Raw genomic sequence first — 55,964 nt, 5'->3', positions numbered from 1 at the left:
GATGTTCGAGCACATGGGTTGGCAGGAACTGGCCGACGGCATCGTGCGCGGTTTGGAGCGGACGATCGGCAACAAGACCGTTACCTACGACTTCGAGCGGCAGATGACTGGGGCCAAGTTGCTCAAATGCTCGGAGTTCGGCCGCGCCATCGTCGAGAACATGTGATTGCTTGAGCGCGCGCCTGCCTCTTTTATCCCCCTCCCGGATCAGGGAGGGGGTAGGGGGTGGGAGCGCGGTTGATTAGCGCTGGCCTACCCAATCGGGCTGCGCAACCTGCTGCCAGCGCTCCCGGATTGCCTGATAGACGTCGGCGGGCAACGCGCCTTGGCTGAGCAGCTCCAGATTGCTGCGCCAGCGTTGCGGCTTGGTGGTGCCGACGATGGCGGTATCAATCCCGGGCGTGCTCAGAGTAAAGCGCAGTGCCGTGGCTACCGCCTCAGGCCGATGCAAGAAAGGATAATTCAACTGGCGCAGGCGCTCCCAGTACGGGCGCACATAGTTGTTGGCGGGTTGCTCGGTCAGCCAGGCGGCATTGGCGATCGGCCGCTTGGCCACCACCCCGATACCACGCGCGCGGGCCAGCGGCAGCACCAGTTCCAGCGCTTCCTGGTCGGCGATACTGACCGAAATCTCCAGCACCGCGAACGCGCCGCATTCCACCGCGTAGCGCGCCGCGGCGCCGTCTCCGCTGTAGCCCAAATAGCGAATCTTGCCCTGGCCGCGCGCCTTTTCCAGCGCCGCGATGGCGTCGCCCTGGCGTAACACCGACTCTTCGCAGCTATGTAAAAACAGCACGTCGATTACGTCGGTGCGCAGCCGCCGCAGGCTGCGCTCGATACTGGCGGCGATCGAGGACGGTTCCCAGTTGCCCGGCCATACTCCGTCCATATGGCCGCACTTGCTCATCAGGTAGTACTGGTGCCGGCGCTTGCTGAGGGCCTGGCCGATCAACTCCTCGGCCGATCCGTAGCATTCGCCTGTGTCGATCAGGTTCAGCCCCGCGTCCAGGGCACCGTTGAACAGCGCGCGCGCCTGGGCCAGCGGCAGGTGGCCGTAGCCCAGCTCCGAAGTTCCCAATCCCAGCCGACTTACATTCATCTCGGTCGTGCCCAGCGGATGCGTCTCGACCTTGGCGCTCATCAATGGTTCCTTAATGGTTGCTTTCCTGAGGTTGGGTTCGCGGGCCAGTAACCATCATAACAACCGCATGTTAGCCGCGCGGCGAGGCTGAACAAACGCCCTCAGATCCCCTTGAAGATGAAAACCCTGGGTTGGCGCATGAGGCCATGTAAAACACGGCTGAGTTGGCGACGGAAGCGTCGGCCGCGCCGGAAACGGAGAAGCCGCGACCACCCGCACCGAAAAGCTCGCTTCGGCCAATACATGAAGAAGACAAAAGCGGCTGGACCGGGGTACGCTGGACAGGTACTCCAACATCATGCTATGTACGGCAAGTAACCGTACATTTAAGAAGGGAGTCGATAGGGATGAAGCGAGCAACCTCGGCGATCCCACGAGCCGAGACGAAGTCAGAACGCTTAGAGCTTAGAGTGACCCCCTCCGCAAAAAGATTGATCCAGCAGGCCGCCGCGGTCAGCGGCCTCTCGGCAGCTGACCTTGCCTACGAAGGCGCTCGCCGGATTCTAAGCGAACATGAACATATGGAGCTGAGCGAGGCGGACCGTAAGATTTTCCTTGAAGCCCTCCTCAGTCCACCGAAACCTTCTGCTCGGCTGGTCAGCGCTCTCAAGCGCCATACCATCGAAGTGGAATGATTGGCGCTGCGTTGGCGAGTGCCGCTCACGGTACAACCTCTCTCCAGCGAACATGAGCGGGCAAGCTTTTCTTGCGGCGAACCTAACCTCGACCATTACTTTCGTCATCAGGCTAGACAAGACGAAAAGCGCAACATCGCACGCGTCTTCGTCGCGACCGAGGGCGGCCTCGGCGTCGTCGGGTTCTACACCCTGAGTACCTGCGCCATCCATCCTGGCCAGTTGCCCAGGGAGATCGCCCGGAAGCTTCCGCGCTACGACGCAATTCCCGCCGCGCTAATCGGACGCCTGGCGCGAGACATGCGGGCCCGCGGGCGGGGCGTCGGGGAATTGCTGTTGGCGGACGCCATCAAGCGGGTGCTAGCGGCCGATCGTTCGACGGCCATATGGGCAATCGTGGTCGATGCAAAGAACCAAGGCGCTGCCGACTTCTACAGTAACCGCGGCTTCGTTCCCTTTCCGTCGCGCCCGAGTCGGCTGTTCCTTCCCACCGCAACCGCGCGCAAGGCAGTCTCGGTCGCGGGATAAAGGGTGTTCAGCCCCAAAGGGAAACTCTCGGCCGGCAAGCGGAGGCGAGGTGCGCGGCCGAGGCCGCCTTACGCTCGCGGTTCGAAAAGAACTGTGGCAGGCTGCCGCTCCGATGCGCTGGTGCCGCGTAGCCGGCTTCTGGGCCCCGCAAAGGCCACAAGAGACTCGCCTGCCTGGATGCTTAGCCTCCTTGTGGGTTGCTCGGGGGGCGAGAACATGGCACAAAGGATGGTTGCGGCGGGGTCGTAGTTCAGCTCGGTTAGAACGCCGGCCTGTCACGTCGGAAGTCGTGGGTTCAAATCCCATCGGCCCCGCCAATGATCAGCGCAGGAATTTGTCCGCGGCCACGGTCGCGGTGAGGACGGCCTACAGAGTTGAAACTGAGTGAACAGACCATGAGCGTATCTCACGAGCGCGCGCTTGCGGCCCGCCAATGGGTCGTGATTGACGCGGCCGACGCGGCGTTAGGGCGGGTAGCCTCGCGCGCCGCCAGCATCTTGCGCGGCAAGCATCGGCCGGACTTCACTCCCAACCAGGATGCCGGCGATTTCGTGGTCATCATCAACGCCGCCAAGGTGATGCTGACTGGAACCAAGGGTACCGACAAGATCTATTACCGCCATACCGGCTATCCCGGCGGCATACGCGCTACCAGCGCGGGCAAGTTGCTGGAGACTCGGCCCGAGCATCTAATCGAGACCGCGGTGCGTGGGATGCTGCCCAAAAATCGGCTGGGCCGGCGGCTTTTTACCAAGCTCAAGATTTATCGCGGCGCCGAGCATCCGCACCTGGCGCAACAGCCGCGGACGGTGGCGCTCAAGAATTTGTGAGGAGCGCGGGCTCAAGCGGGACTGACCACAACCTGGTTCAATCGCAAAGTGAAATAGGAATCCCAGTTCATGGCTGATAAACGAAACGTCACCCAGGCCACCGGCAAGCGTAAGACTGCCGTGGCGCGGATCCGGCTGCTGCCCGGCGGCGGCACGATCACGGTCAATCGGCGCTCCTTCGAAGATTACTTCCCGCGCGATACCTCGCGCATGCGCATCCTGGAGCCGTTGCAGGTGACCGAGACGATGGCCCAGTACGATGTGCTGGCCGAGGTCCATGGCGGTGGTATCTCGGCCCAGGCCGACGCGGTACGGCTGGGAATCTCGCGCGCGCTGGTGGAGATTGAGGAAACGATGCGCGCGACGCTGCGCAAAAACGGTCTGCTGACCCGCGATCCGCGTGCGGTTGAACGCAAGAAGTACGGCCGTCACAAGGCGCGCAAGCGGCCCCAGTACTCCAAGCGCTAGCCTTCTCTATTGCACATTGCTCCAGCGGGAGGTCCCGACCTGTCGCTGGAGAATCTGCGTTGCCGCCTGTTTTTCTGTTTCTTCCACCTTGGCGTGTAAAGCTCAGAAGAAGGGGAGTGTTATCCGCCACCATCGCCGCCGGCGAGAACAAACCGGCGTATGCGTTTTCCCAGCCAAGACTCGGAGCAGCTAGCTCAGCTTTTTCAAGATTGAAGGGAGCTGTCATTGCGCCGTTCATAATTTGCCGGCCGAAAGCCAGGCTTGGCGCCCGAGAGCGCGCGAATCAGCCGGGCCACGAAGCCCAACGCCAACCATAAGACGAATACTTGAGCGAGCGCGAACATGATCGCCAGGTAGGGGTCGAAGGTCAAAAAGGTCGCCAGAGCCAGCAACGCCAGCGCGAGTGCCACCAGCCGCGTGGCGGGTGCGCAGGGCTGGTACGTGTTCACGACTTCGCTCGTCGGCCGTCGATTTGGTGGCCTGGTCCGTGACACTCTTCGCAACTGCTGACATCGCTAAGTAAATCGGCGGCGATGTGACGGTTATCTTCCAGGTGGGCATCGATCGCCAGAAAGCGCGCCGATTGCGCGTGGCATTTAAGACACAGGCGGTTAGAAAAACGGTCGCCGGCGGGATTGGGCAACCGATAAGCGCCGCCGAGGTTGACCCACGCGTCGCGCACTCCGGCAAGCTTGGCGGCAACCATCCCGGTGATGCCGAAATCGGCGTGACAGCCGTAGCAATTCCTTCCCGGCATGGCCCCGTCGCGGAAGTGAACGGCGGCCAACGCGCGGCCGGCGGGATTGCGCATGTCGCTGAAGTAAGGCTGCATCGCACGATGGCAGGTGGCGCAGAAGGCGTCGCTGGTCGAGTTGTGCAAAATTGCTACGTCGGCCAATGGCAGCATCGCAAGCGGGATCAGGCACAAACCCAACGCTTCCAGCCACAGGCATGCCCCAAGACCCCATCGCAGGCGCCATCGGCGCGGTAGCGCCAGACATAAGATGATGGCAGCCGCCATCATAATCAAAATGAGCGCTAGCCAACTGGCCGAACTGTTCCAAGCGAAAGTGCTGGCTGAGCCGCTCGCCAGCGCGCTCATCAAGGGACGCGGGTTCACCGGCCTATTGAGCCAGTGAGCGGATGTAGGCGACCACATCCGCTATCTGGGCGTTGGAAAGTTTGTGGCCGAAGGGCGGCATCAGGCGCGACTTTCCCACCGCCTTGCCGCCCAACAGGATGATTTGGTTGAGTTGAGCGTCGGTGAATTTCGCCATCCTCTGCTTGTCCGGCCATGGCACCGGGGTGACATGTACGTTGAGATTGCGCAGCTCCTTACCGTCGCCCATGCCGATGGGTCCGTGGCATTGGGCGCAGCGGCGGGCCGCCACTTTGGTGCCGTCGGATAGGCTGGCGGCCCATCCCGGCGCGCTGATCGCTACGGCGGCGGCACAGAGGATCGCGGTAAGCTTGAGGCGCGGCACTCGGGACTCCTCAGAAGCGGTAGATAAGTTCCAGCCGCTCGCCGAAATCGAAACGATCGCGCGCCACCACGGTGTTCTGATTTCGGAGCGCTACTAGCGTCAGCCGGGCCAGCGCGCCATAGAACAGCCCGCGCCGTGCCACCCCCTCCAGCCCGGGCGCGCTGAGCAGAACGCGCGCCAGGTCCATCTGGATTTGCAGAGCACATCCTGCCTGGTCGTTGTGAAATGCCGAATTGTCGATTAGGAAACCCACCTCCGGAGTGTAGGTGACGATCCCTTTGGGCTGGAAAATCGTGCCCAGCGCCCCGCCGATGGTGTCGGCCCCGTTGGCGTCGAGTTGGGGAAAGGGGGCTAGGCGGTCGAAAGTAAATAGCACCCCCTCGTTGCTCAGCGCTTCGCCCTGAACCGAAGGCGGCAGCCAGTTGGGGGTGGCGGCAAAGAAATTGGCGTAGGCCAGCGTCCCCCACAAGCGATGCTGCGTTTCCAACACCACCAGTTCGCCGCTGCCCATCGAGCTGTTACCCGTACTGCCCATCGCGCGTAAACTGAGCCCGCCGGCGCTCCCGAAAGTGCGCGTGCTTGAGACCGCCCAAAAGCAGCGATTGAAGTTCTGGCCCTGATAGCTGGCGTTGTCATAACTGCAGGCGAAACCGAATTCCAAAAAATAGGCATACCAATCGGCGTCGCCTGCGACCCCGGTCAGCTTTTTGCGGATTTGCTGGAACTGCGCTTCGGTCAGACCGCCTTGAGTTTCGCCCACGCTTAAAAAGAACAGCAGGTTGAGATTGGATAGGTTGCCGAGCTGGATATTGTTTTTGGAGATCATGAAGCCGTCGAAGATGTTGTCGAACCAGATACCATTTTGCAGAGTTAGCGGAATCCGGCCGCCGGAGACGGTAAAGTCTAGCGGCCAGCGGTCGTTGGGATTAAGCCAATTGAAGGGTTGTCCTTCGTAGTAGAGGTCGGCCGGCACCGCCATGTCGCGCAGTATCCAGCCGGGATTGCGAGGCCCGAACTCGTATTCTGTCGGCTGCAAATCACCCCGCTCCAGCGGCCGGAACAGAGCATGGATGCGCTGGGTGACAGTGAGCTGCAGGTTGAGATCAAGATCGACTTCAGGGACTAAAAAGCCGTTGTTGGCGTTGTCCATGCGATAGGCCAGGGTTTGAAAGCGCACGAAACCGTCGATATCGAGCCGTGGATTGAATTGTTCGCCCAGAAAATCGAAGCCGAAATTGGGCGCTTGTCCCGGCGAGAGCAGGCCGGGCGCTCCCAACAGCGTGAAAGCCTGGGCGTTGGAGGCCAGCAGCACAACTATTGCGGGCCACCATTTGGTGAAATATCTCCACCCCTTCCAAAGCTGCACCCTCATCGCGCTCCCGCGCCCTCCTCAGTTAGCGCCCGAAGAGTTAGGCGCTGCCTCAGGATGGATGGAAGTCGCAAGCAAGACGGGATGGGGCTTGCTCGCGTCCAGCTCCGCGCGTTGCCTGACGGGAATCGCCGCTTGATAGTCTTGAATGTCGGCAATACGCAGTTTGGGTCGTAACTGCGGGATCCCTAGGTCGCGCAACAAATGGGGTGGCAGGTTGCGGTAGCGCAAGCGCACGCTCAGCAGCAACGGGCCTTGGGTATCCAGAGACACGCGCACCCGATAATCAGCGGTGCGCGTGGCCAAAGGTGGAATTCCACGTTTAAAAATGCGTCCACCAGTGGGAAAACCAGTAATCAAAGCAGGCATCGGCGCAGGGATCACAAACGGTGTCGGATCGATGAAGCGATTGACCGTACTGAGATTCTCCACCTGCGTGCCGCGAAAGCCGGCCGAGATGAAACTGGCTTGCAGATTGAACAGCGCAGAATCCAGCGGTACCAGCCCTCCCGCCACTTCCGCGCTATCTTCGTCGCGCAGATCCTTGAAACGATCTAGCGTGCCCGAGGCATAGAGCTGATGGCCGGCGCCGTCGCGCACAACTACCTCCAGCCAGATCTGCCGCTCGGCCGCGAAGCCGGTGGGTAGATTATGGCCGGCGCCGGTATTGGTCACCGCTACCTCGATTTTTACCCAGCTACCGCTCAGTACTGCCTCGGGATGACGGACTACCATGCGCGCGGCATTTCGCAGCAAAGTCTCACGCTGTGCTTCCAACTGCGCGCCCAAGGCCGCGAACGCCTTGTTATCTAGGCCCAAGTCAGACTGCCCGAAGGCAGTTAAAAGCGAGTAATCAGGCCCGGTGAAACGATGGCTTGAGCGATAGCGCTTGGGAGCGTCAGGGAACAAGGTAGTATCGACTATGTAATCCTTGGTCAGTTGATCCTGTCTGAAGGGTCGCCCGGGAATTGGACCCATGTGGCAGTTTTGGCAGGTGATTCCAGCTCGCGCGTAAGGCCCATTACGCCATTCGCTGAAGGCTTCCTCGATGCGGAAGCCGTCGGGCGAAAAAACATCATGACAATTGCCGCACAGGCGCGCCTGTGTGATGTAGTCGGCGTGGCGCGACCGATGGGGCGACTTGATCAGGCGCAGCCCGGCGGGTGCATTGAGTTCGTCGCTGCCATAGTAGGGACCATAAATCGTTGGCTCGGGGTCTCCGGCCACTGGAACATGGAATACCGACGAAGCGTCCTGGTTGGGCTGGTTGGTGGCGTGGCACGAGATGCAACCGACGCTGTCCAAGGCCGCCTCGCTGCGCTTATCGTTGGGCATGATCGCGCTCTCGCCGGCGGAAATTCCCACCGGAGTGTGGCAACGTACACAAAACGTGCCCAAAGTACCGCCGCTGTTAGTCAGTACCGTAGCGGTAAATGCCAAAAACACCGGGCTGTGCTGAGCATAGGCATGCATCGAGGTACGCCATTCACGGTATTCGGCGGGATGGCAGTCCTGGCAAACTACGGAACGTAAAAATACTGTCTTGGTATCGTCAGGAGCCTTGGCCCGCAGTGTGGACAGGCGGGTGACGCCGGGGGTCGCGTTGCAAGCCACCAATAGTCCTGCGATTCCAAGCCACCACCATCTATCTACACCGCTCCAGCCCGCGTTGAAGGTCCGAAGACATACCTTCGCCTCAGGGAATAAATGCATATTTCCCTCGCGATATACTCTTACCGGCCAGGAACGTTTGGAAACTACGTATTGGTACGGTAGCAGAGCTTGCCGGCTCGCGCCGTCAACTCGGTTCCCGATCGGGGAAAGCAGGGCACCGAAACCGACGATTGCTCTGTTTGCTTTTCACTGCCCAGGGAGAATCGGCGAGGTGAGACAGCCGCTACCACCCGTGCTGAGTCACGGTGGCATCAAAGCCCCCTCGTGCCTTGCTCGGTAAGTCTCCGTTGCGTTGACGCCACGGAATTGCCTACTTGTGATTCGCAATTGGCGCCAATCCCAGTTATTGCTTGCATTTAGCGAACGCAGTAAAAGAGACGTCAAATTTTTGGAGCAAGGGAGCAGTCGGTGGACCTCGGACAGCGCGGCCAGCTGCGGCGTTGCGGTGCGCATCAGGATGGCCCTGAGCGGGTACTTATGCAGCGCTCCACTCGCCTAGGAAAAGATAAGGAAGGCGCGGGCTGCGCAGACTTTTTGTGCCGCCCGTCAGGCTATGGATTTAGGCCGCGCCCAGTGTGGCTTCACCCGGACGCCATCCGCAGGGGGTCAGCTCTCCGGTCTTAAGGGCCTGCAATACTCTGAGCACCTCGCCGATATTGCGGCCTACGGCTAGATCGTTAGCGCTGGCGAAACGGATCATGCAGTTGGAGTCGACAATAAAGGTAGCGCGCATCGCGACCCCCTCGACCGGGTGGATGATTTGCAAAGCTTGGCTCAATTCCCGCCGAAAGTCGGCCAGCATCGGATAACGCAGATTGCGCAGGTCGGGATGGCTGCGGCGCCAAGCCAGATGCACGTAATGGGTGTCGGTGCTCATTCCCAACACCTGCGCGCCGGCCGCGCGAAAATCGGCTTCACGCTGCGAGAACTCGGCAATCTCAGTCGGGCAAACGAATGTGAAATCCATCGGCCAGGCGAACAGTACCAACCATTTCCCGGCATAGCTGGTGTGGCTCACTTCGCGAAATTCCTGCCCTTCCTCCAAGCTGACCACGGCAGGCAGCCGAAAGTCGGGAAGCTTGTCTCCCACGCTAAGCATAACCGGCCTTTTCCTTTTGCGATCTTTGGCCGCGCAAGTATGACCGCCTCAACTGTGGTGGCCGCTTTGTTACGCGCCTTACGTGGCTTGAATTTTATCGCCCGGCAGGGTGTCCGGTCGATTTTTTTCGCCGCGCCGGAGCGGCGGGGGAGCCGGATGGGGGTCGCGGGCCAACAGCGCCACACGCGTGACCTGGATTCCGGGCAGATGCAGCCCGGCGTGTTGCGCGTGGGCCAGATGGTTGAGAGCGCCCAGGTTGGGTTGCAGCAGGTAAAGCAGGCGGGAGTCCCGCGCTACCGCTCGCACCAGTGCCAGCAGGTCGATCACCTCCGCGCGCCAATGCTCGCGCACGCTCAACCCACGCCCGCTCGCGTCCCGCGCCGCCGCACAAGCTTGCTCCAACTCCTGCCGATGCTGCGGATGTTTGCACTGCCACTGCATCAGCTTCTCGTCCAGCCCTTCGCGCGCCACTCGATAAGGCGCCAGGGCTTGATTTTCTTGCCGACAGATAGCGGCGTGTGCGGCATACGCCGCCTGCTTGGCCGGCGCGAACCATTGCACCACCTGTTCCTGCCGCCACCCGATTTCTTGGCGCCATTTAAGCGCCGACGCCAACGCGTTGGGTTGCGCCAAATCAAGCCGATTGATTCGCTCCGCCAGGGCACGGGCTGCCGCCAACAGCCGGCGCGAGGGGCGTTGATGGCGAACCAAAGCTACGCTCGCGACTTTGGCGCGTGGCGGCGCGCTTTGCTGACTGTGGGACATAACTCCTCCGCCTGCGAGAGCTTGACTGTTGCAGACGTGCTCCTCGCGCCGCCGTACGCGAGTGCCTTCGCCGGCGGGCGTACTCGGAAGTCTTCCCGCTCATCCACCACCTTGCCCTATCCCCGACCGCCGAGCGCGCCAGCGCCGGCCCTTCCCAAACCAGACGAGCGCGGCGGTGTCTTCGCTCCGTTACTCCGATACTTTCCGCCTCGGCCTACCGCCCGTTTCATTCTGCATAGGGTTTCGGTGTGCGCCCGTCGCTTCGAACTCTTCTATTAAGCCATGAGGTGATCATTCGTGTCAAATTTGATTGTAAAAAATCTACCATTTGTACCGCCGCAATAGCTTGCGATATCAACTAATTTGCCCAAGTATAAGCAAAAATGCTTGCGTTTCAGAACGCACTGGAAGGAAGCCAATGGTCAAAAAGTTCTCAAAATTGATAAAGCAGTTGCTTGACCGTGGACGGCACCGGGGCCTAAAGTGCCGGCGTTCGACGGCGCTGTGAAAAGGCGCGGCAACTTCTCGGAGGATACTCCCAGGGCGGCGCGGGCGCGGCACCGTCAACAACCGGAGCTCAGCAATATCGTGAAGACCGCCATCCGCATTATTGCTGGTTGTGAAAAGGGCGAGGTCGGCCGCGCTGCCCACGCCCTCGGAGTAAGTGAGCCCACGCTTTATCGATGGCGGCGGGCAGGCAACATGCGCGAGGCGCGCGGTGCCGATGTGTTGCGGATGCATCAGCTAACCGGCTTGCCGATGGAGCTGCTGATTAAGGGTTGAGTGGACAATCGCGCTTACCGGCCTGACGGGCTGATTGAGCAAGTCTGCTGCGCAGCCTGGCAGCAGAATCCATATACCCAGCGAGCAGGCTGGCCGCGTCGCCACTGGCGGGAAAGGAGGGTGTAGCGAAGCTTGCCTGCACGGGGGGAATAACTCAAGTGTGCTGCTGTCTGGAGGTATCAAAGGGCATCATGTCTGAGCTTGAGATGATTACGGTCCCGCAAGCGGCGCAGCGCCTGCACGTCGCGCCCAACACGATCTATAATTGGATTACAGAGGGGCGCCTGACCTACGCCGACGGCTTGCTGAGGGTCGGCGGGCGCACCCTCTTCCATTGGCCCACTCTGCGCACCCGGGCTTTGAGTGGCCTGCTCGATCCGGCCCGCGCCGTGCGGCGCGAGGGGCTGGCCCGGGTCTGATCCGATGGCAGGAGTGCACGCGCAAAACGGCCGCTTGCTGCTTACCTTCCAATTTACCCACGCCGGCCGGCGCTTTCGCTGCCGTGAGTTCCTTCACCTCGACGATTGCCGCGACAATCGCCGCTTGGCGGCACGCCTGAGCGCCGAGCTGGAGCGCGACCTGGCCGCCGGCCGCTTTGATTATGCCGCTCGCTTTCCCCTAAGCCGCAACCTGGTTCGCCTCGGCCTGCAACCCCACGTGCCGCCCGCGCTGCCGTCGCTGGCGGCGTATGCCTTTCAGTGGCTCGCCGCCCAACGCGCCCATTTAAGGCCGTCCACCTTTTATGACTACACCCTCATTGTCCGCAAGCACCTCGCCCCACCGCCCTTAGGCGCGCGTCTGCTCGACCAGGTTACCCACCTGGAGTTGGAGAATTGGCTGCTCGGGCTGAAGCAGGCTGGCTTGGGCCCACGCCGCATCAACATGGCGCTGGCCCGCGTGCGCTCCATCTTTCGCCTGGCCGAGGAGCAGAGACTTATTCCGCGCAGTCCGGCGCGCCATATCCGGGCCCTGCGCGAACCCCGCGCCGCCGTCGATCCCTTCAACCGTCGCGAATGCGTGGACCTCATCGGGGCGGCTAGCTCACCTTGTGAGCAGGCCTTGCTCGCCACCCTCTTAGGAACTGGGCTGCGCCCCAGTGAGGCTCTGGCCTTGCGTTGGAGCGACCTCGACCTCAAACGCTCCCTGCTATGCGTGCGCGGCTCGCGGAGCCGCTATGGGGTGGGGATGACCAAGACCGCTGCCTCCGAGCGCGAGGTCGATTTGGGTCCTCTCCTGGTTTATCAATTGCGTCGCTATGCCGCCCTCCCTCGACGTGCCCCGTGGCTGTTCGTCGGTGCTCGCGGCAAGCCACTGGATTGGACTAATTTTCGCACCCGGCGCTGGCCCGCCCTGCTGGCCGCTGCCGGGGTGCGGCCGCGCCCCCCTTATCAATGCCGACACACCTATGCCACCACCTTGCTGGCCACCGGAGCCAATCCGCAGTACGTGGCACATCAGTTGGGCCATTCCAGCCTCGCGATGGTCATTCGCCATTACGCGCGCTGGACCCATAAGCCAGAGTCCGCGGGCGCCCTGACCCAAGCCGGGCTATGAACTCCACCCTTCCTCTTAAACCTCTCGCTCAAGCACTTGCCTCGCTGGCCCCGTGTCCAACGCGGTTTCAACCAACGTCATTGGCCTGCCGGTCAGCAGCTACCGATGGCACGTCGGCCGCTTCTCGCGGTCGTTCCGCTTCGCCCGGGTTGGCGCCGCTTTTTGAAGCCTGGCCCTGCTGCGAACTAACGACCTGCGATAGTGAAGCTGTTGTCGGCGTTATGCCCACGGAAAATCGGCGTCCCCTGTCATTTTGTGTAACAAGTCACGTCCTAGGCGCCGGTTACGACCTGTTAGCTGTCGTCGCGCTGGTCAACCTGCCACAGCTTGCGCGCTTCGCTCGCTCGCCCAGGCGTCTTGGTCGCGTCTCGTCGGCGGCGGTGGTGAGCTTGTTACCTAGTGCATATGTTGCAACGGTGGACGGAATTTCTGCCCTTGAAGTTTTCGAGCGCAACTCCTTATTTCCCTTTCTCCCCGAGAGCCCCTCGGTCTTCGGCCGAGGCATGCTGCGCGCACCGTGCGCGCTGGTGGCAAGCTTGTGGCATGGTTTGCGGGGGCGCGCGGTGGTGGCGATGAGCCTGAGCGGGCGGAAAACCCGTTGGATTTTCCTTATGCTAGTCCCAATGGCCTGGCGGTTGCTCTTGGCGGCTTTAGATTTTCATCGCGCTACTGCCCCTTTTTGCCCCTCTGGCTCCGCTTTGCTCGATGCCAGCTTCCCAAGCTGGACGTCACGGGTTCGATCCCCGTCGCGACTCCGTGCGCGCCAAGCACGCCTGTGAAGTCGCGGTCGCTGGCTGCGATGTCGCCGCCGACACCTGGTTGACCCGCTCGATCCTGAGCCCGCTCAGCAGGTAGGGATAGATCCGATACCCGGGGGGCCGGCGTGCTAATGCGTGGGCACTGGTAAATCGCCTCCAGTTCCATAAGCTGCATCTGCCTCTGCACGCGCTTGCGTTCCCCCGCTCGCGCAGCCAAGCTGCCATCCGCCGCGAGCCGCTACCGTGTTACAGCGGGACCTGCGCGAGCAAAAAAAATCGCGTTCCACCATCACCCACCCCAGCTGCTCGTAAAGCTCGGCCAGTTTGCGCTCGCCAAGCTGATCAGTATGCCTAAGGCCTTCGCTGAACACTTCGAACACGGCTGGAGAACGCGGAGGGAAAAACGGCCCGCTGGCTCGCTGTCTACGCTTCGCAGGATGGATTACTCCACCGCAACGCTGGACTCGCTTAGTGGGGGAGTGAGGCGAGATAGGCGGCCACTGCCTGTGCGTCACGAGGCTGCATCCTGTAGGGAGGCATGGGTGCGCGTGGCGGCACACCGCTGGGCGTTTTTCCGGTTTCCAGGAAGAGCGCGGTTTGTTCGGTGTTCCAACCCGCTGGCAGGCCCGCGATCGCAGGTGCGTAGCCGGCGACCCCCGGGACATTGCCGGAATGGAAATCTAACTTGGCCCCCTGCAACCAATGCGCATGATCGAGCCGATGGTTGACTTTGGGGGAATGGCATTCGCCGCACATAGCCACGTTTTCAACCAGATATCGGCCGTGAGCGATTTGTTGGGACCGAGCGCTTTGAGCCCAAAGTGGACTCGCCCACATTACCAGACCTGCGATCAGCAACGAAAATCCGGCGTTGGTGGCTGTCCAACTGCCAGTGACAGCCCTGCAATGCAAGGCACATGGCGGGGTTTGCCAATCAGAGCGCATGCTCATCTCTCCGCCCGGCCAGGTGCTGTATCGGTCTGCGGCGAGCAGCAAGGTCCTCCGATCCCCAGAATCACGGCACACCTTGAGCCTCCCTCTTCGGTCTGTCCAAGCGAGCGTGGTTCGATCCTGCGCCAACCTTTTTTGGCCGTGAATGGTGTGAACCCAGTCCGCAGGGTCATTCCGTTAAGAATTCAGGAGCAAGTTTCGTAGGCGCCGCGGGATAATGTGCCGTTCCGATGCCCAGTATTTACCCGGGGCCATGACCTCCGGCCTCCCGGGCCAATGACAACTGGGCCGGTTGGCCGGGGTCGCCACAGTGGCGACCCCGGCACGGCGGCTTAGCTGCCGGATGTGGACTGCGGTATTCCCGGGGTTGGATCGGGAATAGTCACGGGATTGACCAAGGGCGGCTGGATGAAGACGTTGCCCATGATTGAGGTGCAGGCGGGGTCGGCTCCAGGTCCCTCCGAGCAACCCCAGTAGTTGGCCATCGCCGCAACGTTCCCAGTTCCAGCATTGTCCACACCCAGGACATCGTTGGTTCCCAGCAGGTTGTTGAGCGACAGCGTCACGTTGGTCGCCAGGCCGGTGCCCACAAATACATCGATGCCATCCTCGTTGATCGTGTTATGCGCGATGTTAATTCCGCTCAGCGCTGTCGCCGGGGGGCTCGCGGTGCCGTTGGCAAACACCACAATCCCCACGGGCGCCGTGGTTACGCCGGGATCAGCTCCGTTGTTGGAAATGATGTTGTCGGTGATGACCACGTTATTGAGATCCTGGCCGGCCGCGTGGCTGTGTAAAACAACTCCGCCCTGCCCGTTATCCAGAAGAATGTTGCCGGTGATGGTGTTGGAATACGAAGCGGTTCCCGGTGTAGGCGCGAAGTCGCCTACCCCGGCCGCGCCATTGTCCTGCGAGAGATTGGCGGTAACGATATTGGAAAAGACCCCGTTGGCAGGCTTGCCGATCTCCGGCCCACCGATGCAACCCGCGGTATCATTCGAGCCGGCCCCGCACAGCGGATGCGAGGGAAGCGTGATACCGCAATCGATGGTGTTATGTTCCGAAATGTTATGGGCAACTACATTATAGGCGGTCGGCCCCGTTTCATCGGTCAGCAGGATCCCACCATGGTTGCCCACCACGTGGTTGCCAAGCACGCTGGAGTACTCCACCCCGCGCAGATGGATCGCCTCCCCGCAGTCGTCCTGATCGAACGGAAACGCCCCTTTGCAGCAGATCGTGGGTGGGGTTGTGGTGGGGCATTGCCCCTGTTGAAACAGCGACGTATCAAGCGACTGATCGCTGTCCTCGACGAAGTTTCTCCTGATCGTTACCTGGGTGGAGTTCTCCGCCAGGATACCCTCTCGATTGGCGTTCTCAACCTCGAATCCTTCGACCTCGACCGCTCCAGTGGTCACTCCGACTATATAGACGCCGTGCGACAGACCGCTGGCATCTATGATGCTCGGCGCGCTGAGATCCACTCGCCCCGCCGAATCAACGCTTCCCTCAAGATCCAAGGGCTTGTTGATGGTCACCATTTCTTTGTAGGTCCCGGCTTGCACCGTAATTAACTGGCCGGAGGGCGCTGCCGCCACCGCTGCGCTAATGGTTGAGAAGCAGCCTGATGAGCCCGTCGGGTTGACGCAGAAAGTGGTTGCTTGAGCATGCGCGGGGCTGCTTCCGCCGCTACTGCAGCCCGCCAAAGCAATCAAACAGAGCATCGTGCTCCAAAATGCAATCGTCCGCGACCAATTTTCGATTCCTTTTGTGTCCATCGATCACGCTCCTCGTCTACTTTGGGTTAAAAAAGCTCTTTTGCCTTGGACCTAACACAGCATGCCCTCACTTAATGAAGGCGGTCTCTCGCGTAGCATTCTGCTGCGCGTCGAGTTGTGGTAAGGGAAGGTGCCTGCCTCAGCAGGCTTGGAAAATGAGGGGCTCGCCGTCAGAACCAGGCGGAGCCAATTTGGGCTCAAGCGCTGGTATGTTCAGCGGATTGGAATAAAAGCCCATGCTCGTGTGCTGGAGCAAGGCTATCTTAGCTCCATCTAGAAGAATCACGAGTTTATGGGGTGATTGCCGTTTGGCGAAGTCAGGTGGCGATGGAGCGGGTGAATCCGAGTTGTCGGCAGCGAGGCCGCGGATGATCCACGCCGCCAGCTGAGGCGTGCAGAAAGCTTGGATCTGACTATAGACGCCACGCGATGCGGCACTCAGGCTGGTTACGGTCAGCGCCAAAACCATCGCAATGATTCTGAGGCTTTCCATGTATGTTGCTAACTCCCCCTCAAGACGGCAATCTTATACAACCACCTACAATTCCCGTCAAGAATTTTTCTTGGTCGCCAGAGATTCCTCTGCTTCAGGTATTTTCAATTCCTTGCAGCTTTGAACAGCCACCCACAGCGATTTGCCAGGCCACCCGCGGCTCTTCAGCCGCCATGGCGGGTGCCACGCCGGGTTGGCGGTGGTGGGAGTAAGCCCCCTGTTGTTGGCGCCTTGCGAACTTCCCGGCAGTGCGAGGGAGGCCGTGATAGCAGGTTTTCGAGATAACGTTGCCCCTGATGCTTTCAGAAGTCCGCACGAACGGTGTCATTTACCGGCACGGACTGTAGGCGGGCTTTAACCTGAGGCTCGTAAGAGAGACTCTCCGAACGTGGACTCAACCGTGATCCCAATGGCGCCTACGAACTGGGCGGGTGCTCCATGAATCAGGCCCGCCTGTCCGAGGCCGTCTTGATGAACCGTGTTCTATCACTTTTGATGGAAATGGAATCTCGATGCCGATGAAGAAGCAAAGAGTGTTTGGCCTATGGACCGTTGATCCCGGGCTGGCATATAGTTGCCCGTCGCGGTGATCATGCGCCAGCAAGCTTTAAGAGGAGGCTGTTGGCGGCAAGTTGGTCAATTTCGCGGTCCTAAGGTAAAGTCGGTCTGAAAGAGAGAGGAGTAATCGACCATGCGGGACACAAACCTCTTCCTGGGGCTGGCGTTGGCAGGCGGCATCGCGGGAGGAATAGCCGGCGCGCTCCTGATGCCGGCGGCAGCCTCTGCCGTAAGCTCTCATCGACATCCCAGGGCAATTGAAGCCTCAGAGTTTATCCTTGCCGGCCCTCATGGGGAACAGCGCGCCGTCCTACGAGTCAGTCTTAACGGGTTGGCCAATTTAACCATGTTTGACGATAGCGGTCGCGGTCGCGCCCAGTTGGCGGTAACTGCTGAGGGTAACTCTTCGATCGCCTTCTTCGACGAAAACGGTCAGCGCAGAGTGGCGGTGGGTGAAAACGCCGCACGCGGGCGTGCCGGTATCGCAATCTTTAATGCTAAAGGCAAGGAGACCGGTGGACTTTCAGGCGACGCTGCTGGTGAAACCAGCCTGACCCTCTATGATCCCAACAGTGGCCTGGCTCGAGCCGGCCTGGGCGTGTCCCAACAGGGTGTGCCAGCACTGCTTCTGCTCGATCAGAACGGTAAGGATCGAGCCGAACTTCATCTTGAGGCCAGCGGCAAGCCAGGCTTGGTCCTGGCTGATGAAAACGGTAAAACTATCGCCGCGCTGCCGTAAATTTGCGGCCCAGATAAATCTGATCGAGCCATTGGACACCGTGCAGGGAGAGATAGGTTCGGAGGTTGCAAGAATAATGACGAGATCTCAAAGGGCTTTGCTGGTAGGCGTGCTTGGCGTCGTGGTTGTGCTGGGCATTACCGGTTGCTCCGGCCAGCCGTTAAGCACGCGCGAGAAGGGTACCTTGCTGGGTGGTGGTCTGGGCGCGGCTACGGGCGCGATCATAGGCGCGGCGGTGGGGGCCCCGGGCGCCGGCGCCGCGATTGGTGGTGCGTTGGGCGGAATCGGCGGTTTTGCGGTGGGCAACTCGATGCAAAATACCGAGGCTCAGCAGGCGCAGACTCAAAGCCAGATCCAGCAGCAGCAGCAGGAGATCGAGCGCCAACGTCGCGAGTTGCAGCAACTGCAGCAGCAACAAGAGACCGAATAAGCACTACGATAAGCGGTCGTTCTGCTTAAGCCAGCGCCCGGCTGCGCTGGGCCCAGATTTCGACGCACGGTTGGGCGGAGCAGGCTCGTTCGCGGTTGGAAGTTCCAGTCGTGGGAGTCTCGGCGTGGCTTGGCAGTGGCGGCCACTCAGGCTCGTATGGCACCGTCGGCCTCAGGCTCGTGTGGCGGGTTGACCTCCTTGGCTCTCCGACTTTAACCTAACTCGGGATGACGCGTGTCGGACGATCTGCGCAGTTCCAAGCGAGCCGCGGCCGGTCCTTCCTTAAAACCTTAAAACGGTTGGTCTGCTAGCCCGCCTGCGTCATTGACCCCAAAACACCCGCGATTGTGGCCGTTATTTCAAGCCCCGAAATTGGCACGCTTCTGGCTTGCTGATTCAGATGCCGGATTAGTTACCACTCCGACGTAGGGAGCCGCTGGGGTTCATCGGAGGATGACCGCTTCGGGGTTCCAAGCAAGGAGCGCGGGCGGACGATTATAGATGACGGCGCGCGCAGCGCGCATCATGGGGATGACACGAACGGTTATGGAAAATAGTTTACAAATTGTAGGTAAGAACCTCGGCCAATCAGCTCAGCCAGGCCGCCGCTTGCGGATCGCGCAGGTGGCCCCGCTGTATGAGAGCGTGCCGCCCAAGCTTTATGGTGGCACTGAACGGGTGGTTTCGTATCTGACCGAGGAATTGGTGCGGCGCGGGCACGACGTCACTTTATACGCATCCGGCGATTCGCGTACTGCGGCTCGGCTGGAAGCCGGTCATCCCCAGGCTTTGCGGCTAGCGGGTCTGACTCCAATTGGCCCGGGCTTGCAGCTTCCGATGCTCAGTGATCTCTACGAGCAGCCCGATCGCTTCGACGTCATTCATGCTCATACCGATTACTGGATTTTTCCCTACGTCCGCTTGGCGCCGGTGCCACCTACGGTCTCCACGATGCACGGGCGGCTGGATATCGAAGCGCTGCGTCCCATCTACGAACATTTCCTGGAGCCGCCGCTGGTGTCGATTAGCGATGCGCAGCGCACGCCGCTGCCATTCATGAACTGGGTGGGCACGGTGTATCATGGCTTACCGCGCGATCTGCTGAGCTATAACCCTAAGGGTGGCAAGTACTTGGCCTTTCTCGGCCGAATTTCTCCCGAGAAGCGGCCCGACTTGGCCATTGAAGTGGCGACCCGAGTGGGCCTGCCCTTGAAGATCGCAGCCAAGGTTGATGCCGCCGATCGTGAATATTTCGAACGCACGGTCAAACCGCTGCTCTCACGTCCGAACGTCGAGTTCATCGGCGAGATTAACGATGTGCAGAAGAGCGAATTCTTGGGCGATGCGCTAGCGCTGCTGTTCCCAATCGAATGGCCCGAACCCTTCGGGCTAGTGATGATCGAGGCGATGGCCTGCGGGACTCCGGTGATCACGCGTCCCTACGGTTCGGTCCCCGAGGTCATCCGCCACGGAGTCAGTGGCCTTATCGCTCAGGGAGTGGACGAGATGGTGGCGGCGGTCAAACAAGTGGAGCGTATCTCGCGCGCCGCTTGCCGGGCGGAATTTGAAAGCCGCTTTACGGCCAGCGTAATGGCCGAGCGCTACGAAGCGCTCTATGAACGGGTCATCGAACAAAGCCGCGCGCTCTGAGCACGGCCACTAATCTGGCTGATACCAGCGGGGCGCTCCAGCTTCGATCTTCAGTGTGGGATCGCTGCATTGCAGCACCTCGAAGTTGCAGCGCCCGGCTTTGCGTTCAAAGCGCAAGCTCACCCGCGCTTGACCCACTGGCAAATTGCTAAGAGTCAGCTCCTCGATTCGCTCGGGCATCACTGGATCCACGTAGAGCCGCTGGTGAGGAGCGTCGGCATTGAGCCCAAGCACCGTGCGCAGAAGGTGAAAGATGCTGCCCGAGGCCCAGGCTTGGGGAACGTTGGCCTGTGGGTACTGCACTGGATAAGGATCACGGGTGCGAGCGAAGCCGGCGAACAATTCGGGCAAGCGCAGATGCTCGAAGGCCGAGGCAGCGTCGAAAATGGCATCTGCGATGCGGTTGGCTGCCGCGCGGAAACCATAGCGCGCCAGGCCCGCCGCGATAAAGCCATTGTCGTGAGGCCACACCGAGCCGCGCTGGTATTCCAACGGATTGTAGGCGGGATGGGCCGCCGACATGGTGCGCACGCCCCATCCGCTCCACATGTCCTCTTCAAACAGCCGGCTTGCCACCGCGCGCGCAGCTTGAGGCTCCACGATGCCCGACCATAGACAATGGCCCGGATTGGACGCGATGGTCGCAACCGCCTTCTTGTTGCCGTCTAGGCATAACGCCAGAAATTTTTCTTGCGGCAGCCAAAAGCGCTGATTGAACGCAGTGCGCAACTGCGCCGCCTGTCGACGCAGTCGATCGGGCTGTCTGGTATCGTTGAGGGCCTCGAGCACCTCCGCCATCCGCAACTTTGCGTCGTACACATAGCCCTGCAGCTCGCAGGTCGCGATGGGCAGCGTCACCAGGCGATGGCCGTCGGGATAGAGAATCGCGTCGCCGGCGTCCTTCCAGGACTGGTTGTAATAGCCGGTGGAACTGCGCCGTTGGTACTCCTGGAAACCGTCGCCGTCGCGATCACCGTAATTGTCGATCCACGACAGGCAGCGCAGCGCGGTCTCCCGCAGGCGCTCCAGGAGCGAACGATCAGCGGTCCAACGAAAATATTCCGATAACACGATCAAATACAGAATCGTGGCGTCGGCAGTGCCGTAATAGGGCGTGTGAGGAATCTTGTGGAGATGGGCCAGTTCGCCGTGGCGGACCTCGTGCATGATTTTGCCTGGCTCGGCGTCACGATAATCATCCACCGCCGTGGCCTGGAATTGAGCCAGCTTGGCTAGCGGCCCTGGCGCCAGGGTCTGCGACACCATCATGGTCTGGTATGCCACGGTCAGGCTGTCACGCCCAAACAGGGTCACGAACCACGGTACCCCGGCGGCGGGAACCCACATGTCTTCGCCGCAATCGTACTCATGGATGCGCAGCCCACCGATATCATCCACGGCTTGCCGATACATGGTCCGTATCCGATAGTCGGGGGTGGACAGGGCCGTGGCACGCGCCGTCCAGTTATCGTGCATGAATTCGTGCGCGACATGCTGGTGGGGTAAATCCTCCAGTTCGCAGGGATACAGCGGCGGATGGGCCACTCCGTCAACTACCATGGTGAACAGGTTGCACGTGTGCCAGATCTCGCCGGGAGCCAGGGTTATCTCGAACAGGATTTGGCCGTTGGAAAAATGGGGCGTTGGTTTTGGATTAACGATCTTGAAGATCAGATCGCGCTTGAAATCGTTACTGCGATAGGAGATGCGCAATTCGCGCTGTTCGCTATCCCATACCGAATCGCGCACGCCGCGCGATACAAAACGGTGAGCTTTAACGTCGAAAATATCGGCGAAGTCGGAGTCCAACCGGATTCGCAGGCGCAAGGTGGTGGTGCGCCCGGAATAGTTGGTCAGGGTCAAATCCTCGTGTAGCCCGCCGCCAATTTTTCGATCCATCCGCAGTCCCAGCGAATGGGGCGCGATAGGCTCCTGGTCCAGGACTCCCAGCTCGGGATTGGTGAAGTACAGCCGATGGCAGTACGAGCGCAACGGAGTGGCCTGCACCAAAACCCATTTGACCCCGTTGATTAAAAGGTCGTAAGTGGACAAAAAACGCGTGTCCTTTAGAAACAGTCCCTGTTCTTCACCGGTTCTGACTTCGCCCGCGCCGTTGGTGACCAGCACCGTGGTGCCCTGATATACCGTGAGATTCTGACTGCCTACTCGGACTTCCGGTTGCATGCCCACGGAATTGCCGCTCCTTGGCTGAAAAATTGATGCCCGCGCCGATCCACGCCTATGTTTCAAGCATAGATGATACTGCCCACCGGTTCACCCGCCAGCGCGCGAGTCAGATTGCCACCAATCAGACCGTTGATGATCTGAATCTGCTTGACCAGCTTGGCCTTGGGCAACAATTCCAACAGGATCGGATCCAGGGGCAATGTAGGAGGATTCAAGCGACGCAGTTCGTCCACGCTGATCCGCGCGATGAACCGGGCATCGCCACCCTGCGTTGGATCGCAGGTGTACAGCCCATCAACATCTTTGATGAAGATCATTTTGCGGGCGCCGAAGACCTCGGCCGTCATGTAAGCGCCGCTGTCGGAACGATGAGGCGGCAGTTTGCCATGGGCCGGGGGATGTTCCCATAGGTCGTAGGGCGGTACGCCATTGAAGACCGCGCCGCGCGCCGCCGCCAGCATCGCTGGTAGCAGTTGCACCATGAAAGGTGCCTCCAGATACACAAAGCCGTGGCGCGCGAGCAGGCAGGAAACCATATATGCGTTTTGAGCCGCATCTTTGGCGCTGAGCGTGGCCAGCACTCCGGTGGGCAGACCCAGATCGGCGCCCACGGCGAAAATGTGACGCGAGCGCAGGCCCGCGCCCACCCCAATTACCTGCACATGCTCGGCCTGATTGGCGACGATCTCCTGGAGCAGCGCCGGCAATGCTTCGCCACCGCGATCGATTATCCGCCCGCCGATTTGCAAAACATTGAGCTGCGGCAGGATTGCCGCCACCGGTGCTTCGCTAGCCGCTATCACTGCGCGATCCACCAGCGACTCGCGCATGAGGCGTGAGACCAAGTGGTTGTCATGTCTAGTGTCCTGGGCCATCCGCGCTGCCACCTCAGTCGCGGTAAATTACCGAACCGACCGCTTTCCCCGAAAGGGCCAAGCTGAGCTGGCCTGCTTGCAGTCCGTTGACGAACTGGATTTCCTTGATGTTTCGCGCTCTGCCCAGCAACTCCAGCACCGCGCGTTCCACGATCAAATCGGGCAGATCCAACTCCAGCAACTCTCTGACCGAGATGCGCGAGATGAATTTGGCATCGGAATTCTTCTTCGGATCGCAATCGTACAGGCCCGCTTCGTCCTTGACGTAGATCATCTTGCGGGCGCCATAGACCTCGGCGATAAGAAAGCACCCGGTGTCCGTGCGCTGCGGCGGGATACGGCCATAACTGGGATTTTCCTCCCACAGTTTATAAGGCGGCATTCCTTGGCAGACCACCGCGCCGCTGACTGACAAATAATGGGGTAGGGTGCTGAACCCCAGCGGTTCGATAAAGGGGATGCCGTGCTTGGCCAGCAGGTAGTGCAACATCTCGGCGTTCTGCCAGGCCACCGCGGTGCCCAGCACGGTCAGGACTCCAGTGGGCAAACCTAATTCCAGCGCGATGCTGTAGATGTGGCGTGCGCGCGTGCCGGCGCCAGTACCCAGGATCATCTTGTGGCGCCCCAGGTTGGCGACAATTTCGTCAATTAGGGGGTAGACCGCTTGCCGGCCGCGATCGATGATACTTTGGCCGCCGATTTTGACCACGTTGGCCCAGGGCAAAATCGGATAGTCCGCTGTCCCTTCGCCGGCCTGAGCCATGGTCAGATTGTTGAGAGACTTCTCTAGCATCTGCCCGGCGAGCGGAGAATAAAGTGAGTCAGTGGGGGCTGGGTTCATCGTGTTTTCTTCAGCGAGGCCAAAAAAGCTCAAGCACCAGACCTTGCTCCTGCGGCCAGAGTCGATCAAGCTCCCCGATGGTTTCGCGCGCCCAGCACTCCAGGGCCAATAGCGCCCCATCCTGGGTCGCTTGAGGGAGGCGGCGAAAGCGCGCGGCGCTGCGTTTGCGTTCGATAAATTGGCTCACCGAGTGGTTTTCGCTCCAGCTTGCGGCCAAAATTTCCCGATGGCGTAGGCTGCATGCCTCTAGCCACTGACGCGCCTGGCCGCGATTGCGCTGTGCGTCCTCGCGCGCGGCCGGTATCAGTTCATTGAGTTTGCGATTGAGGCGCGCCTCTAGGCTGTCCGCGGCCCGCTCGCGCCGGCCCATTGCGAGCACCCCGCCCGGGCGCAGCACGCGGATGGCTTCGGCCAAGACCTGCGGCCAGTCAGCGCGTGGTCCAATGACCTGGATGAGCAGGGTTAAATCAAACCCTCGCGATGCGAAGGGCAGTTGCGCGCCCTCGGCGCAAACCACAGGTGCGCCGGCCAGCTCTCGGCAAAACTCTGCCAGCATCGCCTTGGAATGGTCCAGGCCGAGGTAATGGGCGCCTGCCCGGCAAAGCCCTTTGCCCACGCGTCCGGTGCCGCAGCCGATTTCGAGTATCCGTGCGTCGCCCGGCACTTCGCTGCCGCTCAGGAGGGCCTGTTGGAATTGGAGTGAAATGTGGGGCGGCCATGCGCGCGGCGCTTCGAATTGAACAGCAATCGGGTCAAACGACCTCATCGCAGGCCCAGGTTCGGGTTGCCGGGCCTGCACCTGACCCCAGGTATGGGAGCAAGCGGGCGGTGCTCATGTGCGGTTACCATTTGGGGTTGTTTAACAGGCTGTGGGCTAAATCGTACAGCCGGGCAATCAGCAGTCCCATGCTGGCAGCATCGTTCTTGGAGCCGAAAAACAGGGGCGTGCGCTCCTGCTCGTTGAAATGGACACTGGACCAACCGTCGGCCGCGATCTCGCCACTGACAAAGCGCTGAGCAGCATCCAGATCCGAAACCGGATCGGTGTTGATCTCATAGTCGCCTGGGTTGTACAGCACGCGGCCGCTTTCTTCGAAGCGAAAGATCCGAAAGGCCTCGAACTCAGCCCGTCCATCCTCCCGCACGCGCATCCGTGCGACATAGTTGATGTCGTTCCAGATAACCATCTGCCAATTGTCATTCACTGTGGCTCAAACCTCAAAACTAGCCGCTTTGTTCACCAAGCCGTCAATGGTTCTCAGTATGCCCGGACCTCGCTCAAAGTCCAGCCTGAGTAAGCGGCCGGCTTTCTCGAAAGCCGCCAAAATATAGCAGCAAGCGCCGACCTGGATAGCAAGCAACAGCGCTGACTTCGACCTTTGGCCCCGCTCGCCTCACTTGCTTAGCCTGTAATACAATCGCGATCCGGGACGATGGGCTTTATCCCTTTGTTTATCGAAATGGAAGGGCGCCGCTGCCTGGTGATTGGCGGGGGCGCGGTGGCACAGCGCAAATGTGAGAGCCTGCTGTCTGCCGGCGCTTGTCTGACGGTAATTAGTCCCACTTTGGTTCCGGCCTTGCGTCAAGCGCGTGACGCGGGCCGCTTAACCCACGTGGAGCGCTGCTATCAACCCGGTGACTTGTCGGGTTACGGCATTATCTACTGCGCCGTGAATGATCCCGACCTGGGACGCCAGATTCACGCCGAAGCGCGCCGGCTCGAGGTTCTTGTTAATGTCGCCGATCAGCTTGAATGTTGCACCTTCATTGTACCCGCGGTTGCGCGTCGCGGCCGCTTGCAGGTGGCCGTCTCGACCGCCGGTGCCAGCCCCACGCTGGCCGCCCGACTGCGGACCCGAATAGCGGCCCAGCTCTCTCCCGAACTTGAAGTAATGGTTGAAATTATGGCAGCAGCGCGGGATTGGCTCAAGCGCAACGAACCTCGCCCTCAGGAGCGCGCCCGCAAACTGGCCGCGCTACACGATGGCGACTTGGAAGCGGCCTTGGTGCGGGGCGATACCCAGGCCGCCGCCGAGATCGTCGAGCGCAGCCTGGAGGCGACCCTCCCCTGGGTCGAAATCGGTTTGGCCCCCGCGTCAGTCGCCTGCATCCCCAGAGTTAAACCATGATGCTATGGCTGGTGGCAGCGCTGCTATGCTACGCCTTATCCTTCGCCCTGTTTGCGGTGGACTTCAGCTGGCGCGTGGCTAATCTAAGTCGCTGGGCGATTGGGGTTCTCAGCGCAGCCGTGATATTTCATGCCGGTGCGCTGATTGGTCGTGGCTGGGCCAGCGGTAACTTGCCGGTGGGAAATTTTCCCGAGGCGCTTTCCTTTCTGGCCTGGCTCACAGCCTTGTTGGGATTGTTTTTGATAATTCGCTTTCGGCTGGCGGTGATCGGCGCCTTGGTCGCGTCCGCCGCCCTGATCGCTCTAGGCGCGGCTGAAGCGATGAGCGGAGGCAGCGGCAAACTGCCCCATACTCTGCGCAGCCTGTGGTTGCCGGTTCACGTCAGCCTCGCTTTTCTTGGCGAAGCCTTGTTGCTGCTCGCCGCCGTGGTCAGCGTGGTCTATCTTTTCGAAGAATCCAGGCTCAAGGCGCATCGCCCTTTGCCTGGGGCATTGGGCAAGATGCCCAGCCTAGAGCGGCTGGATCAGGTTAACTATCGTTTGCTGGGGTGGGGCTTTCTACTGCTGTCTCTGGCGATTTTGAGCGGTGCGCTGTGGGCTCGGAATACCTGGGGCCATTTCTGGTCTTGGGAACCGCGCGAGTCGTGGGCGCTTGTCACCTGGGTGCTGTATGCCGCATTGTTGGAATCGCGTTTAACCGCGGGCTGGCGCGGGCGGCGGGCCGCCACCCTGACCATCATGGTGTTCGTTATCCTGGCCGGTTCTTTCGTGGGCTTGAGCCTGCTTTCTCCAGGCAAGCATGGGGGCAGCTTCGGCTGACGTGAAACAGAACCTGCTCATCACCGGAATCAATCATCGCACCGCCGCGGTTGGGCTGCGCGAGCAGCTGGCTTTTGCCGATGACGAGATAGCTGCGGTGCTCGGCCGTCTGCGCCAACAGGTCCCTGCCTTGAGCGAAGCCGCGCTCCTATCGACCTGTAACCGGGTCGAGTTAATCGGGGTAAGCGCGCAGGCCGACCAAGCCGCGGCTCAAGCCGTGGAGTTTGTTGCCATTGAGCGTGGCTTGGCTAGTGCGGGGTTTGCCGCCAGCATCTATCGCCTCCAGGGGCGCGACGCGGTGCGCCATCTCTTCCGCGTGGGGGCCAGTCTGGATTCGATGGTGGTGGGCGAACCGCAGATCCTGGGTCAGCTCAAAGCCGCGTATACCCAGGCCGCCGAAGCCGGTACTGTGGGCCTTATCCTTCATCGCGCCTTTCACCGGGCTTTTGCCGTTGCCAAGAAGGTTCGCGAACAAACCCTGATCGGTCACGGTGCAGTTTCGGTCAGCACTGCTGCGATTACTCTGGCCCGTCAGATTTTCGATTCGCTCGAGCACAAAACCGTTCTGCTGTTGGGTGCGGGCGAAATGGCCGAGACTACCGCTCGCCAACTGGGCCGATTGGGAGTGGAATCGCTCCTCATCACCAATCGCACCTTCGATCGTGCGGTGGCCTTGGCACGTGGCTTGGGCGGCACCGCCGTGCCTCTCGACAATTTCAAGCCTTACTTGAAGATTGCGGACGTCATAATCGGCTCGCTTACCACCGCGCGGCCACTGCTCACACTCGATGAATTACGGGCCGCGATGCACGAGCGCAAGTACCGCCCGGTCTTTCTCATCGACCTTGGGGTGCCGCGCAATTTCCAACCCCAACTCAATGAACTGGAAAACGTCTATCTCTACGATATCGACGATCTGGCCGCGGTAGTCGAAGACACTCGCGGCGAGCGTGCTCGCGCGGCGCAGGAGGCCGAGCAAATTGTCGAATTGGAGCTGGAGGCGTTTTGGCGTTGGGTTTCGGGCTTGGATTTGGTCCCCGCTATCAAGGATATCCGCGCCAATATCGAGCGCTTGCGCACGGTCGAACTGGACCGTCATCGCGCTTGGCTGGCGGCCTTGCCCGCGCGCCAACGGGCCCACATCGAGGGGCTAACCCGTGGCCTCGTCAACAAGATTCTCCACCAAATCGTCTCTGAACTGCGCCGCAGCCGCGGTGTTGCCGATGCCGCCTATGTGGCCGAGGTGGCGCGCCGGCTGCTGGGGGCTGACTTGGTCACGCTGGCCGACACTCGCGCGGCTGTGGCGGACGCGCGCGAGGACGGCGAGGAGAGCGAGGACTGAGGGCACTGCAGGATGGCGCTACAGGTGCGAATCGGTTCGCGTCCCAGTCAACTGGCGTTGGCCCAAACTGGTCTGATCGCCCGCCAATTGCGCCAGGTGCGTCCGGATCTGAAATGGCAGATCGTACCGATCAGCACCACGGGTGATCGGCTTGCCGCACCCTCGTTGGCGCAAATCGGCGGCAAAGGCTTGTTCGTGCGCGAACTGGAGCAGGCCCTGCTTGAGGACAGGATCGACCTGGCGGTCCACTCGATGAAAGATCTCCCCGCTCAGCTCGCGCCGCAATTCAGACTAGTCGCGGTGCCGGCGCGTGAAGATGCTGCCGACGTGCTCATTGGCGCGCCGGGCTTGGCCCAGTTACCCGCTCGCGCCCGCCTGGGAACTGCCTCGATGCGCCGGCGGTTCGAGGCCTTGCGCCAGCGTCCCGACCTTGACGTCCGCCCGCTGCGTGGCAACGTCGATACCCGCTTGGCCAAGCTTGCCGCCGGAGAGTTCGACGCCATTATCTTGGCGCTGGCCGGCCTGAAGCGATTGGGCCGCGCCTCCCATCTAGCTTGGCATCGCCTCCCCGAGTGCGACTTCGTTCCGGCCGGTGGCCAGGGGGCGTTGGCCCTTGAGGCGCTCAGCACCGGCCTGGTCGCCGATGATCCTGAAGTTGATGCCGCGGTCGCGGCTCTAAACGACCACGTCACGCGCTGTGAGGTGGACGCCGAACGCGCTTTTCTGGCCGCCTTGGGAGCGTCGTGTGCCTCCCCCGTTGGTGTGCGGGCGTGGGCCGGCCCCGGGGCCATTACCCTCCGCGCTTCGCTGTTTAGCCTGGACGGTACGCGATGGCTGGGCGACGAGGTAAGGCGGGTGGGTAGTCCCGAAACGACGCTTGTCACCGAGGCGGCCAGGGCGCTGGCCCAGCGCATGATTGCCAACGGCGCCCACGAGCTGATCCTCTGATGCCTGCTGCAGGTAGCGTCTATCTGGTGGGCGCTGGTCCCGGCGCGGTTGATCTACTTACTGTGCGCGCGGCCCGTCTGCTGGCTCGTGCCGATGTCGTAATCTACGACCGCTTGAGTAATGAAGAATTGCTGGCTCTGGCGCCGGCGCAGGCCGAAAAAATCTATGCCGGTAAACGGGGCGGTGGCGGGCGGGCAATGGAGCAGGAGGAAATCAATCGCCTGCTGGTGGAAAAGGCCCAAGCCGGCTTGACTGTGGTGCGCCTCAAGGGCGGCGATCCGTTCATTTTTGGACGGGGCGGCGAAGAAGGACTAGCCTTGGCACACGCTGGAATCCACTTCGAAGTGGTGCCGGGGATCAGTTCGGCGATTGCGGTTCCGGCCTTCGCCGGCATCCCTTTGACCCACCGCGATTATGGCTCGTTCGTAGCTATTGTCACCGGCCATCAGGACCGCACCAAACAGCCCGAAGCGGCCGTTCCATGGGCTGATTTGGCTCGTGCGGCTGGCCAACGCGGCACCCTGGTCCTCTTGATGGCGCATGCGCGTTTGCACGCAATCACGGCGGAGTTGCTTGCCGCCGGGCTGCCGGCCGAAACTCCCGCGGCCGCCATCAGCCACGGCACCGGGGCGGCACAGCGTAGCTTGGTCACCAGCTTGGCCCAGCTGGCGCGCGAGGTCGAGCGCGCTCAACTCGCCTCGCCCGCGATCTTCGTGATTGGCGCGGTTGCGGGCCTGCGTGCGCAGCTTCAATGGTTCGAGCAGCGGCCATTGTTCGGCCGACGGATAGTGGTTACCCGCGCTCGCGCCGAGGCGGGCCCGCTGGCCGACCGCCTACGCGAGGCCGGGGCCGAGGTTTTTGAAGTGCCCACTATCGCGGCTCAGCCGCCCGAGGATTACACCTTACTGGATCGAGCGTTGGCCGATTTGGCTGGCTACGACTGGATTGTCTTCACCAGTGCCAACGGCGTGCGATGGTTCATGCGCCGCTTGCGTGAACTTAAGCTCGACGTGCGTGCGCTGGGCCATGCGCGCCTGGCCGCAATCGGCCCCGCCACTGCCCGGGCTCTGGGTGACTGCGGTTTGCTTGCCGACGCGGTGCCCGCAGAATACCGTGCCGAAGCGATTATTCCAGCGATCGGCCTGCAGCGAATTAGCGGTGCACGCTTCCTTATTCCGCGCGCGCAGATGGCACGCGAAGTGCTGCTCGAGATGTTGCGCGCTGCCGGGGCCGCCGAAGTTAACGCGGTGGCGGCCTATCGCACGGTGATGCCGCAATCGCCAGGGTTGGACCGTTTGCGCGGCCGACTGGCCGAGGGCGGGATCGACCTGGTGACATTCACCAGTTCCAGCACGGTGAGCAATTTCAGCGCTCTCATTGGGCCGCTTTCGCCCGGACAAGCCGCGGCCACAATCGGACCGATCACGGAGCAGACCGCGCGCCAGTACGGCTTCAATGTAGTGGCCAGTGCTCGCGAGTACACCGTCGACGGATTGTTTAGTGCCGTGTGCGAGTACTTGCGCGCACAGCCTATCCAAACCTGAAGCGACTCCCGCGTAGCATTTGCAAATCCAACTCCAGGCGCGACGCAAGACGTCAGAGCCGATCGAACGAGTCCGCGATGCCTATACCGGCTGTCAGTGTGCTCAGAGTAACCCTTGTGCTTGGGGGCAGCGTTGTCTATTTGGCCTTGGCCGTCCTGGGTTGGGGCGGACCCACGGCTTTCTTTTCACACGCGGCCCTGGTCATTCTCATGCTGGCGGCTTTTGCCTTGGTCGGGGCGGCACTCTTCGCGGCGGAAATCTGAGCCGGGACGTCCGCGAGGATCGTGCCAACCGCTGGGTCATTGTCGCCTTTACGCTGATCGGGTTGCTGGAGGGCTATCTGCCTGCGTATAGGGACCGCATCGCTTTCTGGCCCATGGACGGCGATACGATTCGCTGGCTTGGCGTCCTGCTGTTATGTGCCGGCGGCGCTTTGCGGATCTGGCCGGTTTTTGTGCTCGGCCCCCGGTTTAGCGGCTTGGTTGCTATTCAGCCGGAGCACAAGCTGGTCATCCAAGGCGTCTACGGCGTCGTCCGCAATCCCAGCTATCTGGGTTTGCTCATCAACGCACTGGGGTGAGCCGCGGCCTTTCGTTCCCGGGTGGGAATTCTACTCGTGGCGCTGCTGGTAGTGCCGCTCCTGGCGCGTATCCATTCCGAAGAGAAGCTACTGCGTGCCAACTTCGGCGCGGAGTACGACACCTATTGTGCCCACACTTCGCGGCTAATCCCAGAGCTTTATTAGGGGCTGAAGGCGCCGGCTATTTCTTGCGCACGATTGTCAGCCCGTCGGCCAACGGCAGCATCACTGCATCCACCCGGGTGTCTCCGGCGATGCGCTCATTGAGTTCGCACACCGCTTTAACTTCGTGATCATTGGCATCGGGTTTTACTACCAGCCCGCGCTGCAGGACATTATCCACCAGGATCAGGCCGTTGGGATGCAAGCGGGTGAGGACTTCTTCGTAGTAGGCCGGATAGTCTTCCTTGTTGGCGTCGATAAAGGCGAAATCGAAGCTGGGTTGCGCGGGAAGCGCGCGCACGGTGGCCAACGCTGGCCCCAGCCTCAGCGTTATTTTAGCGGCGACGCCGGCGCGCTCCCAGTAGGGCCGCGCGATCGCCGTCCATTCCTGGCTCACGTCGCAGCACAACAGATGCCCCTGGGGCGGCAACGCGCGCGCCACGCATAGCGCGCTGTAGCCAGTGAAGGTGCCGATTTCCAGTGCTTGCCGGGCGCCGCTGGCGGCCACCAGCAGGGCCATCAAGGTGCCCTGCATCGGATCAATCTGCATCCGCGCATGAATCCCCGCGCGGCGGCGGGTTTCCGCCTCCAGCTCGGCCAAAAGTGGATCCCGATTATGGCCATGGCGCAACACATAGTCGTAAATCTCTTCGCTGAGTGGCACAAATTTTCCGGCCATCGTTTTCTGGCTCCCCGTGGAATTGCGGTAGCGTTTTGCCCGTAATACGCGTAACCGATATAAAGTCTAACATAGAACTCCATGTTGAGGTCTTAAACGTCATGCCATTCCCTTTAAGCCGGCCGCGCCGCCTGCGCCGGAGCGCGGTCTTGCGCCGAATGGTGCGGGAGACCCGGTTGTCGCCTGATAATCTGATTGCGCCGCTGTTCGTGCGCGAGGGACGCGATCAGGCCCTGCCGATCGCGGCGATGCCGGGAGTGGCACAATTGTCGGTGGACCGCGCCCTCAAGCAGGCGCGCGAACTGCACGCCGTTGGTGTCCCCGCGATCATTCTGTTCGGAATTCCTGACACCAAGGACGCCTTGGGCAGCCAGGCCTGGAATCCAGCCGCTCCGGTCCAGCGCGCGGTGGCCGAGATCAAGGAGCATGTGCCAGAGCTGGCGATAATCACCGACGTCTGCCTGTGCGAGTACACCGACCACGGCCATTGCGGCCTTATCCGCGAGGGTGCGGTGGATAATGATGCCTCGCTGGAGTTGCTCGCCCGTACCGCGCTTTCGCACGCCCAGGCCGGTGCGGACCTGGTCGCGCCCTCGGATATGATGGATGGTCGGGTGGGAGCGATTCGGCGCACCCTGGATCAGGCTGGCTTCGACCAGGTCGCGATCATGGCGTATTCGGCCAAGTACGCCTCAGCCTTTTACGGCCCGTTTCGCGAGGCCGCGCAATCGGCCCCGCAATTTGGCGATCGCCGCTCCTACCAGATGGATCCGGCCAACGGGGACGAGGCCCTGCGCGAGGTCGCCTTGGACCTGGAGGAGGGGGCCGACATCGTGATGGTCAAGCCGGCGCTGGCCTATCTCGACTTGATCTATCGCGTCAAGCAGAAGTTCGCGTGCCCGCTGGCGGCCTACAATGTCTCGGGCGAATATTCGATGATATGCGCGGCTGGCCGCAATGGTTGGCTGGACCAGGATTTGGCCGCGGTGGAAGTGTTGACCGCGATAAAGCGTGCCGGTGCCGATCTGATCATCACCTACTTTGCCTATGAAGTGGCGGGCGAATTGCGCCGCATCTGACGCCTCGTGCCTGAGGTACTCCGGCCAACCGTTGCTTCGGATGGAACCGGGAGCGGGAGCTATGACCGATCTGGCTTTGGTCTGGCGCAACACCCGGATGGTGGTACTGACGGCGATTTGCGCGTCGCTATATGCCGCCGTGCTAATCCCCTTCAAGGTCATCCCCTTGATTCCGGGGGTGACAGAAGTACGACCGGCCAATGCGATTCCGGTGGTCTGCTCGTTTCTTTTCGGACCGGCGGCGGGATGGGGTGCGGCGATCGGCAACTTGATTGGCGATTTCTTCGGCGGGGTTGGTCCCGGCGATATTTTCGGGTTCCTGGGCAATTTGGCCTACGGCTACATTCCCTATAAAGCCTGGCAATTGCTGGCCGCCGAACAGGGCCCGGTTCTGACCTCGCCGATGCTCGCCGTGAAGTTCGTGTTTGTCTGCCTGCTGGCCAGCGCCTGCTGCGCCGACATCGTGGGCTGGGGCGAAAACTTGATGGGGCTGCGTCCCTTCGCCTTGCTCGGGAACGTGATCGTGTTCAATAACATGATTGCCGCCCTGGCGTTGGCGCCCTTCATGCTCGCCGCGCTCTACCCGCGCGTCAGGGCCGGTCGCCTGCTCTATCGCGACGTAATGCCCGAGCTGCCCCAGCGTTCGCCCGCGCAGTCCAATCTTGGTCTGCTGCTCCTCAGCGCGGGCGTGGCCGGCGCCTGGGCCACGGGCAATCTGATTTCAACCGGAATGTGGTTGCCTCGCCTGCTGCCCGCTAGCATGTTGCATCCGCCCTACGATAGCGCCATCGCCGTTGTCGTCACGCCGCTGCTGATGCTGGCAGCCATCGGCCTTGGTTTGATGTGAGCCAAACCTTGGTTCAAACGCCCGATGCGGGTCAGGCCCCATCACCCTTGGCAATCGTGCTGGAGGCAGTCAGCTTCACCTACCGCGACGCTGCCGCGCCGGCCTTGCGCAATGTCACTTTGCGCCTGGAGCGCGGTCAAACCCTGGCCGTGCTGGGCCGCTCCGGAGCCGGTAAATCGACCCTGGCCAAGACCCTCAACGCCATTGTGCCGGCCTTCGAGGAAGGGCATTTTACCGGCGCTGGCCAAGTCTGCGGCCGCACGCTGGCGGGGACTCGGGTGGCGGAAGTCGCGCCCTTGGTCGCGATGGTCTTTCAGGACTTCGAGGCCCAATTGTTTTCCACCAACGTCGCTCACGAAGTCGCCTTTGGCTTGGAGCAGCTCGGTCTGCCCGCGCCGGAGATTGCCGCTCGGATCGAACCGGCACTGGCGATGGTCGGGCTGCAGGGCTTTCAAACCCGCGATCCCACTTCGCTCTCCGGCGGGGAAAAGCAGCGGCTAGCGATTGCCTGCGCGCTCGCCCTGCGCCCCCAGGTAATCGTGCTCGACGAACCCACCACCGACCTCGATCCGCAGGGCCGCGCCGAGGTCTTTGACCTGATAACCCGGCTTCGCGATCAGGGCCTCACCCTGGTGGTAATCGAGCACGAAACCGAAGAATTGCGCCGATGCGATCGCCTGATCGTGCTGGAGGAGGGCGAAATTGTAGCCGATGGGACACCTGAGCAGATCCTTAGCCAGGTGCAGTTGCTGGAAAAATGCGGGGTGCGGCCACCCGCCAGCAACCAAGTGCTCGCCGAGTTGGGGATCCAGGCCTATGCACGCGATCTGGACCAGGCCCAGGCGCTTATCGAGGCCTCGCTCGCCGGCCGAGCGAAGCTGCTTGGTGCAGCCTCGCCGGACGCAACCTTACGCTTGCCCCTTGCCCGCGCCAATCAGACCAGGCACCCTGCCTCGGATGTGACGCCGTTGGTGCGGATCGAAGGCCTTAGCCATACCTATCACGAGGCCGCATTGCCTGCCCTGGACGAAGTCGACTTGACCGTCGAGGCGGGGGAATTCGTAGCGATTATCGGCCAGAACGGCTCGGGAAAGACCTCACTGGCCAAACACATCGTGGGGCTGTTGCAGCCTCAGCGCGGCCGAGTGCTGCTGGCCGGCAATCGGATCGAAACATTGACGGCGGCCCAGGTTGCATCCTTAGCGGGTTTTGTCTTTCAGAACCCCGACCATCAGATCTTTGCCGCCACCGTCGAGGATGAAGTTGCCTTTGGGCCGCGCAATTTCGGCGTGGATCCCACTCAAATTGATGCACGCTGCCAAGCCGTACTTCGTGCCGTGGGCCTGGAGCACCTGCGTTTATCCGATCCCTTCCTGCTGGGACGCGGCGAGCGGCAGCGCCTGGCCGTAGCCAGTGTGCTGGTCCTGGCGCCCAAGCTTCTGATCCTCGACGAACCGACTACTGGACTCGATTATCCCCAACAACTGCGCATGATGAAATTGGTCTCGGAGCTCAATGCGGCAGGCACCGCTATCGTCATCATCACTCATACGCCCTGGTTGGTCGCAAACTACGCGCGCCGCACGGTTTTGATGCGCCACGGTCGCAAGTTGTTCGACGGGGGCGTGGCGGAGCTGTTTGCTCAACCGAAACTGCTGAAGGAAGCCGCCTTCCGCCTGCCTGAGGTAGCGGAGCTGGGGCGGCGACTGGGAATCAACGCCCTGACAATCGCCGAATTGGTTGGTGCCTTGCGCGGAGAGCGTTGATGCCGATCTATTTATATTTAGACCGCAGAACCTTTATTCATCGTCTTCATCCAGCGGTGAAAGTGATTGGCATCTTCGCGGTATTCTGGTCGGTTTATTGGGTTGATCAACCGCTCGCTCTGCTTCCATTGGGACTGATTCTGATAAGCGCCGTTCATTTCACCAACTCGTGGCCCAATTTCTATCGCCTGCGCTGGCTATTCATAATCGTTATTTTTGCGACCTCTTCCACCTGGATGCTATTCTACCGCCAAGGCCGTCCGCTCGCGTATCTCGGCCCCTTTTATCTGAGCCGAGCTTCCCTGGAATTTGGCTTCGGCCGCGGTCTGAAACTGGCTGAACTGTTGGCTACTTCCGTGCTTTTCTTATCTACCACCAAGGTGGAGGAATTCGCGGCGGGACTGGCTTTACTGGGGGTGCCATACCGGGCCAGTTTCGCGATTACACTGTCCTTCCGACTGGTACCCTTATTTATCGACGCTGCCTTAATGGTAGTTCAGGCTCAGGCCCTGCGCGGCCATGATTTCAGCCGCGGTGGACTATTCGCTCGCCTGCGCCGCTACCTGCCGGTGACAATTCCCGTGTTCATGGGAGCCCTCCGCAAGGCCAACAACATGGCGATGGCATTGGAGGCGCGCGGGTTCGGCTACAGCTCTCATCCTACCAGTTATCTTCAATACCGTATGCGTTGGTTTGATCTATTAGCTCTGATTCTAGTGTGCCTGATTGGCTTGGCCTATTTTGCCATTTATTTATGCGGCTATGGCGCGATTGGACCGGCATGAGTGGGCGCGAAGTTTCCGCCTTTCCTGCCGATTCGCTGAATGGCGCACCTCGCTTGATCGCTATTTGAAAACAGCCCGAGTCGCCGCGAGAAAGTCTCCTGGGAAAATAGTGACCAAGATCGAGCGTAGTTTTTTCAATTCAGCAATCTACCAGCCCGATCACTGATAAAAAATCACCTCCGGTTTGGCTTCTAGCATCGCTGACTATAGCCTTTTTGTATCCAGGGATTGAAGTACGGCGTTTCCCTGACTAATTAGCCCCTTTTCGAAAATAGCACGGTTTTGAATGTTCTGTTGAAAGCGCTGACCGGCTTAGCCGGTGAGTTTGCTCGACCGAAGAATAGCGACTTGCTCAACGAGCAACCACAACGGTTTGCGCAAGTTAAAAACGCAGGAGGCGCCGTAGGCTGTGGTAAATTTCGGATGCCTCGTGAATAGCGGACGTGGCGCACCAGCTCAGCCGTAAATAACGAGGACTTAGTAATTGTTCAGGGAGGGCTTGGGATGTCCGTGAGAAGACTAGTTAGCGGCGTGAGGGCGCGAAAACGGCTCTCGATTTTGATCGGGGTCGCCGTCCTGGCGCTGGCCGCGGGAGTTGGTAGTCGGGCTTGGACCACTACCGACTCTAGTTCGGCCGCGCTGCAGCAAACGGTTCCGATCACCGTTGGAGTCAGCAGCCCGGCGGGGGCCTGCACCAACAATCTCCAACACATCTACGTGACCATCGCGGATGTCAGCGGTAGCACTTCGGCAGCTTCGAGTACCAGTACGGGCGCTTCTGGGGCCAGCGGTGCGTCGGGCGCCAGTTCTGCGGGCGGTACCGGCGCGGTCGGAGGAACTGGCGGCGCGGGTAGCCAAGGGACCAGTTCGACCAACGCCGGCAGTGGTCCGGGAGGCATGGCGCAAATGTTTGCCGCCTCCGGTGCCAGCGGTGCGTCTGCCGCCAGCGGCGCATCGGGTGGCAGCAACGCGGGTTTCGTCACCTTTACTTCAGGGTTGAGCAGCTCGCCACAGCAGGTTGATCTGCTCAGCCCGAGCAGCGGTAACGAATGCTTCATCAGCACTCTGGGCAGGGGTAGCAGCGTGGCGGCCGGGGTTTATCAGCAGCTGATGGTCACCATGTTGGCCAACGGAACCGTTACGACGTCCAGTGGGGCGAGCGGGGCCAGCGGGGCCAGCGGGGCGAGCAGCAGCGGTGCTTCGAGCGGGACTGGCGGGATAGGGGCACCCTCTACCAATGCGTGCTCGGCGTTAGGTTCCAACGTTTTCAACTGCGTGCAGGACGGCTTTGGCGTGCTGCATCCGCTGACCTTGCCTGCCGAAGCCAGCACCGGAATTACCGTTCCGGCGGTCAATTTATCAGGTAACAGCATTGACCTGAGTTCCTCCTCCTCACTCAGCAACCTCAACCTGTCCTTCAACGGCTGCAACAGCATAGTTGAGCAGGCCGACGGAAGCTTTTCGTTCTTGCCCCAGATTCATGGCGGCCTGGTCGGGACGGATCCTGTAATTAGCGGAAGCGTTGTGAGCGGAACGGTAATGGGTTCGACCATCAGTCCCGACACCACTCCGGTCAGCAACGCCAATCTATGGCTGGAGCAAGTTGGACGAATCGTGAGCGGAGCCAGCGGTGCGAGTGCCGCGGTTTACGCGAACGTGGTGTCCAGCACGCGCAGCGATGGCAGCGGCCACTTCACTTTCTGCCCGGTCTCGCCAGGAAGTTATGAAATCGTGGCGGATACCGAATTTCTTCCGTCCGCTATCAGCTCGATGTCCTCAGGCGCTAGCGCCAGTGCTTCGCCATCCGCTTCCAGCAGCGCTTCACCCTCGGCCAGCAGTTCGGCGAGCACGATCACCAATTCCTTGATCGCTAGTCCCTCCAGCCCTACGGTTACCGACGGCGTAATCGTGAGCGACACCGATGGCGCCAGCACCTTGACCATCCCGTTGGTCCCCGAAAGCAGCTCCGCTTCCAGCTCCAGTTCCGCACCGACCACGTCGATCGCCGGAGCCACGGTTGCCGGGTTGGTTAGTGTGTCGTCGTCGGGAGCCAGCGGTGCTTCAGGTGCGAGCGGCGCGTCAGGAGCCAGCAGCGCCACCTCCGGCGTTCCGGCCGACATCACCCTCTGGGCGACCCAACCCATCACTCCTCCGGGCACCAGCATGCAGATCTTCGTTGCGGTGCCTTACTTCAGCAGTAACACCGTACCGCAGCCGCCGCTCCTGATCACCGGTGCCAGCGGCGCCTCAGGGGCGTCTGGCCCCAGCGCGGTATCGGTTGGCGCTGCGGGTCCGGAGGGGATTGGCATCGGCGGTGGTTCGAGCGGCGGGGCCGAGGTCTTTGCCGCCTCAGGTGCCAGTGGGGCTTCCGGTGCCATGATTACGACCGGGGTGTCCGCGACCACCGGGCTTTGCAACCAGCTCTCGCAGACCTGTCCCAACGGGGGCACCTGTGCTTGCTACCAGTTGGCGCTGCCCGCGGGAGGTCCGGTGGTAGGTAGCTTTTCAAGCAATGGCAATGGCTACATGATGCCCAGTGGTCCGGTGATGTATGCGATCGATGCCATGGCCACCCAGAGCAACTCCTTGGTGCCGTTCTGTACTCCCAGCGAAATTGCCACCTCTCCCTTCGCTCTAACCGGTACTACTTCCAGCGGTGGCGTAGCGGTAGGTGGAACCACGCCTTCAGCGGCTGGCCAAAATCCTATGCGGCTGGGTATTCGCTCCATCCTGTCGGCGGTAGCGCCCGGTCCCCTGACCACCGCGCCTCCCCTGACCTTCACCAATTGCACCGTGGGCGTGCCTGGACCGATTCCTTCACCAGTGCCCTCACCTTCACCTAGCATTTCGCCTTCACCCAGCGCTTCCCCTTCACCCTCGACCACGCCTCGCGCTAGTGCCTCGCCTAGCGCGTCGCCCAGTGCCGTGACCTCGCCTTCGACCACGCCTCGCGCCAGCGCCTCGCCTAGCGCCTCGGCTTCGGCCTTCACTTCTCCTTCGCCCTCTACTGCCGCCTCACCTTCGACCACGCCTGGTCCCTCGACTTCCGTTTCGGCCTCTCCCCTACCGTAAGATTAGGTGAGATTTTAGCCGGCTAGGAGCCTATCGGTTCCTGGCCGGCGCGCCTTCCGCCCCGGTAGAGCCTCTGCCATAATCAGTTCGGTGACTGATTCAAGAGCTGACACGATCCTCCAAGCGCTTCGCCAAGTACCTTATCCGGGCTACGAGCACGATATCGTCACGCTGGGCATCGTCGAGGACATAGCACCCCAGGAGCGCGGCGGTTTCGTCATCACCCTGCGCCAGGCGACGGAAAACGACACCCTGATGCGGGAGCTAGCCGCAACCGTCGAGGCGCGGCTGAGCCGGCAGCGCGGCTTGGCCCCGATAGCGCTGAGAGTGCGCCGGATGGAAGCGGAGCTAGGCGAAAAAACCGGCCGAATGCGCTTAGCCGGGGTGCGGCACGTGATTGCAATTGCCAGTGGCAAGGGCGGTGTGGGAAAATCTACCGTGGCCGCCAATCTCTCGCTAGCCTTGGCCGCTAGGGGGCTGGCGGTGGGACTGCTGGACGCCGATATCTATGGCCCTTCGATGGGCCTGATGTTCGATGCCATGGCCGAGCGGCCGCGCAGTGCCGGTCCCGAGCGCTTTTACCCGGTGGAGCGCCATGGAATCAAGCTGATTTCGATGGCCTTTTTCCTCACCGAGCGTGCGCCGGTAATTTGGCGCGGGCCGATGGTAATGAGTGCCGTCCGACAGTTTCTTCAGCAAACCTCATGGGGCGAATTGGATTATCTGATCGTGGATTTACCTCCCGGAACCGGCGACGCTCAGTTGACCCTGGCCCAATTGGTGGCGCTCGACGGTGCCGTGATCGTGACCACCCCGCAAGACTTGGCCTTGCTGGATGCGATGCGGGCAGTTCGCATGTTCCATCAAGTTCACTGCCCAATCCTGGGCGTGATCGAGAATATGAGCGGTTTTGTTTGTCCCCAATGCGGCGAAAGTGAGCCGATTTTCGGTAGCGGGGGTGGGGCGCGAATGGCGGCGCAGGAGGGAGTCCCATTGCTTGGAACTCTTCCCTTGGACCTGTCGGTGGGGGAAACGGGCGATCGAGGTACTCCGCTCGTGCTCGATCAGCCAGACCATGCCTTGAGCCGGGGTTTTGCGCAAATTGCTCGACAACTGATAGAGACCCTCCCTTGAGAGGCCTTTGTCGCTTGCTGCATTTGTGGCTAGCCGCTATTGTTGGCTTCCAATTGATTAGGCTAACTCCACTTATGCTTCCGCCAACGGTGGGATCAGCGTTCGCGAGCTGATGGCGACCATCATCACCGAAGAATGCATCAATTGCGGTGCCTGCGCGCGCGAGTGCCCCAATGTTGCAATTTATGAAGGTGGTCACGAATGGGAGCTCGGTGGGGTGCGCCACCCTGCGCCAGTGCAGGATATTTTTTATATCGTGGCGGATAAGTGCACGGAGTGCGTGGGTTTTTTCGAAGTCGAGCAGTGCGCTCGGGTCTGCCCGGTTGATTGCTGCATTCCAGACCCGAACAACCCGGAGAGCGAGGCGGTTTTGATCGAACGGGCCCGCCAACTCCACTCGGAGCGCAATTTCACGCCGGGCTTTCCCTCGCGCTTTCGTAAATGAGCGCTATGCCAGCAAACTGTCTGCGCTGGGTGAGCCCTTTTGATGGGGCAGCCTTTGCCCTGGGGTCAAGCAGTTGGGCGCTGAATCCTAGGGCGCAAGGGGAGGGGGTTTGGAGCTGAGCGATCCACGATGGCTAAAATTAGGATAGCGATTGCGGGCGTGGGCAACTGTGCCTCTGCCCTCTTGCAAGGGATAGAATTCTATAGACATGCCAACCCGCAGGTCCCGCCTGTCGGCCTGATGCATTACAACTTGGGCGGCTACCTGCCCAGCGACATCGAAGTGGCCTGCGCCTTTGATATCGATGAGCGAAAGGTCGGTCGTCCCTTGGAAGAGGCGTGTTTCGCCCTGCCGAATAACACCGTCACCATCTGGCGCGATCTGCCCCGTTACGGGGTAACCGTGGCAATGGGTGAGCAACTTGATGGGGTTGCGCCCCATATGGCCGACTATCCCCCGGAGCGCACCTTTGTTCCGGTTAACCAGCCGGCTGTCGATATCGAGCGCCATCTGCGCGATACCGGCGCCGAGGTGCTGCTGTGCTACCTGCCTGTCGGCAGTCAAAAGGCGGTGGAACGCTATGCGCGTGCCTGCCTAGCTACCGGCGTTAGCTTGGTCAATTGTATCCCGGTCTTCATCGTCTCCGATGAAAACTGGGCGCACGAATTTACCCGCCGTCATATTCCAGTGGTAGGAGACGACGTCAAATCGCAACTGGGCGCGACTATTCTGCATCGCGCCATCATGAAGATTTTTGCCGACCGCGGCATCAAGCTGCGCCATACCTATCAACTTAACACCGGCGGAAACACTGACTTTCTCAACATGCTCGATCGGTCTCGATTGGGTTCCAAGCGGATCTCCAAGACCTCTGCCGTTCAGAGCGTGCTGCCGCAACCCCTCCCTGCGGACGATGTCCATATCGGTCCTTCGGATTACGTAGCTTGGCAAAAGGACAACAAGGTCTGCTTTCTGCGGGTGGAGGGCGAAGGCTTTGGAGGTGTTCCGATAGAATTGGAGCTGCGCATGTCGGTACAGGATTCGCCCAATTCCGGTGGAATCGTGGTTGACGTGATACGTTGCGTGAAATTGGCGCGAGACCGTAAAATCGGGGGCCCGCTCCATTCCATTTCCGCGTACTCGATGAAGCATCCGCCGCGGCAGCTAGCTGATGACGTGGCGCGCCAGCAAGTTGAACTGTTCGTCAAGGGTGAAATCGAGCGCTGAGCAAAACCGCGCCAGCGGATTGTCAGCGCCGCGGCGCGCGGCATAAAGTTGAGAAGCGGGAGTGCCGCGAATCCCTGATGGCGTTGGCGGAAAAAAACATCCTCTTGGGCGTAAGCGGGGGCATTGCCGCTTACAAGGCGGCAGAACTCATCCGCTTGCTGGTGGCTCGCCAGGCTCGCGTGCAGGTCATGATGACCCCCAACGCCGCCCAGTTCATCACTCCTCTGACCCTCCAAACCTTGAGCGGCAAGCCGGTTGCCAGCCAGACTTTCGACCTCGGCCAAGAATCGCAAATTGGCCACATCCGCTTGGCCGATTCGGCCGATCTGATTGTGATTGCTCCGGCCACCGCCGATATTATCGCCAAGGCCGCCCTGGGCATCGCAGATGATCTCGTTACCACGGTGCTCTTAGCTGCCCACTGCCCTGTCGCCTTCGCCCCGGCGATGAACGTTCATATGTATGCCCATCCCGCGGTCAAGGAGAATCTGGCTCGCTTGGTATCGCGAGGTGTCACCGTCATTGAGCCTACGGTGGGGCCGCTGGCGTGTGGTTACGAGGGGCAGGGACGCTTATGCGAACCCACCACCATTGTCGAGGAAGCCGAGCGCTTACTCACTCCGGCCGATCTCGCCGGCCAACGCCTTCTGATTAGCGCTGGCCCGACCCAGGAATCGATCGATCCGGTGCGCTTCGTTTCTAATCGCTCCTCGGGCAAGATGGGCTACGCCTTGGCCCGTGCGGCTTGGATGCGCGGGGCTGAAGTGCGGCTGATTTCGGGCCCCACGGCGCTGCCCGTGCCTGGTTCGGTGACGCGCATTTCGACGGTCAGTGCCGAAGAAATGCTGCGTGCGACCAGCGATAACTTCGCTTGGTGCACAGTCCTCGTGATGGCGGCGGCGATAGCCGACTTTCGCCCGGCGACGGTGGCCACGCAAAAAATCAAAAAACGGGCCGCGCGCTGGCGCCTTGAACTGGAGCCAATTGCCGATCAACTGCCGGCGTTGGCAGCGCGCAAGGGCACTCGCCGAATCATCGGTTTTGCCGCCGAGACCGAAGAGCTGCTGGCCAACGCGCAGGCCAAGCTGCAGCGTAAAAAGCTCGATTTGATCGTCGCCAACGACGTCACCGCCGAGGGTGCCGGCTTTGCCGTGGACACCAATATCGTCACTTTGATCGACCCCAGCGGGCGCGTAGAACCCCATCCCAAGCTGAGCAAGGACGAGGTAGCCAACCTGATCCTGGACCGAGTCGCGAAGATGAAGGCGGAAACGGCACAGCACCGCGCCGATGCGGTGCGAGCCCTGTCCCGCTGACTGGGACCACGGTTTTGGGTGCTCGCTTTCGAATGGCGCTTGGTTTGTAGCGGAGCTGTGAATCTTCAGGCTCGGTCAGGAAATGAAGGTTGCGATGAGCGATTTGCCACACTCTCGCCAGTTGATCATCGATTCGATTCGTGATTACGCCGAGCAGTTGCTCGAGGAAGGGCTGGAGGGATTGCCTGCGCCACGTACTGCGCCTGCCAAGCCATTGACGACCTCGATCGCCCACGTCGCCGCGGCCACTCCCGCTGCCCCAACCACACGGTCGGGCGCACAGGATTTGCTTACCTCTTATTACCCTGGGCTGGGAGAGAGCGTCGATTTGACCGCGCTGCGCTCCTTTATTGGCGATTGCCGCCGATGCAAGCTGCATTCGGGTCGTACCCATCTGGTGTTCGGAGTCGGCGATCCCAAGGCTCGCTTGATGTTCGTGGGCGAGGCGCCGGGCGCCGACGAAGACGCACAGGGCGAGCCATTCGTGGGGCGCGCGGGTCAGCTCCTGACCGATATCATCGAACGAGGAATGCGCCTCAAGCGGACCGAGGTCTACATTTGCAATGTGATCAAATGTCGTCCGCCGGGCAACCGCAATCCCGAACCTGACGAAGTCGCGGCCTGCCAGCCCTTTTTGTGGCGGCAAATCGCTCTGGTAAAACCCGAGGTTATCGTCGGCTTGGGAACCTTTGCGGTGCACGCGCTGCTCAACACCAAAACCCCGATCGGCAAACTTCGCGGGCACTGGCAGCGCGTGCAAGACATACCATTCATGCCGACGTTCCATCCCGCCTACCTGCTGCGCAACCCGGGCGACAAGCGGTTGGTATGGGCGGATGTCCAAGAAGTAATGCGCGCGCTTAAATTGAATGGCGCCGGCCGACTATCCACCTAACAGGTGGTTGGGTAACCCTGACCCTTCCGACCCCAAGAACTGCCTCGTGCCCGGGCCGCGGGTTTTTCGCGACTTCTAATTCCTATTCTTGAAGATGTAGTTTTGCTCTCACGCCAAGTTGACTGGGTGCGCTGAACGAATAGTTCGCGGCGGCGTGGTCTTCGATTCTCCATGAGCGGGTGTCCGCCCATACGCGATTCCTACATGATTAGCCTTGGAACAGGGAAGATGCCGACCGATCCAGGGAGATTTCATGAGCGGAGCACACGCTGCTTACTCAACGATGGATGGAAGCTGATATGGATTGAACCGTAGTGTTCCGGTGGCGCTTGCCGACCGTAAGAAAGTTTGGCTGCACGAATCGTGACAGCCATCGTGCACGCCCCTTAACCGGGAAGGTAGCGCCATCGTATATTTATTGCTCTTGCGGGAAGACGACAGGTAGGACCGGTAAGCATAGGGATAGCCATGTCGCCAGCCAGCTTGCGGGGAGTCTCAGCGTGAAAGCGCTTATTTCGATCGCCGCTTTGTTGGTGCTCTTTTTCTTCAGCCCACGGTGGGCTTGGAGCGCGAGCCAACCCCAGGGACCAGTGGCGCTGCTCCAAATCAATGGCACTATCAACCCGGCCAGCGCCGAGTTTATCCATCAAAGTCTCGAGTGGGCGGCCCGTCGACAGGCGCGCGCCATGATCATCGAACTGGACACCCCGGGTGGTTTGCTGATTTCGATGCACTCGATCGTCAAGGATATTTTGAGTGCGCCTTTGCCTGTGATCGTCTATGTCGCGCCGCCGGGTGCCGCCGCCGCTTCCGCCGGCATGTTCATTACCTTGGCGGCCAATCTCGCCGCGATGGCGCCGGGAACTTCGATCGGCGCGGCCCATCCGGTGCAGCCCAATGGTAACGCGCCGGGTGGAGTGGAGGGGCGCAAATTGGAGAACTTCACCGCCGCAATGGCGCGCAGCATCGCGCTGCGCCGAGGCCGCAACCAAACCTGGGTCGAGCAGGCGGTACGCGGCAGTGTGGCGGCCAGCGCTGAGGAAGCGCTGGCCTTGCACGTGATCGATATAATCGCCCGCGACCTTCCTGACCTTATGTTCAAGGCCAGTGGTCGGCGGGTCGAGGTTGACGGCTCAACTCAGGTGCTGTTACTGACTGGGGTTCCAATAATCCGCCGCACGATGACTTTTCCCGAGAGCTTGCTAGATAAGCTGGCCGATCCTGACTTGGTTTATCTTCTGCTGATGGCGGGATTGGTGGGCTTGTATCTAGAATTTGCCCATCCGGGTCTTTTTGCCCCCGGAATCGTCGGTGCCGTCTGCTTGTTTATGGCTTTGGCCGGTTTGTCGATTCTTCCCATCAACCTGATCGGCGCTCTGCTGTTGATCCTAGGCTTGGCGCTTCTGGGCGCGGAGGCCTTTGTTCCCACTTACGGCGTGATGGGTGCGGGTGGGTTAATCGCTTTTTTGCTTGGCGCCATGTTTCTCATCGATCCGGCGCGCAGCGATCTGCTGATCGGCCGTGGGGTAATCGCCGCCGGCGCGGCTGTGCTCCTGATAGTCGTGCTGCTGTTGAGTTGGAGCTTGAGCCAACGACGTCGCCCTCCGCGCACCGGACCCGAGGCGATGGTCGGTGAGGTGGGTGAGGTCTGCCAGGCGATCGTGGCGGGTCACCCTGGCTGGGTCACGCTTCGGGGGGAGCTCTGGCGGGCGCTCAGCGATTGTGACCTGGCCGCAGGCGCCCAGGTTCAGGTCATCGCGATTGACGGCCTGGAATTGACAGTCAAGCCGGCTGCGGCCAATGTTCTGCGCCCTCCGGGCAGGTGAGACCCCACCGCCGCCGGCTTGTGAACCCGCGCTATCTGGAATACTAACCCTCGCAGCCGGCCTTTTCTCGCGCTGGCGCGCTATCAGGCGGAGGTTTGTCATGCCATTGGCAGTTATCGTGGTAGTCGCGATCGCGGTTATGATCCTCTTCAGCGGCATCAACGTCTTGCGCGAGTACGAGCGCGGGGTGGTCTTTCGGTTGGGACGCCTGCTGCCACATCGTGGCCCGGGTGTGGTTTTTATCATCCCTGGAATCGAGCGGATACAGCGAATCGACCTGCGCACCGTGACCTTGGAGATTCCGCCCCAGGATGTCATCACTCATGATAATGTCACCGTCAAAGTAAGCGCAGTGCTATATTTCCGCGTTGTCGAGCCTTCACGCGCGGTGGTCGAGGTGGAAAATTACCTGTTTGCCACGCTCCAACTGGCGCAAACCACTTTGCGCTCGGTCGGCGGCCAAACCGACCTCGACGATCTGCTCGGCCAACGCGAAAAACTCAACGCCCGCATTCAAGCCATTGTCGATTCCCAAACCGAGCCCTGGGGTATCAAGGTGGTAATGGTTGAACTCAAGAACATCGATCTACCCCAGGATATGCAGCGCGCGATCGCGGCCCAGGCGGAGGCTGAGCGTGAGCGGAGGGCCAAGATTATCGCTGCCGAGGGTGAGTTCCAAGCCTCCCAGCGCTTGGCTGAAGCGGCCGCAGTCATGGCCCAAAATCCGCTTACCTTGCAACTGCGCTATCTGCAGACCCTGGCCGAGATTGCAACCGATCGTAATTCCACCACGGTCTTTCCCCTTCCTCTCGATTTGATCGAGCCGTTCTTGGCCGCCCGCCGCGCCAGCGACGGCGATAACGGCTCCCGGACCAAGTAACGCTCTTCGGCGCCGCGGGTGCCCGATGAAGGAGGGCCATTGATGTCAGCCGAGCGAGGGCGCGCCTATACCGTGCTGATCAGCCTGACGATTGCGGAAATTTTTCTCTTCGGTCCCAGCATCAGCACCCTCGGGGTCTTTTTCAATCCTCTCATCCGTCAGTTTGGCTGGTCCCATGCCCAGGTCTCCGAATTGGCCAGCTCCTGCGAATTGCTGTTGGGTTTAGTGTCCGTGCTGGCCGGCTATCTGCTTGATCGCTTCGACGCCGGCCTGATCGTGGCAGCCGGCGCGGCCTTGGCCGGCAGCGGCTTCGTGGCTGCGGCCCGCTGCAGCTCACTGTCCGCGATGGTGTTGTGCTATGCCATGATCGGTGCTGGAACCGCGCTTGCCACTCACGTCCCGATGGCAGTGGTGGCGGCCAACTGGTTCTCCCATCGCTTCGCCCTGGCGATCGGTATCCTGACCGCCGGCATGTCGCTTGGCCTCGCCATGGCGCCACGGCTCGCCACCGGCGTTGTGCTTCATGCCGGATGGCGGGTAGCGATGACCACGGTGGGTTTGCCGATGCTTTTTGTTGCCGCACCGATCGGTTTGTTCCTGGTCAGGAGCACCCCCGCCGGTTTTCGCGTATGGCCCGACTCCTTCGGCCGACGGGCGGCCCACCCCTCATCGACCCAAGCCGGCTCAATTCCTAATGCTGCTCTGCCCGGCCTCGAGGTCGGTGCGGCGCTGCGCACGTTCAGCTTCTGGTTGCTGGTGGCGGTAAACTATTTCTACATGGCGGGCGTCGGCGCGGTTTATTTCCATACCATCCCATATCTCATCAGTGTCGGCTACGCGGCAACCACCGCGGCGGCGATCTTCGGAGCCAAGGCTTTTCTGCTTGGCCCTGGATCAATCCTGATGGGCGCTGTCAGCGATCGTTGTGGAACCAAGCCGACGTTGCTCGTCGGCTTTATTCTGATTGCCGGCGGCGTAATCGCGCTTTTGATGGCGCGCCATTTGTCATTTGGAATAGCTCCGGTGGTCGCCTACGTCCTGCTCTGGGGCATCTTCATGGGAACCAACGTGGTGTTGCCGGTGATGCTGGCGCAAAGCCAGGGGCGTCGAAGCTACGGCACGCTGATGGGAATCGTGACCCTGGCCGGGTCATTCGGCCAGGGTTGTGGCCCCTACGCCGTGGGCAAGCTGCTGGATCTCAGCCACAGTTATGTGCTGGGTTTCGAGTTGGCCGCGGGTGCCTTCGTATTCAGCGGATTGTTGGGGATGCTGGTCTTTCCGGCCGCTGGACACGACCGGATTCCGGCGCCGGCGTGGACTGGCTTGGCGGTGGGGGAGGGGCGAATCGGCTCCGTTTAGCCGCTTAGCGGCCGAGTAAACATTGCGCGCTGCGGCCAATTGTACCCCTCCTCCCCACACGATGCCGGGGGGAGTGAGGATGAGTATGGTGTATGCGTTGGATCCCTCGACACCGCCGCAATCACCACACCAGCGCCTCTTCCGGCTTGCGCCTTCAGCCCAAGGCGTCGGGCACGGGTGAAGGATGTGCTCAAGGGCGCCTCCCGTTTTTTCCAGAAAGAATTTTTTGTTTGAGTCAGGCGGCCAAGGTGGGTTCCAACTCGGCCAAACGGCGCTCCGTGCGGATGGACTTCAACGCCGCCTCGCGTACCGACTCGAAATTCTTTTCAAGCCAGGGCTCTAAAAGCGAGCGCAACCGAACCGACTCAGCTTCCAAAGTTTTCTCGATGCGGCAGCGAAAGGCAAATTTCTCCAGCCCGCCACTGTGCTCGAGCGAAATTGTAGCTATAGCGCCCGCGCCGGCCGCAACCGTTTCGACTATTATCAGCCGGTAGCTGCCTCGCGAGGTTGCCAGCAGCTTGTCCATGGCGGCCAAGGGGGCGCGTCAGGCCGCGCGCGGCAGGGCTTTGATCTTGACGCGGCTTTCCCAGAACAAGACCACCGGACCGGCGATATAAATCGATGAATAGGTGCCGGTAATAAAGCCGACCAGAAGGGTGAAGGCGGAGGGGCGCAGAATGGGCCCGCCCAGCGCCAGCAGCACGATCAACACCACGATCGCTACCCCCGAAGTCAGGATCGTGCGTGAGAGGGTCTCGTTGATCGCCCGATTCATGATCACGGGCAGGCTTTCTCGCCGCCGCTTAAGCGCATCCTCGCGAATCCGGTCGGAGACGATGATCGTGTCATGGACCGAATAGCCGATTACCGTGAGCAGTGCCGCCAGGGTGGTCAGGTCGAACTGCAACTGGGCGATAACCAGGGCCCCGGTTACGACCAGGATATCGTGAATCAAGGCGATAACCGCACCGGTGCCGAAGCTCCAGCTCACGTTGCGGAACTGCCAGGCGATGAAGACCCCCATGAAGATGGTAGCGACCACCACCGCCCCGATCGCGTCGCGCCGCAAATCCTTGCCCACTCGTGCGCCGACGCTTTCTACCCGCAGCACCTCGGCCCCGCCAGGACCGTAGCCCTTATCCAGGGCGGTAACCAAAAGGCTACGGAAATTCTTGAGGTTGCTGACCTTCTCGAAGCGTACCAAGTACTGATAGCCGACCTGGCCGAAATCTTGGATGGTCACGTCGCCCAGGTTGAGCGGTTGCAGCGCATGACGCAGGGCCTCGGCGGAGGTGGGACGGGTAGCGCGGATTTGAACCACGGTACCGCCGGCAAAATCGACTCCATAGTTGAGGCCGCGGAAGATCAGCAGCAGGAGGGCGATGATGTTGATTGCGGTCGAGAGCAAGACGAAAAATTTTCGCTTGCCAACGAAATCTACATTAACATCCGGGGGAATAAGCTGTAGGGCCATCGCCTCTCTCTACTTTGACCGCCAAATTGCCGCAATCGCCGAAAAGCCGGGCTGCGCCGCCATTAAGACAAATTAGCCCGGACGATACTCAATTAAAAGCGCGCGATCGAACTCAAACTAGGTCAAGCTGCCGCAGTGCGGCCTTTGGCGCATCTATTGCATAAGTTGTGCAGATTGGCCGGGTCTTCGACGATCCCCTCGTCGAGCGAATGGCAGACCTTCATACACTTATCGCAGATGAAGTAAATGCCTTCGATGGTTTTGTTGATACGCTCGCGATTGAGAATCCGCCCCTTAAGCTTTTCGATGCGAATGCCGAGCAGCTCCTCGTACTGGCGCTTGATTTTTCGCCGGCCGGCTTCGTCGCGGGGCAGGTCGGCTTCTTCTTCGTGCTCGTCGGCTTCGGTCAGGCCGGCGTACAGATCGGACTTCGACGACTTACTGGGCTTACGCGCTCTGGCCACGATATTTCCAACCTCGGTTAGCGCGTGCGCGCGGTGTAACCGCAATTCTTTTCGCACACCCAGAAAAATCCCCGCTTGCCGAAGCCGGTATAGAAGATAACTTTGCTTTCGGCGCCGCAGCTGGGGCACATGTGCTTATGTACCGCTTCGGCACCGCGTTCGGCCGTTTTGGCTTTTTTTTCCGCCATCGGTTACCCCCGTCAAAAAATAGCCCGACCGGTCACTGCTGAACAAGGTCGGGCTTCTGAGCTAAGGCTAAACGCTAGCTTGGTACCCAGTCAATATGTCGGGTCATGGTTGCGTCGCGCGGCGTGCCGGCCTAAGTCTGATAGGCTTGGATCCGACCCTCAAAGAGGACGATGCGGTCATTTTTATTGATCGCAAGGGACGCCAGTATCTCAAGCGGCTGCGCCGCGGGCGGCGGGTGACCATCCGCGGCCAAGTCGCGGCTGAGGATCTGTTCGGCCTGGTCGAGGGTTCGCGCGTTAAGTTCAGCACCGGCGAGACGTTTTTGGTCCTGCGGCCCACCTACGCCGACTTGATCCCGCTGCTGCCTCGTCAAGCCCAGGTGATTTATCCTAAGGATACCGGACCGCTGCTAATCTGGGGCGACGTTTTCCCCGGCGCGCGCGTGATTGAGGGTGGCATCGGCGCGGGTGCCCTGACGATCGCGTTGTTGCGAGCGGTGGGCGAACACGGTGAAGTCTTCTCCTACGAGCGACGCGAAGATTTCGCCCGCATGGCACGCGAAAATGTCGCCGCCTTCTTCGGCCCAGCCCCAACCTGGTCGCTCAAGCTGCGCGACTTATATCAGGGCTTCGACGAACGGGGAGTCGATCGCATCTTCCTTGACCTGGCCGAACCCTGGCGCGCGCTACCCCAAGTCCTCGCCGCACTGCGTCCCGGCGGCGTGCTGATTTGCTATGTTCCCACCGCGCTGCAGCTCAAGGACAGCGTCGACGCGCTCCAGCAGAGCCCCGAGTTTGCCCAGGTCGAGTGCTTCGAAACGCTGTTGCGGCCGTGGCAGGTTAAGGGGCTGAGCGTGCGGCCGGTCCATCGCATGGTCGGTCATTCCGCCTTTATTGTGGTGGCACGCCGGCTGGCGCCAGCGTGAGCTCTATGGCGCCTCCAGCAATTCTTGCAGGATGCGTACGGCTTCAACCGCCGTAGGCATGCCGCTGTACTGAGACAAGTGTAAAATCACCTCCTTGAGTTCCCCGGGGGTGATTCCGATGTTGAGCGCGCCACGCATGTGCGCGCGCAGTTGTGGCCCCCGCCCCATCGCCATCAATGCGGCTACTGTAATCAAAGAGCGGGTCTTGAGCGGCAGACCTGGTCGCGACCAAATGCCGCCGAAGAGCTGTTCCTGAATAAAGTCACCCAGATCCTTATGAAACGCCTCCATCCGCTCGGTCTGGGCCTTTGTTTGAGGGTCATTGCCCCAGAGCTGCTGGCGAATGAGCGCGCCTTTTTCCCGCAGATCGTTTGCCACCAAAAAAGCCTCCCATGCGGCAGCGGCGATGGCGCCGCTACTGGTTGCTACCCTTGACTTTGACCCCGGCGCGCTCCTCCTGCAAGGTAAACTGCGCGAAGAAGTCCAGCTCGCCCAGTCCTCGCCGGATAAGCTCGGTGAGGTCCTGTTCCACCAGCGCTGCCGCCGCCATCGGCACCTCAAGCTGACGGGCCAGCTCGGTTGCCAGCCCCAGGTCCTTACGCGCTAGCTTAAGCGCGAAGCGAGCGGGTGAAAAATGGCGCTCGCCCAAGAGGTCGGGCATCATGCGCAACATCCCGCGCCCCTGGCCGTAAGCACCGGCCTCGATGGCGGTTACCAACGCCGCTCCCGGCACGCCGGCCTTCACTCCCAGGGTCAAGGCTTCGGAAAACACCTTGATGCTGCACACCGAGATCAGGTTATGAACTAGCTTGGCCACCGAGCCAGCGCCGATTGCGCCGATATAAAGCAGCTTGTTGCCCAGCGCGCCGAGAATGGGTTTGGCCCGCTCAAACACCGCCTCCTCGCCGCCCACATAAATAGCCAGCGTGGCTGCCTCGGCGCCGGCCTTCCCCCCGCTCACCGGTGCGTCGAGCATCGCGACCTCGCGACGCTGGAGCTGGGCATGAAGTTGGCGCACCACAGCGGGCGAGTTGGTCGAGAGATCGATATAAAGCGCGCCTGGGGCAAGTGCGCTCGCGATTCCCTGCGGACCTGAGACTACCGTCTCCACTTCGCGCGGGCCCGGCAGCGAGGTCATCACGAGGTCGCTTTGGCGAGCTAGAGTGTGAGGCGAATCGGCCCAGCGGGCGCCAGCTTGAAGCTGGCGCTGAGCCAGCTCAACGCGGATATCGTGGACCGTCACATCGTGGCCCGCTGCCAGCAGATGCAAGGCCATCGGTCCGCCCATGTTGCCCAAGCCAATGAAACCGATGCGCATGGCGCTTCTCCCCGATTCGGGCCGTGCGCTCGCGACCCTCATCTCCAGGCTCAACTTATCGCTGCGCCGCGCTATCGACTATAGCCTGCGGGGTGTGCGAGTGCTCGGGAAGGGGGAGCGCCGCGTGGGCGGCGCTCTCCCTCACGGCTCCGGTTATTGCAGCACTTGCTGCAGGCCGGCGGGAGTCGCGTAGCGTTCGTAATTGACGAACTTGCCTGGGGTGTTCTGATTGACCCAGACGGCGTCCGCCCCTTCGGTGGGAGGCAGGAGCAGGCTTTGATGGTCATTTTGGAAGTCCGGATTGTCATGGGCCCAGACTTGCCCGGTCATGAAGACGCCGCCGTCGGGCTTGGCGAGCGGCATCGGAAAGGGCACCATCCCGCGCCAGAACTTGTTGTTCTGATCCCAGGTGTCGTAACCGGCGGTCGAAGCGGTTTCCTTATCCAGGTAGGAGATGCGATTGGCGTGGCAGTAGCCGCGGTCCCATTGCGGCAGACGCTGCAGTTGCAGCGCGTACAGGTCGCGCATCTGCCAGGGCCCCAGCACTTCGGGCTTGGGCATCAAATTGAGCGCCGGGGCGTAGTAACTGCTCCGTTTAGTGGAGGCGTCCTGCGAGGCGCGGTCGTTTCTAAAGATGAACATCAGCATCTTATGCAGCCCTAGAAATTTGGCTTGGAACCAAGTGGGCGGCAGCGGCACCGGGGTTTCATCGTCGTTGTCGAAATCCTGCCCCTGGAAGGGAGCGCAGCGCGAATTGCTGGACAGCCGCAGGGTGCGGCGCAGACTGGGTACGAAGACGTAGGATTCGGGAAAGCGTTCAGGGTCGCTCCAGGTGAAATTGAGCGCGGTGAGGTACTTGATCTGTTCGGGCTCCATCTGTTCGGCGGTATGGGCAAGATAAAAGCCGTTGGCCTGCGGCACCTGCATCGGGTAGCCGGGGTCCACGATATGCATCAAGGTGTAGCCGATGATCAGTGCGCGCAGGAAGGTTACGTTCTGATAACGATCGACGTCGTACACCTGGGCCCGGTCGTACACCACCACCGCCGGTTCGTACTGAAAGTAGGTATTGTACATCAGCTTGTAGCCGGCCAACGGATCGGATGCCGTGATGTTGGGAAAGGGCTGCCCGGCTACATAACCACGCATCGTGTAGCCGCCGTCGGCCGCCCTAACCAGTTGAACCTGTTTGCTATAGCGCTCGGTGGCGTCCCAGTACCAGTGGCCGATATTGTAAGAGCGGGTGGGCCCCACCTGGACCACTGCGGCGGGGGGCACCCGAGTGGTGGGGTTATTGCTGGTCCACATCGACTGGAAGGTGACCGACATGAAGTTTTTGTATTTTTGCCAGTTCTGAATCGTGATGGTGGTGCCGGGTGGGATCGTGTCCTGCGCTGGTGCCGTCGCCGCCAGTCCCCCGACCAGCGCCGCCGCCAGCAGCGCAACGGTCATACGTCTCATGGTCTGCGCTCCCCTATGTTAGGTTGCGCGACGCACCCGCTTAAAGCCGGCCAGGTTTCGAACCGCATCCCGCGAGGCTAACGCCGCGCAAAGTTCCCCAGACTCGCCTTCCCCAAGGCAATGATCGCTACGGATCGAGCCATCGCAATGGCATAAATTGCGTGATGGCGTCAAGGCATAAGGCCAAACTTTTGCTTAACCGGACAATTCTCGGCTCTTTTCGCAATGCGCTGATGCTTATACCGCTCAGCGCAATCGCTTAAAGCGCGGCAAAGGCACGATTGCGATGAAACCAGGGTGGGGCCGATTCGATCGCTGCCAAGACCTCAGCCGGCTGGTTCACCACGCTCCACATTTGCGCGTGACGGGGGTCCATGAAGCGTTGCTCGATGCAAGCCTGAAGCAGTTTGACGCAATCGTCGAAAAAGCCTCGAGTATTCACCAGCACAATCGGCCCGGCGTACAGCCCCAGCCGTTTCCAGGTGATAGCCTCGAATAATTCTTCAAGGGTGCCACAGCCGCCGGGCAGCGCGATGACCGCATCGACCTCGGCTATCATGGCGCGCTTGCGCTCGTGAAGGTCGTTGACCAGCCGCAGTTCCGAGAGCCGTTGATGGCCCCATTCAAGGTCGTACATGAAGCGGGGCAAGATGCCCACCACGTGACCGCCCGCGTCTAGGGCAGCGTTGGCTAGATGGCCCATCGAGCCGGCCGCGCCACCGCCGTAAACGATCGTCACGTGATGGGCGGCCAGCTCCCGACCCAGCTCGGCGGCAGCTTGATGGTAGACCGGATCACATTGCCGGCTGGAAGCGCAATAGACGCAAACTCTTTGGATTGCCATGCGTTTAGCCTAGCGCGCGCGGCGCCACTGCCATAGTTCGGTTATTGGCTCGGGGGCTTGAAGACTGGTCGATGGGTTTTGGCGGCCTGTTCCTTGAATAGCTCAAGCAGGGCGTTTTCGCGCCGTCCGCTCGATACACAGACTTGGTTTTGCTGGGGATGGAAGGGGACCTGAATCGGGGTGCTGTAATTGGCCTGGATGCTGACGCTGGTAGCTTCGTCGCCCGCTGGCTTCAGATAAATGTTGAAGACCGAGCTGCTGCCCGCCGCTGGCTGAGCCACCTGCTTGCCCACTGCGGTCCCGACGATGCCGCAATCGGCATCGTACAGCGTAAAAGCGATGCCCTGGGTTTCGATAATCCCGTGGCTGGGGTCCTGAGCCACGATGATGTAGCCCAGGTCTTTCATCACCTTGTTGACGGCGTCCCAAGTCAGATCGTAGGGCGCGTCGATCACCATCTTGGTGGGCAGGGCCGAAGCGGGCGGCGGTGCCTGCGGGGGGTAAAGGCAGGCGGCCAGCGCCAAGGTTCCTAGAGCCGGCCACCAACGGGCAAGCAGCCCGCGCCGGCGGTCGGTTGCTTTCTGCGAGCGGTATCGCAACAATCTTGCCATCACTGGTCCGGCGCTAGCGGCTCCCGCGCCGCCTCTGGCTGTGGTAAGGTGAGGATGATCGCCCCCAAGTTTTACAAAGGCTTATAAGAGTCATGTCAGGCCATTCTAAATGGAGTTCGATTAAGCACAAGAAGGCGGCGCGTGATGCCAAGCGCGGCAAGCTGTTTACCAAGCTGATCAAAGAGATCACCATCGCCGCGCGCTTGGGTGGGGGCGACATCAACGCCAACCCGCGTCTACGCACTGCGGTGAGCG

62 protein-coding genes and 1 tRNA gene (1 of these 63 running past the window's edge) are annotated in these 55,964 nt (G+C 61.0%); 33 read left to right on the top strand and 30 right to left on the bottom strand.

Annotated elements, in window-relative coordinates; translation table 11 throughout:
• On the top strand, positions 1-166 hold the end of the coding sequence (gene icd / locus VKV28_07995; GenBank protein HLH76731.1) for an NADP-dependent isocitrate dehydrogenase. It extends 1,082 nt beyond the left edge of the window; the window shows 166 of its 1,248 coding nt (coding positions 1,083-1,248); its start codon lies off the left edge, out of view; it ends in the stop codon at positions 164-166.
• Positions 167-241: 75 nt separating this feature from the next.
• On the opposite strand, the gene VKV28_07990 is transcribed toward icd, so the two are convergent.
• Positions 242-1,141 carry an aldo/keto reductase gene (locus tag VKV28_07990; GenBank protein HLH76730.1) on the bottom strand — a complete coding sequence of 300 codons (900 nt, stop codon included), beginning with the start codon at positions 1,139-1,141 and terminating at the stop codon, positions 242-244.
• A 347-nt stretch (positions 1,142-1,488) separates the two neighbouring features.
• On the opposite strand from VKV28_07990, the gene VKV28_07985 reads away from it, so the two are divergent.
• The 5 genes from VKV28_07985 (at position 1,489) to rpsI (ending at position 3,602) form a co-directional block, all read left to right on the top strand.
• Positions 1,489-1,776: a DUF1778 domain-containing protein gene (locus tag VKV28_07985; GenBank protein HLH76729.1), complete on the top strand. Its 288-nt coding sequence runs from the start codon at positions 1,489-1,491 to the stop codon at positions 1,774-1,776.
• Complete coding sequence (locus VKV28_07980) at positions 1,777-2,304, top strand: GNAT family N-acetyltransferase (protein ID HLH76728.1); 528 nt, start codon at positions 1,777-1,779, stop codon at positions 2,302-2,304.
• Positions 2,305-2,543: 239 nt separating this feature from the next.
• Positions 2,544-2,621, top strand: a tRNA-Asp gene (locus tag VKV28_07975).
• Between the two features lie 78 nt (positions 2,622-2,699).
• Positions 2,700-3,134, top strand: coding sequence for a 50S ribosomal protein L13 (gene rplM, locus VKV28_07970; protein ID HLH76727.1), 435 nt, complete (start codon positions 2,700-2,702; stop codon positions 3,132-3,134).
• Between the two features lie 69 nt (positions 3,135-3,203).
• Positions 3,204-3,602 (top strand): 30S ribosomal protein S9, encoded by a 399-nt coding sequence (gene rpsI / locus VKV28_07965; protein HLH76726.1) that lies wholly within the window; start codon positions 3,204-3,206, stop codon positions 3,600-3,602.
• A 203-nt stretch (positions 3,603-3,805) separates the two neighbouring features.
• On the opposite strand, the gene VKV28_07960 is transcribed toward rpsI, so the two are convergent.
• From VKV28_07960 to VKV28_07930, 7 genes are all read right to left on the bottom strand, one after another.
• Positions 3,806-4,051: a hypothetical protein gene (locus VKV28_07960; protein ID HLH76725.1), complete on the bottom strand. Its 246-nt coding sequence runs from the start codon at positions 4,049-4,051 to the stop codon at positions 3,806-3,808.
• On the bottom strand, positions 4,048-4,704 hold the full coding sequence (locus tag VKV28_07955) for a hypothetical protein (protein HLH76724.1): 657 nt from the start codon (positions 4,702-4,704) through the stop codon (positions 4,048-4,050). Before VKV28_07955 ends, VKV28_07960 begins: the two co-directional genes overlap by 4 nt.
• Positions 4,705-4,726: 22 nt before the next feature.
• Positions 4,727-5,086, bottom strand: a complete 360-nt coding sequence (locus VKV28_07950) for a cytochrome c (protein HLH76723.1) — start codon at positions 5,084-5,086, stop codon at positions 4,727-4,729.
• Positions 5,087-5,096: 10 nt separating this feature from the next.
• Positions 5,097-6,458 carry a hypothetical protein gene (locus tag VKV28_07945; GenBank protein ID HLH76722.1) on the bottom strand — a complete coding sequence of 454 codons (1,362 nt, stop codon included), beginning with the start codon at positions 6,456-6,458 and terminating at the stop codon, positions 5,097-5,099.
• Positions 6,459-6,476: 18 nt separating this feature from the next.
• A complete protein-coding gene (locus tag VKV28_07940; GenBank protein HLH76721.1) occupies positions 6,477-8,069 on the bottom strand; it encodes a multiheme c-type cytochrome in 1,593 nt (530 codons plus the stop codon).
• Between the two features lie 619 nt (positions 8,070-8,688).
• The gene (locus VKV28_07935) at positions 8,689-9,228 is read right to left on the bottom strand and encodes a peroxiredoxin (GenBank protein ID HLH76720.1); all 540 of its coding nucleotides are present in this window, start codon (positions 9,226-9,228) and stop codon (positions 8,689-8,691) included.
• A gap of 78 nt (positions 9,229-9,306) precedes the next feature.
• Complete coding sequence (locus tag VKV28_07930) at positions 9,307-9,993, bottom strand: hypothetical protein (GenBank protein HLH76719.1); 687 nt, start codon at positions 9,991-9,993, stop codon at positions 9,307-9,309.
• Between the two features lie 483 nt (positions 9,994-10,476).
• Here VKV28_07930 and VKV28_07925 point away from each other — a divergent pair, with 483 nt between their 5' ends.
• The 3 genes from VKV28_07925 to VKV28_07915 all read left to right on the top strand — a co-directional run bounded on the left by VKV28_07925 (position 10,477) and on the right by VKV28_07915 (position 12,330).
• A complete protein-coding gene (locus VKV28_07925; GenBank protein ID HLH76718.1) occupies positions 10,477-10,776 on the top strand; it encodes a hypothetical protein in 300 nt (99 codons plus the stop codon).
• Between the two features lie 191 nt (positions 10,777-10,967).
• Positions 10,968-11,195 carry a helix-turn-helix domain-containing protein gene (locus tag VKV28_07920; protein HLH76717.1) on the top strand — a complete coding sequence of 76 codons (228 nt, stop codon included), beginning with the start codon at positions 10,968-10,970 and terminating at the stop codon, positions 11,193-11,195.
• 4 nt (positions 11,196-11,199) lie between these two features.
• Positions 11,200-12,330, top strand: coding sequence for a tyrosine-type recombinase/integrase (locus VKV28_07915; protein ID HLH76716.1), 1,131 nt, complete (start codon positions 11,200-11,202; stop codon positions 12,328-12,330).
• Between the two features lie 1,226 nt (positions 12,331-13,556).
• On the opposite strand, the gene VKV28_07910 is transcribed toward VKV28_07915, so the two are convergent.
• The 3 genes from VKV28_07910 to VKV28_07900 all read right to left on the bottom strand — a co-directional run bounded on the left by VKV28_07910 (position 13,557) and on the right by VKV28_07900 (position 16,310).
• Entirely contained in the window at positions 13,557-13,946 is a 390-nt protein-coding gene (locus VKV28_07910; protein ID HLH76715.1) for a c-type cytochrome, read from the bottom strand.
• A 425-nt stretch (positions 13,947-14,371) separates the two neighbouring features.
• Entirely contained in the window at positions 14,372-15,637 is a 1,266-nt protein-coding gene (locus VKV28_07905) for a right-handed parallel beta-helix repeat-containing protein (GenBank protein HLH76714.1), read from the bottom strand.
• 319 nt (positions 15,638-15,956) lie between these two features.
• Entirely contained in the window at positions 15,957-16,310 is a 354-nt protein-coding gene (locus VKV28_07900) for a hypothetical protein (GenBank protein HLH76713.1), read from the bottom strand.
• Between the two features lie 691 nt (positions 16,311-17,001).
• On the opposite strand from VKV28_07900, the gene VKV28_07895 reads away from it, so the two are divergent.
• From VKV28_07895 to VKV28_07885, 3 genes are all read left to right on the top strand, one after another.
• On the top strand, positions 17,002-17,607 hold the full coding sequence (locus VKV28_07895) for a hypothetical protein (GenBank protein HLH76712.1): 606 nt from the start codon (positions 17,002-17,004) through the stop codon (positions 17,605-17,607).
• A gap of 76 nt (positions 17,608-17,683) precedes the next feature.
• On the top strand, positions 17,684-18,037 hold the full coding sequence (locus VKV28_07890) for a glycine zipper domain-containing protein (protein HLH76711.1): 354 nt from the start codon (positions 17,684-17,686) through the stop codon (positions 18,035-18,037).
• A 501-nt stretch (positions 18,038-18,538) separates the two neighbouring features.
• Positions 18,539-19,687 carry a glycosyltransferase family 4 protein gene (locus VKV28_07885; protein ID HLH76710.1) on the top strand — a complete coding sequence of 383 codons (1,149 nt, stop codon included), beginning with the start codon at positions 18,539-18,541 and terminating at the stop codon, positions 19,685-19,687.
• A gap of 9 nt (positions 19,688-19,696) precedes the next feature.
• On the opposite strand, the gene VKV28_07880 is transcribed toward VKV28_07885, so the two are convergent.
• From VKV28_07880 to VKV28_07860, 5 genes are all read right to left on the bottom strand, one after another.
• A complete protein-coding gene (locus VKV28_07880; protein HLH76709.1) occupies positions 19,697-21,871 on the bottom strand; it encodes a glycogen debranching N-terminal domain-containing protein in 2,175 nt (724 codons plus the stop codon).
• A gap of 62 nt (positions 21,872-21,933) precedes the next feature.
• Positions 21,934-22,749: a hypothetical protein gene (locus VKV28_07875; protein HLH76708.1), complete on the bottom strand. Its 816-nt coding sequence runs from the start codon at positions 22,747-22,749 to the stop codon at positions 21,934-21,936.
• Positions 22,750-22,762: 13 nt separating this feature from the next.
• Positions 22,763-23,590: a hypothetical protein gene (locus VKV28_07870; protein ID HLH76707.1), complete on the bottom strand. Its 828-nt coding sequence runs from the start codon at positions 23,588-23,590 to the stop codon at positions 22,763-22,765.
• Between the two features lie 10 nt (positions 23,591-23,600).
• The gene (locus tag VKV28_07865; GenBank protein HLH76706.1) at positions 23,601-24,356 is read right to left on the bottom strand and encodes a methyltransferase domain-containing protein; all 756 of its coding nucleotides are present in this window, start codon (positions 24,354-24,356) and stop codon (positions 23,601-23,603) included.
• A gap of 76 nt (positions 24,357-24,432) precedes the next feature.
• Complete coding sequence (locus VKV28_07860) at positions 24,433-24,795, bottom strand: hypothetical protein (protein HLH76705.1); 363 nt, start codon at positions 24,793-24,795, stop codon at positions 24,433-24,435.
• Between the two features lie 228 nt (positions 24,796-25,023).
• On the opposite strand from VKV28_07860, the gene VKV28_07855 reads away from it, so the two are divergent.
• The 8 genes from VKV28_07855 (at position 25,024) to VKV28_07820 (ending at position 31,116) form a co-directional block, all read left to right on the top strand.
• Positions 25,024-25,719 (top strand): bifunctional precorrin-2 dehydrogenase/sirohydrochlorin ferrochelatase, encoded by a 696-nt coding sequence (locus tag VKV28_07855; GenBank protein HLH76704.1) that lies wholly within the window; start codon positions 25,024-25,026, stop codon positions 25,717-25,719.
• Positions 25,716-26,537, top strand: coding sequence for a c-type cytochrome biogenesis protein CcsB (ccsB, locus tag VKV28_07850; protein HLH76703.1), 822 nt, complete (start codon positions 25,716-25,718; stop codon positions 26,535-26,537). The genes VKV28_07855 and ccsB overlap by 4 nt, the downstream gene beginning before the upstream one ends.
• Before the next feature lies 1 nt (position 26,538).
• Positions 26,539-27,879 carry a glutamyl-tRNA reductase gene (gene hemA / locus VKV28_07845; GenBank protein ID HLH76702.1) on the top strand — a complete coding sequence of 447 codons (1,341 nt, stop codon included), beginning with the start codon at positions 26,539-26,541 and terminating at the stop codon, positions 27,877-27,879.
• Positions 27,880-27,891: 12 nt separating this feature from the next.
• The gene (gene hemC, locus VKV28_07840) at positions 27,892-28,827 is read left to right on the top strand and encodes a hydroxymethylbilane synthase (GenBank protein HLH76701.1); all 936 of its coding nucleotides are present in this window, start codon (positions 27,892-27,894) and stop codon (positions 28,825-28,827) included.
• Complete coding sequence (cobA, locus tag VKV28_07835; GenBank protein HLH76700.1) at positions 28,827-30,371, top strand: uroporphyrinogen-III C-methyltransferase; 1,545 nt, start codon at positions 28,827-28,829, stop codon at positions 30,369-30,371. The genes hemC and cobA overlap by 1 nt, the downstream gene beginning before the upstream one ends.
• Positions 30,372-30,448: 77 nt before the next feature.
• Entirely contained in the window at positions 30,449-30,634 is a 186-nt protein-coding gene (locus tag VKV28_07830; GenBank protein ID HLH76699.1) for a hypothetical protein, read from the top strand.
• Positions 30,635-30,696: 62 nt separating this feature from the next.
• Positions 30,697-30,951 (top strand): isoprenylcysteine carboxylmethyltransferase family protein, encoded by a 255-nt coding sequence (locus VKV28_07825; GenBank protein ID HLH76698.1) that lies wholly within the window; start codon positions 30,697-30,699, stop codon positions 30,949-30,951.
• A gap of 36 nt (positions 30,952-30,987) precedes the next feature.
• Positions 30,988-31,116, top strand: a complete 129-nt coding sequence (locus VKV28_07820; GenBank protein HLH76697.1) for a hypothetical protein — start codon at positions 30,988-30,990, stop codon at positions 31,114-31,116.
• A gap of 16 nt (positions 31,117-31,132) precedes the next feature.
• Here VKV28_07820 and VKV28_07815 read toward each other — a convergent pair whose 3' ends face one another.
• Entirely contained in the window at positions 31,133-31,792 is a 660-nt protein-coding gene (locus VKV28_07815) for a class I SAM-dependent methyltransferase (protein HLH76696.1), read from the bottom strand.
• Positions 31,793-31,893: 101 nt separating this feature from the next.
• Between VKV28_07815 and hemB the strand changes: the two genes are divergently transcribed.
• The 4 genes from hemB (at position 31,894) to VKV28_07795 (ending at position 36,269) form a co-directional block, all read left to right on the top strand.
• Entirely contained in the window at positions 31,894-32,871 is a 978-nt protein-coding gene (hemB, locus tag VKV28_07810; protein HLH76695.1) for a porphobilinogen synthase, read from the top strand.
• A 61-nt stretch (positions 32,872-32,932) separates the two neighbouring features.
• Positions 32,933-33,718, top strand: coding sequence for a QueT transporter family protein (locus VKV28_07805; GenBank protein HLH76694.1), 786 nt, complete (start codon positions 32,933-32,935; stop codon positions 33,716-33,718).
• The gene (locus VKV28_07800; GenBank protein HLH76693.1) at positions 33,715-35,484 is read left to right on the top strand and encodes an energy-coupling factor transporter ATPase; all 1,770 of its coding nucleotides are present in this window, start codon (positions 33,715-33,717) and stop codon (positions 35,482-35,484) included. Before VKV28_07805 ends, VKV28_07800 begins: the two co-directional genes overlap by 4 nt.
• Positions 35,484-36,269, top strand: a complete 786-nt coding sequence (locus VKV28_07795) for an energy-coupling factor transporter transmembrane component T (protein ID HLH76692.1) — start codon at positions 35,484-35,486, stop codon at positions 36,267-36,269. Before VKV28_07800 ends, VKV28_07795 begins: the two co-directional genes overlap by 1 nt.
• A gap of 713 nt (positions 36,270-36,982) precedes the next feature.
• Here VKV28_07795 and VKV28_07790 read toward each other — a convergent pair.
• From VKV28_07790 to VKV28_07775, 4 genes are all read right to left on the bottom strand, one after another.
• Positions 36,983-37,327: a hypothetical protein gene (locus VKV28_07790; GenBank protein ID HLH76691.1), complete on the bottom strand. Its 345-nt coding sequence runs from the start codon at positions 37,325-37,327 to the stop codon at positions 36,983-36,985.
• 42 nt (positions 37,328-37,369) lie between these two features.
• Positions 37,370-37,642, bottom strand: coding sequence for a hypothetical protein (locus VKV28_07785; protein HLH76690.1), 273 nt, complete (start codon positions 37,640-37,642; stop codon positions 37,370-37,372).
• A 348-nt stretch (positions 37,643-37,990) separates the two neighbouring features.
• Positions 37,991-38,434: a hypothetical protein gene (locus VKV28_07780; protein ID HLH76689.1), complete on the bottom strand. Its 444-nt coding sequence runs from the start codon at positions 38,432-38,434 to the stop codon at positions 37,991-37,993.
• A gap of 357 nt (positions 38,435-38,791) precedes the next feature.
• The gene (locus VKV28_07775; GenBank protein HLH76688.1) at positions 38,792-39,298 is read right to left on the bottom strand and encodes a hypothetical protein; all 507 of its coding nucleotides are present in this window, start codon (positions 39,296-39,298) and stop codon (positions 38,792-38,794) included.
• 133 nt (positions 39,299-39,431) lie between these two features.
• Between VKV28_07775 and VKV28_07770 the strand changes: the two genes are divergently transcribed.
• The 8 genes from VKV28_07770 to VKV28_07735 all read left to right on the top strand — a co-directional run bounded on the left by VKV28_07770 (position 39,432) and on the right by VKV28_07735 (position 48,423).
• Positions 39,432-40,475 carry an Mrp/NBP35 family ATP-binding protein gene (locus tag VKV28_07770; protein ID HLH76687.1) on the top strand — a complete coding sequence of 348 codons (1,044 nt, stop codon included), beginning with the start codon at positions 39,432-39,434 and terminating at the stop codon, positions 40,473-40,475.
• A gap of 112 nt (positions 40,476-40,587) precedes the next feature.
• Positions 40,588-40,920, top strand: a complete 333-nt coding sequence (locus VKV28_07765; protein HLH76686.1) for a 4Fe-4S dicluster domain-containing protein — start codon at positions 40,588-40,590, stop codon at positions 40,918-40,920.
• A 129-nt stretch (positions 40,921-41,049) separates the two neighbouring features.
• The gene (locus VKV28_07760; GenBank protein HLH76685.1) at positions 41,050-42,147 is read left to right on the top strand and encodes an inositol-3-phosphate synthase; all 1,098 of its coding nucleotides are present in this window, start codon (positions 41,050-41,052) and stop codon (positions 42,145-42,147) included.
• A gap of 77 nt (positions 42,148-42,224) precedes the next feature.
• Positions 42,225-43,463, top strand: a complete 1,239-nt coding sequence (gene coaBC / locus VKV28_07755; protein HLH76684.1) for a bifunctional phosphopantothenoylcysteine decarboxylase/phosphopantothenate--cysteine ligase CoaBC — start codon at positions 42,225-42,227, stop codon at positions 43,461-43,463.
• 94 nt (positions 43,464-43,557) lie between these two features.
• A complete protein-coding gene (locus VKV28_07750) occupies positions 43,558-44,358 on the top strand; it encodes a uracil-DNA glycosylase (GenBank protein ID HLH76683.1) in 801 nt (266 codons plus the stop codon).
• A gap of 500 nt (positions 44,359-44,858) precedes the next feature.
• The gene (locus tag VKV28_07745) at positions 44,859-46,184 is read left to right on the top strand and encodes a nodulation protein NfeD (GenBank protein HLH76682.1); all 1,326 of its coding nucleotides are present in this window, start codon (positions 44,859-44,861) and stop codon (positions 46,182-46,184) included.
• A 100-nt stretch (positions 46,185-46,284) separates the two neighbouring features.
• The gene (locus VKV28_07740; protein ID HLH76681.1) at positions 46,285-47,064 is read left to right on the top strand and encodes a slipin family protein; all 780 of its coding nucleotides are present in this window, start codon (positions 46,285-46,287) and stop codon (positions 47,062-47,064) included.
• 42 nt (positions 47,065-47,106) lie between these two features.
• Entirely contained in the window at positions 47,107-48,423 is a 1,317-nt protein-coding gene (locus VKV28_07735; GenBank protein HLH76680.1) for an MFS transporter, read from the top strand.
• Between the two features lie 235 nt (positions 48,424-48,658).
• On the opposite strand, the gene VKV28_07730 is transcribed toward VKV28_07735, so the two are convergent.
• The 4 genes from VKV28_07730 to VKV28_07715 form a co-directional block, all read right to left on the bottom strand.
• Positions 48,659-48,958, bottom strand: a complete 300-nt coding sequence (locus VKV28_07730; protein ID HLH76679.1) for a hypothetical protein — start codon at positions 48,956-48,958, stop codon at positions 48,659-48,661.
• A 9-nt stretch (positions 48,959-48,967) separates the two neighbouring features.
• Positions 48,968-49,897: a protein translocase subunit SecF gene (secF, locus tag VKV28_07725; GenBank protein HLH76678.1), complete on the bottom strand. Its 930-nt coding sequence runs from the start codon at positions 49,895-49,897 to the stop codon at positions 48,968-48,970.
• Positions 49,898-50,019: 122 nt separating this feature from the next.
• Positions 50,020-50,361, bottom strand: a complete 342-nt coding sequence (locus tag VKV28_07720; protein ID HLH76677.1) for a hypothetical protein — start codon at positions 50,359-50,361, stop codon at positions 50,020-50,022.
• A 17-nt stretch (positions 50,362-50,378) separates the two neighbouring features.
• On the bottom strand, positions 50,379-50,549 hold the full coding sequence (locus tag VKV28_07715; GenBank protein HLH76676.1) for a hypothetical protein: 171 nt from the start codon (positions 50,547-50,549) through the stop codon (positions 50,379-50,381).
• Positions 50,550-50,644: 95 nt separating this feature from the next.
• Here VKV28_07715 and VKV28_07710 point away from each other — a divergent pair, with 95 nt between their 5' ends.
• Positions 50,645-51,475 carry a tRNA (adenine-N1)-methyltransferase gene (locus VKV28_07710; GenBank protein HLH76675.1) on the top strand — a complete coding sequence of 277 codons (831 nt, stop codon included), beginning with the start codon at positions 50,645-50,647 and terminating at the stop codon, positions 51,473-51,475.
• 3 nt (positions 51,476-51,478) lie between these two features.
• Here the strand turns inward: VKV28_07710 and VKV28_07705 are convergent, their stop codons facing one another.
• The 5 genes from VKV28_07705 to VKV28_07685 form a co-directional block, all read right to left on the bottom strand.
• Positions 51,479-51,853 (bottom strand): carboxymuconolactone decarboxylase family protein, encoded by a 375-nt coding sequence (locus VKV28_07705; protein HLH76674.1) that lies wholly within the window; start codon positions 51,851-51,853, stop codon positions 51,479-51,481.
• Positions 51,854-51,890: 37 nt separating this feature from the next.
• Positions 51,891-52,793, bottom strand: coding sequence for an NAD(P)-dependent oxidoreductase (locus tag VKV28_07700; protein HLH76673.1), 903 nt, complete (start codon positions 52,791-52,793; stop codon positions 51,891-51,893).
• A gap of 153 nt (positions 52,794-52,946) precedes the next feature.
• On the bottom strand, positions 52,947-54,254 hold the full coding sequence (locus VKV28_07695) for a DUF1329 domain-containing protein (protein ID HLH76672.1): 1,308 nt from the start codon (positions 54,252-54,254) through the stop codon (positions 52,947-52,949).
• A 259-nt stretch (positions 54,255-54,513) separates the two neighbouring features.
• Positions 54,514-55,098, bottom strand: coding sequence for a TIGR00730 family Rossman fold protein (locus VKV28_07690; protein HLH76671.1), 585 nt, complete (start codon positions 55,096-55,098; stop codon positions 54,514-54,516).
• A 41-nt stretch (positions 55,099-55,139) separates the two neighbouring features.
• Positions 55,140-55,709 carry a hypothetical protein gene (locus VKV28_07685; GenBank protein ID HLH76670.1) on the bottom strand — a complete coding sequence of 190 codons (570 nt, stop codon included), beginning with the start codon at positions 55,707-55,709 and terminating at the stop codon, positions 55,140-55,142.
• Positions 55,710-55,964: the final 255 nt, after the last annotated feature.

It is taken from the genome of Candidatus Binataceae bacterium, from assembly GCA_035294265.1.
Taxonomy (GTDB): Bacteria; Desulfobacterota; Binatia; order Binatales; family Binataceae; genus DATGLK01.
This window is presented reverse-complemented; position numbering and strand designations above follow the sequence as displayed.

Bases quoted from the DNA above. Each gene is read 5' to 3' on its own strand.
- VKV28_07765 (HLH76686.1), top strand. From the start codon at position 40,588: ATGGCGACCATCATCACCGAAGAATGCATCAATTGCGGTGCCTGCGCG.
- VKV28_07920 (HLH76717.1), top strand. From the start codon at position 10,968: ATGTCTGAGCTTGAGATGATTACGGTCCCGCAAGCGGCGCAGCGCCTG.
- VKV28_07815 (HLH76696.1), bottom strand. From the start codon at position 31,792: ATGGCCGGAAAATTTGTGCCACTCAGCGAAGAGATTTACGACTATGTG.
- VKV28_07895 (HLH76712.1), top strand. From the start codon at position 17,002: ATGCGGGACACAAACCTCTTCCTGGGGCTGGCGTTGGCAGGCGGCATC.
- VKV28_07875 (HLH76708.1), bottom strand. From the start codon at position 22,749: ATGGCCCAGGACACTAGACATGACAACCACTTGGTCTCACGCCTCATG.
- VKV28_07855 (HLH76704.1), top strand. From the start codon at position 25,024: ATGGGCTTTATCCCTTTGTTTATCGAAATGGAAGGGCGCCGCTGCCTG.
- VKV28_07780 (HLH76689.1), bottom strand. From the start codon at position 38,434: ATGCTGGTGCCCGGAGGAGTGATGGGTTGGGTCGCCCAGAGGGTGATG.
- VKV28_07915 (HLH76716.1), top strand. From the start codon at position 11,200: ATGGCAGGAGTGCACGCGCAAAACGGCCGCTTGCTGCTTACCTTCCAA.
- VKV28_07870 (HLH76707.1), bottom strand. From the start codon at position 23,590: ATGAACCCAGCCCCCACTGACTCACTTTATTCTCCGCTCGCCGGGCAG.
- VKV28_07805 (HLH76694.1), top strand. From the start codon at position 32,933: ATGACCGATCTGGCTTTGGTCTGGCGCAACACCCGGATGGTGGTACTG.
- VKV28_07785 (HLH76690.1), bottom strand. From the start codon at position 37,642: ATGCTGTTACCTGATAAATTGACCGCCGGAACGGTAATTCCGGTGCTG.
- secF (HLH76678.1), bottom strand. From the start codon at position 49,897: ATGGCCCTACAGCTTATTCCCCCGGATGTTAATGTAGATTTCGTTGGC.
- VKV28_07830 (HLH76699.1), top strand. From the start codon at position 30,449: ATGCCTATACCGGCTGTCAGTGTGCTCAGAGTAACCCTTGTGCTTGGG.
- VKV28_07685 (HLH76670.1), bottom strand. From the start codon at position 55,709: ATGGCAAGATTGTTGCGATACCGCTCGCAGAAAGCAACCGACCGCCGG.
- VKV28_07740 (HLH76681.1), top strand. From the start codon at position 46,285: ATGCCATTGGCAGTTATCGTGGTAGTCGCGATCGCGGTTATGATCCTC.
- VKV28_07985 (HLH76729.1), top strand. From the start codon at position 1,489: ATGAAGCGAGCAACCTCGGCGATCCCACGAGCCGAGACGAAGTCAGAA.
- VKV28_07700 (HLH76673.1), bottom strand. From the start codon at position 52,793: ATGCGCATCGGTTTCATTGGCTTGGGCAACATGGGCGGACCGATGGCC.
- VKV28_07955 (HLH76724.1), bottom strand. From the start codon at position 4,704: ATGAGCGCGCTGGCGAGCGGCTCAGCCAGCACTTTCGCTTGGAACAGT.
- VKV28_07795 (HLH76692.1), top strand. From the start codon at position 35,484: ATGCCGATCTATTTATATTTAGACCGCAGAACCTTTATTCATCGTCTT.
- cobA (HLH76700.1), top strand. From the start codon at position 28,827: ATGCCTGCTGCAGGTAGCGTCTATCTGGTGGGCGCTGGTCCCGGCGCG.
- coaBC (HLH76684.1), top strand. From the start codon at position 42,225: ATGGCGTTGGCGGAAAAAAACATCCTCTTGGGCGTAAGCGGGGGCATT.
- VKV28_07930 (HLH76719.1), bottom strand. From the start codon at position 9,993: ATGTCCCACAGTCAGCAAAGCGCGCCGCCACGCGCCAAAGTCGCGAGC.
- VKV28_07710 (HLH76675.1), top strand. From the start codon at position 50,645: ATGTCGGGTCATGGTTGCGTCGCGCGGCGTGCCGGCCTAAGTCTGATA.
- hemB (HLH76695.1), top strand. From the start codon at position 31,894: ATGCCATTCCCTTTAAGCCGGCCGCGCCGCCTGCGCCGGAGCGCGGTC.
- rpsI (HLH76726.1), top strand. From the start codon at position 3,204: ATGGCTGATAAACGAAACGTCACCCAGGCCACCGGCAAGCGTAAGACT.
- VKV28_07790 (HLH76691.1), bottom strand. From the start codon at position 37,327: ATGAAGCATTCGTTACCGCTGCTCGGGCTGAGCAGATCAACCTGCTGT.
- VKV28_07990 (HLH76730.1), bottom strand. From the start codon at position 1,141: ATGAGCGCCAAGGTCGAGACGCATCCGCTGGGCACGACCGAGATGAAT.
- VKV28_07945 (HLH76722.1), bottom strand. From the start codon at position 6,458: ATGAGGGTGCAGCTTTGGAAGGGGTGGAGATATTTCACCAAATGGTGG.
- VKV28_07715 (HLH76676.1), bottom strand. From the start codon at position 50,549: ATGGCGGAAAAAAAAGCCAAAACGGCCGAACGCGGTGCCGAAGCGGTA.
- VKV28_07935 (HLH76720.1), bottom strand. From the start codon at position 9,228: ATGCTTAGCGTGGGAGACAAGCTTCCCGACTTTCGGCTGCCTGCCGTG.
- VKV28_07760 (HLH76685.1), top strand. From the start codon at position 41,050: ATGGCTAAAATTAGGATAGCGATTGCGGGCGTGGGCAACTGTGCCTCT.
- VKV28_07750 (HLH76683.1), top strand. From the start codon at position 43,558: ATGAGCGATTTGCCACACTCTCGCCAGTTGATCATCGATTCGATTCGT.
- VKV28_07735 (HLH76680.1), top strand. From the start codon at position 47,107: ATGTCAGCCGAGCGAGGGCGCGCCTATACCGTGCTGATCAGCCTGACG.
- hemC (HLH76701.1), top strand. From the start codon at position 27,892: ATGGCGCTACAGGTGCGAATCGGTTCGCGTCCCAGTCAACTGGCGTTG.
- VKV28_07885 (HLH76710.1), top strand. From the start codon at position 18,539: ATGACGGCGCGCGCAGCGCGCATCATGGGGATGACACGAACGGTTATG.
- VKV28_07695 (HLH76672.1), bottom strand. From the start codon at position 54,254: ATGAGACGTATGACCGTTGCGCTGCTGGCGGCGGCGCTGGTCGGGGGA.
- VKV28_07890 (HLH76711.1), top strand. From the start codon at position 17,684: ATGACGAGATCTCAAAGGGCTTTGCTGGTAGGCGTGCTTGGCGTCGTG.
- VKV28_07900 (HLH76713.1), bottom strand. From the start codon at position 16,310: ATGGAAAGCCTCAGAATCATTGCGATGGTTTTGGCGCTGACCGTAACC.
- VKV28_07690 (HLH76671.1), bottom strand. From the start codon at position 55,098: ATGGCAATCCAAAGAGTTTGCGTCTATTGCGCTTCCAGCCGGCAATGT.
- VKV28_07865 (HLH76706.1), bottom strand. From the start codon at position 24,356: ATGAGGTCGTTTGACCCGATTGCTGTTCAATTCGAAGCGCCGCGCGCA.
- ccsB (HLH76703.1), top strand. From the start codon at position 25,716: ATGATGCTATGGCTGGTGGCAGCGCTGCTATGCTACGCCTTATCCTTC.
- rplM (HLH76727.1), top strand. From the start codon at position 2,700: ATGAGCGTATCTCACGAGCGCGCGCTTGCGGCCCGCCAATGGGTCGTG.
- VKV28_07880 (HLH76709.1), bottom strand. From the start codon at position 21,871: ATGCAACCGGAAGTCCGAGTAGGCAGTCAGAATCTCACGGTATATCAG.